Source organism: Aquitalea sp. ASV11 (genome assembly GCF_016429185.1).
Lineage (GTDB): Bacteria > Pseudomonadota > Gammaproteobacteria > Burkholderiales > Chromobacteriaceae > Aquitalea > Aquitalea pelogenes.
In genome coordinates this window covers 1-57671 of record NZ_JAELUD010000007.1, presented here as the reverse complement: position 1 = coordinate 57671, position 57671 = coordinate 1, and the positions used below count along the sequence as shown (strand labels likewise).

46 protein-coding genes and 1 pseudogene (1 of these 47 running past the window's edge) are annotated in these 57671 nt (G+C 60.8%); 36 read left to right on the top strand and 11 right to left on the bottom strand.

Going from position 1 to position 57671, the window contains the following annotated elements; all coding sequences use genetic code 11:
• Positions 1 to 1134, bottom strand: partial view of a PepSY domain-containing protein gene (locus JHD62_RS04190; protein ID WP_199101893.1) — the 5' portion only. The gene continues 147 nt to the left of window position 1, outside the view; only the first 1134 of its 1281 coding nucleotides appear in the window; its start codon is at positions 1132 to 1134; its stop codon lies off the left edge, out of view.
• Positions 1135 to 1423: 289 nt separating this feature from the next.
• Between JHD62_RS04190 and JHD62_RS04185 the strand changes: the two genes are divergently transcribed.
• The 7 genes from JHD62_RS04185 to aroQ all read left to right on the top strand — a co-directional run bounded on the left by JHD62_RS04185 (position 1424) and on the right by aroQ (position 8967).
• On the top strand, positions 1424 to 3613 hold the full coding sequence (locus tag JHD62_RS04185; protein WP_199101892.1) for a TonB-dependent siderophore receptor: 2190 nt from the start codon (positions 1424 to 1426) through the stop codon (positions 3611 to 3613).
• A gap of 225 nt (positions 3614 to 3838) precedes the next feature.
• Positions 3839 to 4684: an iron uptake transporter permease EfeU gene (gene efeU / locus JHD62_RS04180; protein WP_199101891.1), complete on the top strand. Its 846-nt coding sequence runs from the start codon at positions 3839 to 3841 to the stop codon at positions 4682 to 4684.
• A 35-nt stretch (positions 4685 to 4719) separates the two neighbouring features.
• Entirely contained in the window at positions 4720 to 5637 is a 918-nt protein-coding gene (gene efeO, locus JHD62_RS04175) for an iron uptake system protein EfeO (protein WP_199101890.1), read from the top strand.
• Between the two features lie 109 nt (positions 5638 to 5746).
• On the top strand, positions 5747 to 6109 hold the full coding sequence (locus JHD62_RS04170) for a cupredoxin domain-containing protein (protein WP_199101889.1): 363 nt from the start codon (positions 5747 to 5749) through the stop codon (positions 6107 to 6109).
• 35 nt (positions 6110 to 6144) lie between these two features.
• A complete protein-coding gene (gene efeB / locus JHD62_RS04165; RefSeq protein WP_199101888.1) occupies positions 6145 to 7425 on the top strand; it encodes an iron uptake transporter deferrochelatase/peroxidase subunit in 1281 nt (426 codons plus the stop codon).
• Positions 7426 to 7678: 253 nt separating this feature from the next.
• Entirely contained in the window at positions 7679 to 8512 is an 834-nt protein-coding gene (locus JHD62_RS04160) for a shikimate dehydrogenase (protein ID WP_199101887.1), read from the top strand.
• Between the two features lie 11 nt (positions 8513 to 8523).
• Positions 8524 to 8967: a type II 3-dehydroquinate dehydratase gene (aroQ, locus tag JHD62_RS04155; RefSeq protein WP_199101886.1), complete on the top strand. Its 444-nt coding sequence runs from the start codon at positions 8524 to 8526 to the stop codon at positions 8965 to 8967.
• An 85-nt stretch (positions 8968 to 9052) separates the two neighbouring features.
• On the opposite strand, the gene JHD62_RS04150 is transcribed toward aroQ, so the two are convergent.
• Positions 9053 to 9253, bottom strand: coding sequence for a hypothetical protein (locus tag JHD62_RS04150; protein ID WP_045844941.1), 201 nt, complete (start codon positions 9251 to 9253; stop codon positions 9053 to 9055).
• A gap of 349 nt (positions 9254 to 9602) precedes the next feature.
• Positions 9603 to 10769 carry a porin gene (locus JHD62_RS04145; RefSeq protein WP_199101885.1) on the bottom strand — a complete coding sequence of 389 codons (1167 nt, stop codon included), beginning with the start codon at positions 10767 to 10769 and terminating at the stop codon, positions 9603 to 9605.
• Between the two features lie 314 nt (positions 10770 to 11083).
• Here JHD62_RS04145 and JHD62_RS04140 point away from each other — a divergent pair, with 314 nt between their 5' ends.
• A complete protein-coding gene (locus JHD62_RS04140; protein ID WP_199101884.1) occupies positions 11084 to 12916 on the top strand; it encodes a tannase/feruloyl esterase family alpha/beta hydrolase in 1833 nt (610 codons plus the stop codon).
• Between the two features lie 4 nt (positions 12917 to 12920).
• Here the strand turns inward: JHD62_RS04140 and JHD62_RS04135 are convergent, their stop codons facing one another.
• Both JHD62_RS04135 and JHD62_RS04130 read right to left on the bottom strand, forming a co-directional pair.
• Positions 12921 to 15359, bottom strand: coding sequence for an EAL domain-containing protein (locus JHD62_RS04135; protein ID WP_199101883.1), 2439 nt, complete (start codon positions 15357 to 15359; stop codon positions 12921 to 12923).
• A 4-nt stretch (positions 15360 to 15363) separates the two neighbouring features.
• The gene (locus tag JHD62_RS04130; RefSeq protein WP_199101882.1) at positions 15364 to 17145 is read right to left on the bottom strand and encodes a PAS domain S-box protein; all 1782 of its coding nucleotides are present in this window, start codon (positions 17143 to 17145) and stop codon (positions 15364 to 15366) included.
• Between the two features lie 511 nt (positions 17146 to 17656).
• Between JHD62_RS04130 and JHD62_RS04125 the strand changes: the two genes are divergently transcribed.
• Positions 17657 to 19054, top strand: a complete 1398-nt coding sequence (locus tag JHD62_RS04125; RefSeq protein WP_199101881.1) for an amino acid permease — start codon at positions 17657 to 17659, stop codon at positions 19052 to 19054.
• An 80-nt stretch (positions 19055 to 19134) separates the two neighbouring features.
• Here JHD62_RS04125 and JHD62_RS04120 read toward each other — a convergent pair whose 3' ends face one another.
• The gene (locus JHD62_RS04120) at positions 19135 to 19911 is read right to left on the bottom strand and encodes an isochorismatase family protein (RefSeq protein WP_199101880.1); all 777 of its coding nucleotides are present in this window, start codon (positions 19909 to 19911) and stop codon (positions 19135 to 19137) included.
• 235 nt (positions 19912 to 20146) lie between these two features.
• Between JHD62_RS04120 and ssuE the strand changes: the two genes are divergently transcribed.
• The 16 genes and pseudogenes from ssuE to JHD62_RS04045 all read left to right on the top strand — a co-directional run bounded on the left by ssuE (position 20147) and on the right by JHD62_RS04045 (position 33854).
• Positions 20147 to 20737, top strand: a complete 591-nt coding sequence (gene ssuE, locus JHD62_RS04115) for an NADPH-dependent FMN reductase (RefSeq protein WP_199101879.1) — start codon at positions 20147 to 20149, stop codon at positions 20735 to 20737.
• 14 nt (positions 20738 to 20751) lie between these two features.
• Positions 20752 to 21687 carry a sulfonate ABC transporter substrate-binding protein gene (locus JHD62_RS04110; RefSeq protein ID WP_199101878.1) on the top strand — a complete coding sequence of 312 codons (936 nt, stop codon included), beginning with the start codon at positions 20752 to 20754 and terminating at the stop codon, positions 21685 to 21687.
• 44 nt (positions 21688 to 21731) lie between these two features.
• A complete protein-coding gene (gene ssuD, locus JHD62_RS04105; protein WP_199101877.1) occupies positions 21732 to 22871 on the top strand; it encodes an FMNH2-dependent alkanesulfonate monooxygenase in 1140 nt (379 codons plus the stop codon).
• Between the two features lie 11 nt (positions 22872 to 22882).
• Positions 22883 to 23674: an aliphatic sulfonate ABC transporter permease SsuC gene (gene ssuC / locus JHD62_RS04100; protein ID WP_199101876.1), complete on the top strand. Its 792-nt coding sequence runs from the start codon at positions 22883 to 22885 to the stop codon at positions 23672 to 23674.
• Positions 23675 to 23684: 10 nt separating this feature from the next.
• A complete protein-coding gene (locus tag JHD62_RS04095; protein ID WP_233160618.1) occupies positions 23685 to 24476 on the top strand; it encodes an ATP-binding cassette domain-containing protein in 792 nt (263 codons plus the stop codon).
• A gap of 23 nt (positions 24477 to 24499) precedes the next feature.
• Positions 24500 to 24718: a molybdopterin-binding protein gene (locus tag JHD62_RS04090; protein ID WP_045844948.1), complete on the top strand. Its 219-nt coding sequence runs from the start codon at positions 24500 to 24502 to the stop codon at positions 24716 to 24718.
• Positions 24719 to 24942: 224 nt separating this feature from the next.
• Positions 24943 to 25674, top strand: a pseudogene (locus JHD62_RS04085) (methionine ABC transporter ATP-binding protein); the annotation flags it as partial.
• A 24-nt stretch (positions 25675 to 25698) separates the two neighbouring features.
• On the top strand, positions 25699 to 25956 hold the full coding sequence (locus JHD62_RS23040) for an NIL domain-containing protein (protein WP_370541026.1): 258 nt from the start codon (positions 25699 to 25701) through the stop codon (positions 25954 to 25956).
• Positions 25953 to 26630 carry a methionine ABC transporter permease gene (locus JHD62_RS04080; RefSeq protein WP_045844950.1) on the top strand — a complete coding sequence of 226 codons (678 nt, stop codon included), beginning with the start codon at positions 25953 to 25955 and terminating at the stop codon, positions 26628 to 26630. The genes JHD62_RS23040 and JHD62_RS04080 overlap by 4 nt, the downstream gene beginning before the upstream one ends.
• A 107-nt stretch (positions 26631 to 26737) precedes the next feature.
• Positions 26738 to 27526, top strand: coding sequence for a MetQ/NlpA family ABC transporter substrate-binding protein (locus JHD62_RS04075; protein ID WP_059285570.1), 789 nt, complete (start codon positions 26738 to 26740; stop codon positions 27524 to 27526).
• A 272-nt stretch (positions 27527 to 27798) separates the two neighbouring features.
• Entirely contained in the window at positions 27799 to 28344 is a 546-nt protein-coding gene (locus tag JHD62_RS04070; protein ID WP_199101874.1) for a rhodanese-like domain-containing protein, read from the top strand.
• Positions 28345 to 28385: 41 nt separating this feature from the next.
• Positions 28386 to 29321: a serine O-acetyltransferase EpsC gene (epsC, locus tag JHD62_RS04065; RefSeq protein ID WP_199101873.1), complete on the top strand. Its 936-nt coding sequence runs from the start codon at positions 28386 to 28388 to the stop codon at positions 29319 to 29321.
• Between the two features lie 157 nt (positions 29322 to 29478).
• Entirely contained in the window at positions 29479 to 30411 is a 933-nt protein-coding gene (locus JHD62_RS04060; RefSeq protein ID WP_199101872.1) for a family 2A encapsulin nanocompartment shell protein, read from the top strand.
• Complete coding sequence (locus JHD62_RS04055; protein WP_199101871.1) at positions 30386 to 32206, top strand: family 2A encapsulin nanocompartment cargo protein cysteine desulfurase; 1821 nt, start codon at positions 30386 to 30388, stop codon at positions 32204 to 32206. Before JHD62_RS04060 ends, JHD62_RS04055 begins: the two co-directional genes overlap by 26 nt.
• Positions 32207 to 32486: 280 nt before the next feature.
• A complete protein-coding gene (locus tag JHD62_RS04050; protein WP_199101870.1) occupies positions 32487 to 32921 on the top strand; it encodes a GNAT family N-acetyltransferase in 435 nt (144 codons plus the stop codon).
• Between the two features lie 114 nt (positions 32922 to 33035).
• On the top strand, positions 33036 to 33854 hold the full coding sequence (locus JHD62_RS04045) for a hypothetical protein (RefSeq protein WP_370541025.1): 819 nt from the start codon (positions 33036 to 33038) through the stop codon (positions 33852 to 33854).
• On the opposite strand, the gene JHD62_RS04040 is transcribed toward JHD62_RS04045, so the two are convergent.
• Positions 33855 to 34652: a response regulator gene (locus tag JHD62_RS04040; protein WP_199101868.1), complete on the bottom strand. Its 798-nt coding sequence runs from the start codon at positions 34650 to 34652 to the stop codon at positions 33855 to 33857.
• A gap of 107 nt (positions 34653 to 34759) precedes the next feature.
• A complete protein-coding gene (locus JHD62_RS04035; RefSeq protein ID WP_045844957.1) occupies positions 34760 to 35764 on the bottom strand; it encodes a class 1 fructose-bisphosphatase in 1005 nt (334 codons plus the stop codon).
• A gap of 146 nt (positions 35765 to 35910) precedes the next feature.
• Between JHD62_RS04035 and JHD62_RS04030 the strand changes: the two genes are divergently transcribed.
• Positions 35911 to 36675, top strand: coding sequence for an ABC transporter substrate-binding protein (locus tag JHD62_RS04030; RefSeq protein WP_199101867.1), 765 nt, complete (start codon positions 35911 to 35913; stop codon positions 36673 to 36675).
• A gap of 33 nt (positions 36676 to 36708) precedes the next feature.
• Here the strand turns inward: JHD62_RS04030 and gcvA are convergent, their stop codons facing one another.
• Entirely contained in the window at positions 36709 to 37653 is a 945-nt protein-coding gene (gene gcvA, locus JHD62_RS04025; protein ID WP_199101866.1) for a transcriptional regulator GcvA, read from the bottom strand.
• Between the two features lie 180 nt (positions 37654 to 37833).
• Here gcvA and acnB point away from each other — a divergent pair, with 180 nt between their 5' ends.
• Entirely contained in the window at positions 37834 to 40428 is a 2595-nt protein-coding gene (gene acnB, locus JHD62_RS04020; RefSeq protein WP_045844959.1) for a bifunctional aconitate hydratase 2/2-methylisocitrate dehydratase, read from the top strand.
• Between the two features lie 185 nt (positions 40429 to 40613).
• Entirely contained in the window at positions 40614 to 43844 is a 3231-nt protein-coding gene (locus JHD62_RS04015) for a DNA translocase FtsK (protein ID WP_370541024.1), read from the top strand.
• Between the two features lie 84 nt (positions 43845 to 43928).
• Here the strand turns inward: JHD62_RS04015 and JHD62_RS04010 are convergent, their stop codons facing one another.
• A complete protein-coding gene (locus tag JHD62_RS04010) occupies positions 43929 to 44078 on the bottom strand; it encodes a hypothetical protein (protein ID WP_156156867.1) in 150 nt (49 codons plus the stop codon).
• A gap of 206 nt (positions 44079 to 44284) precedes the next feature.
• On the opposite strand from JHD62_RS04010, the gene JHD62_RS04005 reads away from it, so the two are divergent.
• Positions 44285 to 47140 (top strand): PAS domain S-box protein, encoded by a 2856-nt coding sequence (locus JHD62_RS04005; protein WP_199101865.1) that lies wholly within the window; start codon positions 44285 to 44287, stop codon positions 47138 to 47140.
• Between the two features lie 194 nt (positions 47141 to 47334).
• Here JHD62_RS04005 and JHD62_RS04000 read toward each other — a convergent pair whose 3' ends face one another.
• A complete protein-coding gene (locus JHD62_RS04000) occupies positions 47335 to 48546 on the bottom strand; it encodes a VWA domain-containing protein (protein ID WP_199101864.1) in 1212 nt (403 codons plus the stop codon).
• A 103-nt stretch (positions 48547 to 48649) separates the two neighbouring features.
• Here JHD62_RS04000 and JHD62_RS03995 point away from each other — a divergent pair, with 103 nt between their 5' ends.
• The 7 genes from JHD62_RS03995 to JHD62_RS03965 all read left to right on the top strand — a co-directional run.
• On the top strand, positions 48650 to 50080 hold the full coding sequence (locus JHD62_RS03995; RefSeq protein WP_199101863.1) for a coniferyl aldehyde dehydrogenase: 1431 nt from the start codon (positions 48650 to 48652) through the stop codon (positions 50078 to 50080).
• Position 50081: 1 nt separating this feature from the next.
• Positions 50082 to 50597 carry a hypothetical protein gene (locus tag JHD62_RS03990; protein ID WP_199101862.1) on the top strand — a complete coding sequence of 172 codons (516 nt, stop codon included), beginning with the start codon at positions 50082 to 50084 and terminating at the stop codon, positions 50595 to 50597.
• An 8-nt stretch (positions 50598 to 50605) separates the two neighbouring features.
• The gene (locus JHD62_RS03985; RefSeq protein WP_233160617.1) at positions 50606 to 52198 is read left to right on the top strand and encodes a GMC family oxidoreductase; all 1593 of its coding nucleotides are present in this window, start codon (positions 50606 to 50608) and stop codon (positions 52196 to 52198) included.
• Positions 52199 to 52347: 149 nt separating this feature from the next.
• Positions 52348 to 53685 carry a TolC family protein gene (locus JHD62_RS03980; protein ID WP_199101861.1) on the top strand — a complete coding sequence of 446 codons (1338 nt, stop codon included), beginning with the start codon at positions 52348 to 52350 and terminating at the stop codon, positions 53683 to 53685.
• A gap of 1 nt (position 53686) precedes the next feature.
• Positions 53687 to 54598, top strand: coding sequence for an HlyD family secretion protein (locus JHD62_RS03975; RefSeq protein WP_199101860.1), 912 nt, complete (start codon positions 53687 to 53689; stop codon positions 54596 to 54598).
• Positions 54599 to 54600: 2 nt separating this feature from the next.
• Entirely contained in the window at positions 54601 to 56538 is a 1938-nt protein-coding gene (locus JHD62_RS03970; protein ID WP_199101859.1) for an ATP-binding cassette domain-containing protein, read from the top strand.
• Positions 56535 to 57671, top strand: a 1137-nt coding sequence (locus tag JHD62_RS03965) for an ABC transporter permease (protein ID WP_199101858.1), incomplete at its 3' end; no start/stop codon positions are given. The genes JHD62_RS03970 and JHD62_RS03965, both read left to right, overlap by 4 nt.

Genomic DNA, 57671 nt, shown 5'->3' with positions numbered 1-57671 from the left:
CTTGTAAGGCAGGCCGCCGATTGCCGCCATGTGCAGGCTGGTCAGCCAGCTGCGGATGGTGTCGCCGCTGGCTTCTGTCGTCGGTAGCCATGCCCCGCGTTCGGCACCGCTGTTACCGTCAAAGTAAACCAGGGTGCTGCCCCAGCGCCGACTCACATCCAGGCTGCTGCGCGTGCTGAAGCTGTAGAGTCCGCTGCGCGCGTCGTAGCTCAGGTCATCCTCTTCCAGAATGACAAAACCCTTGTGTGCTGCCAGTGCTGCCATCAGTGCGCGGCCCCGCGTACGGGCAGCATCCCAGCCCAGTTTTGGCGCTTGCCCGCCCGGGCGCACCGCAGCTTGCAGGCCGGGTTCCGGCTGGCTGGCAAACAGCGCCTGCATCACCGGCTTGTACACGGCAGGCAGATTGAAGGACACACTGCTCCAGGCCAGCACCAGCAACATGGCCCACAGCCACAGCGAGGCTGCGCGGTGCCAGTCGAATATCAACTTGTAACTGGCGCCGCCACGGCGGATTTTCCAGGACACCGCCCAGCGTTGCCGCCAGCTTTTACCTGCTTTTGTCGGCAGGGCAGTCGCGTTTTTGCGCTGGGGGGCCGGGAATGTCAGCCAGGCCCCGGCAAAGCAATCGAAAGTCCACAACAGGGCGATGATGCCAAACACCGTGCCGGCCCAATCCCCCAGCGCCAGCGAGTAATGCAGGCGGTAAATGAAGGGAATCAGGTTTTGCTTGCCCTGGCTGATGTCGCCCCAGTGCCGTGCACCCTGAATCCGCCCGCTGTAAGGATCGACAAATATCTGGTCATTGGCAGGCTCGCTCAGCGTGCCATCGGCTTGTATCCGGCCGGACAGCCAGAAAATCACGCTTCTGCCTGCTTCCTGTGCCAGCGGCACCGTATTGGCCTGCGCGTCGGGAAATGCCTGCGCCACGTGTTGGCGCAGCAGCAAGGGGTCCAGCGGCCGGGCTGCTGCAGTGGGTGCCTTGCTGTAGAACAGCTCCGGGTTCAGCCAGTGATCCAGTTCCTCGTTCCACGCCAGAACGGCACCGGTACAACCTGCCAGCAGCAGGAAACCGGCCATGGTCAGGCCCAGCCAGCGGTGTATCAGGACCAAGTTCTGTCGGAAATGCGGTTTCATGTCTGCTGCCATCGGGGTGGGGGAGGATTGCTTGCCTGCCTGTGACGGGCGGTGATCATCGGCCTTGCCGTGGGTCATGGCCGGGTGATGGCTGCGCAGTGTATATGCAAATGCGAATCAATAGCAATAAATTCAGAGATATCCACTTGTAGCGCGGCAGAGGGTGTGAATTGCCGATGTAAAGATGATTGACAGCAGGTAAATGTCATGCAGAAAATAAAAACGAGAACCATTCGCATTTGAAGATGCGTACTCATTTCCGTTTTTTAACATTCTGGATATTTACCCCATGCAAGTTCACCGGCCTGCTGCTGCCCGTCATTCCCGAATTCCCGGTTTTACCCTGCGTCCCTTGTGCCTGGCTGTGTGGCTGGCTGCTGCCGGTGTGGCCGGCGAGGCTCTGGCCGATGATGGAACAACGGCGGCCACATCCAGCGACAAGGCGGGCGGGCTTGCCGTTCTGCCCGCGGTTTCGGTATCGGCCGAGGCGGTCAGCACCCAGCTACCCACCGATCAGCAGGAAACCTACACCATCAAGCACAGCACCTCGGCCACCCGGCTCAACATGAGTCCGCGGGAAACCCCGCAGGCGGGTTCGGTGGTGACGCATGCCCAGATGGAAGATTTCCGGCTGGCTACCATCAACGACGTACTGGCCAATACCACCGGGGTGACGGTGGAGAAGGTGGAAACCAACCGGACGTATTACACCGCCCGCGGTTTTGACATCACCAATTTCCAGATGGACGGCATTGGCGTACCGATGACCTATGGCCTGCAATATGGCGACATCGACATGGCCATGTTCGACCGGGTGGAAATCGTGCGCGGTGCCAATGGCCTGTCCAGCTCCACCGGTAATCCGTCCGCCACGGTCAATTTCATCCGCAAGCGCCCGACAGATGACTTCCAGGCCTCGGCCGGCCTCACCATTGGTTCGTGGGATACCAAACGGCTGGACGTGGATGTGTCCGGCCCGCTGAACGAGGCAGGTACGGTCAGCGGCCGGGTAGTGGCGGCGCATGAGGATGGCCATTCCTATCTGGACCGCTACCAGCCATCCCGTGATGTGTTTTACGGTGTGCTGGCCAACAAGCTGAGCGACAAGACCACGCTGACCGTGGGCTACAGCTATCAGAAACAGGAAGGCAAGGGCGCCATGTGGGGCGCGCTGCCCATGGCGTACAGCGACGGCACACCGACCAATTACCCGGTAGGCACCAGCACCTCGGCCGACTGGTCCTACCTGAACACCACGGATCAACGTGTGTTTGCCGAGCTGGCGCATGCGCTGGACAACGGCTGGCAGTGGAAGAGCACGCTGGGCTACAACCAGGCAGATACCGACAGCGCGTTGTTCTATGTGTACGGCACGCCCAACAAGAGCACCGGCGGCGGGCTGTATGCCTATCCCTCGCTTTATGACAGCAGTAACAAGCAGGTGTATTTCGACAGTAATCTGGGTGGCAAGTACACGCTGGCCGGACGTCAGCATGACTTCAATATCGGGGTGAACCTGTCACGCTCGCGCATGACGGACATCAGCCATTACGGCGAAGGCATCGGTACCGAACTGTTTGGCAACAGTGCATTCAATGGCAGCTATGCCACGCCCAGCTTTGACGCCAGTGTGGATGGCAGCAGCTATGTGGACACCCGCAAGACCGTTTACGCGGCAACACGGCTGAACCTGGCCGACCCGGTCAAACTGCTGCTAGGCGCCAATTACACCCAGGCCAGCTCCACCGGTGCCAGCTACGGCGTGGCCCATGCGCTGGAGCAGTCGGCCACCTCGCCCTATGTCGGTCTGGTGGTGGACCTGAGCAAGGAGATTTCCGCTTACGGTAGCCTGTCGAAGATTTTCAATCCGCAAACCCAGACCGATGCCAGCGGTGCCACACTGGCCGCCGCCCGTGGCACAGGCAAGGAAATCGGCCTCAAGGGTGAATTCCTGCAACGCCGTCTGAATACAGCCTTGTCGCTGTTTGAAGTGGAGCAGGACAATATTGCCGAACAGGCCGGTTATGTCGGCAGCAAGGCTTACTACCGTGGCATCTCGGCCAAGTCGCGCGGGGTGGAGTTTGATTTGTCCGGCGAGCTGGCCCACAACTGGCAGGCCAGCCTGGGTGTGGTGGCACAGCAGATTACCGGCCAGAACGGCGAGGATGTGCGCCTGTATGTGCCGCGCCGTCAGCTACGGCTGTCCACCACCTGGCGCGTGCCGCAACTGGAGCAGCTGAAACTGGGTGCCAGCCTGAACTACCAGAGTGAAACGCGTTACAGCAGCACGTCCGCCGCTTATCAGGGCGGGTATTCGGTATGGAACCTGATGGCCAGCTACGACGTGGACAAGCACCTGACCGTGGCGGCAAACCTGTACAACGTGTTGAACCGCAAATACCTGACCAGCGTGTACTGGGACCAGTCCTACTATGCTGCGCCGGTCAATGCCAGTGTCTCAGTCAAATGGAAATACTGATTTGGAAGTACAGAAATGGAAATACTGAGTTAACGCTGTAACGGAGCCTGCAGCCCCTGGCTGCCTGCCGGTCGGTCTGATGCCGACCGGCTTTTTTGATGGCTGCCCGGTCCGGGCTAATTGTTAAGCAGTATTACAGCGCGGGATGACGACAAGAATTGGCGTTGACAGTTCAATTGATAATGAGCATGATTCGCATTCATATAAATCAGCAAAGACATCATCATGCTTATCCCGTTTCTCATCATGCTGCGCGAAGGCATGGAAGCCGCACTGATTGTCGGCATCATCGCCAGCTATCTGCGTCAGTCCGGTCAGCAGCGTTTCATGCCTGCGGTATGGATGGGGGTGGTGCTGGCCTGCCTGCTCAGCCTGGGCGTGGGCGTGGTGCTGGAATTGACCGAGCAGGAATTCCCGCAAAAGCAGCAGGAGCTGTTTGAAGCCGTGGTGGCACTGATTGCGGTAGGCATTCTCACTTCCATGGTGTTCTGGATGAAGCAGGCCGCCCGCTCCATCAAGGGCCAGCTGCAGGACTCCATTGATGCGGCACTCAGCCGTGGCCGCGGCCAGGCTTATGCGCTGGTAGGCATGGCCTTTTTTGCCGTGGCGCGGGAAGGGCTGGAGTCGGTGTTTTTCCTGCTGGCTACCGTGCAGCAGCAAAGCAGCAATCCGCTGGCCTGGCTGGCCGCCTTGCTGGGCTTGCTGGTGGCCACGGCCATGGGCTGGGGTATTTACCAGGGCGGGGTGCGCATCAATCTGCGCCGTTTTTTCCGCCTGACCGGCCTGTTCATCATCCTGGTGGCGGCCGGTCTGCTGGCCGGTGCTGTCAAGGCCCTGCACGAAGCCGGGCTGTGGAACCAGCTGCAAGCGGTGGTGATGGACCTGAGCCGGGTGCTGCCGGTTGATACACCGCTGGGCGTCATCCTCTCCGGCATGTTCGGCTATGACGACACCCCCACGGTCAGCGAGCTGCTGGCCTGGGTGCTCTACCTGCTGCCGGCACTGTTTCTGTTCCTGCGTGATGGCAAGCCGGTGGCCGGCGTGTCGTCCGCCTCGCTGTCCTCCCGTTGAAATCCCCGTTTATCCATCCTGAAGAAAGTTGACTGATGAAAAAGACTTCCCTGTGCAAGCTGTCCGTTCTGGCCTTGCTGCTGTCCACGCTGGCGGCATGCGGTAAAACCGGGGATGCGCCGGCGGCCGATGCTGCAGGCAGCGCTCCTGTAGCAGAGGCCGCGGCTTCGGCGGCAGCGGCATCTGCACCTGCCGTGGACTACAGCGCGCAACTGGCAGCCCCCATTGCTGAATACAAGAAATATGTCAGCAGCGAGCTGGAAGGCCTGCTGACCCAGTCCAAGGCCTTTGCCGCCGCCATCAAGGCTGGTGACCTTAAAAAGGCGCAAGGCCTGTACGCCATCACCCGCCAGCATTACGAACGCATCGAGCCGATTGCCGAGCTGTTCTCCGACATGGACTCTGCCATCGACGCCCGTGAAGACGACTTCAAGCAAAAAGCGGCCGACCCCAAGTTCACCGGCTTCCATCGTCTGGAAAAAGCCCTGTTTGGTGACCACACCACCAAGGGCCAGGCGCAGTATGCCGACAAGCTGGTGGCTGACATCTCCGAGCTGAACAAGCGCGTGGCCACGCTGGACATTCCGCCGGCCAAGATGGTGGGTGGCGCAGCAGGCCTGATCGAAGAGGTGGCGAAGACCAAGGTAAGCGGAGAAGAAGACCGCTACAGCCATACCGACCTGTGGGACTTCCAGGCCAATGTGGACGGTGCACAGAAAATTGTCGAACTGCTGCGCCCGCTGCTGCAACAAGCCGGCCCGGACCTGCTGGCCAAGGTGGATGAAAACTTCAAGACAGTAGACGCACTGCTGGACAAATACCGTAGCGAGGACAAGAAAGGCTTTGTCAGCTACGACAAGGTGACCGACGCCGACCGCACCGCGATGAAGGGCCCGATCACGGCGCTGGCCGAAGACCTGTCCAAGCTGCGTGGCGTGCTGGGTCTGGATTGATTCAACTGCCGCCGCCGTGACCTGACCCACGGCGGCAATCAGCCATGCCGGGCAGCCAGCAGTAACCCGGCTGCCACTAGCAAGTATTGCAAGCATTCAGGAAATACTCATGTTCAAAACCCTGGCACCGTGTGTGCTGCTGGTATTGCTGGCGGCCTGCGGCAAGCAAGGCGCAGCCCCTGCTACTGTGGCCACTGCTCCGGCCATTCCCGTGGTGAATGTCGGCGTTAACGACGAAGCCTGCGAACCCATGCAACTGACCGTCAAGCGCGGCAAAACCCAGTTCCTGATCAAGAACAACAGCGCGCGCGCCGTGGAGTGGGAAATCCTCAAAGGCGTGTATGTGGTGGAGGAGCGGGAAAACATCGCGCCCGGCTTCAGCCAGAAGCTGACGGCAAAACTGGAACCCGGCAAATACGAAATGACCTGCGGCCTGCTCAGCAATCCGCATGGCGTACTGATCGTCGAGTAAGCATCGAACAAGCATCATCGGGACTGATTTCACTCATGACAGAACAAGACAATAACCATACCCTGTCCGTACCCGGCAGCCAGCCAGACAGGCAGCGACGCAATCTGCTGCGTGGTGCCGGCCTGTTTGGCGGCGGTGTGCTGGCGGGGGCAGTGGGGGCGGGTGACTGGTTGAAGCTGCAGGCATCACCGGACCCTGCAGCGCAGCGCGTGCCGTTTGCCGGTGTGCATCAGGCCGGGGTGACAACCCCGACGCCGCAAGAAGCCATTTTCATCGCCTTTGACGTACTGGCCCGCGACCGCAAAGGCCTGCAGGAAACCCTGCAATTGCTGACCCGGCGCATTGCCTTCCTGACCCAGGGTGGCCCGGCCCCGGTGGATGCACCCAAACTGCCGCCGCCGGATTCCGGCCTGCTGGGCGATACGGTTTCGCCGGACGCGCTCACCATCACCGTAGCGCTGGGGGCGTCCTTGTTTGATGGACGTTTCGGACTGCAGGCACTGCGCCCCAGACACCTGACGGCTATGCCTGCCTTCCCCAACGACGCGCTGGATGCCGCCTGGTGCGACGGCGACCTGCTGCTGCAATGCTGTGCCAATTCCCGCGAAACCGTGATTCACGCCGTGCGTGACATCATCAAGCATTGCCCGGACAAACTGGCCGCGCGCTGGAAAATGGATGGCTTCCAGCCCGCCGCAGCGGTACGGCATGCCAGCACGCCGATCAATCTGTTCGGCTTTAAAGATGGCACGGGGAATCCCGAGACGTCGGACAAGCAACAGATGGATGCGCTGGTGTGGGTGGGAGACAAGGACCAGGAACCCGCCTGGGCCAAAGGCGGCAGTTATGCCGTGGTACGGCTGATCCGCTTTACCATGGAGCAGTGGGACCGCACGCCCCTGGGCGAGCAGCAGGGTATCTTTGGCCGCGACAAGCACAGCGGTGCGCCGCTGGGCAAAAAACAGGAGTTTGACGACCCGCAGTTTGCTGCCGACCCGCATGGCCAGCAGGTGCCGCTGGATTCCCACATGCGCCGTGCCGAACCGCGCCTGCATGGCCGCCACGATGCCAGACTGCTGCGCCGCAGCTACAGCTATTCGCTGGGGCTGACCAGGTCCGGCCAGCTGGACATGGGGCTGGTGTTTGTTTCCTTCCAGGCCAATTTGCAGACCGGTTTCATTGCCACCCAGCAGCGCCTGAATGGCGAGCCGCTGGAGGAGTACATCAAGCCTTTTGGTGGCGGCTACTTCTTTGCCTTGCCCGGAGTGGAAGGCAATGGCTGGCTGGGCCAGTCCTTGCTGGCTGCTGCGGGCTAATGCGCTTTCCCTGCCAAACTGAAAGCCGGTGCGTGCGCCGGCTTTTTTGCGCCTTGTCACCTTGCTGCCGCAGCGGGCTGCTATGCCCGCCATGACATATTCCCCGGTCGAACAACTGATTTTGCTATATCAGTTAGAGCGATTTTGCTGTTGGATGCCCCGGCCAAACAGCCCATGATGCTGCCATGTCACGGGATGGTTTGGTCCCGCCGGGTGCAAGCGCATCACGATAGCAAAACGATTGGAGACATGTGTGATTAGTGGCAAGACAACGCTGATTGCCCATCTGGGTTATCCCACCGAGAGCTTCAAGGCTCCGATGATTTACAACCCCTGGTTTGACAGCAAGGGTATTGATGCCGTGGTGATGCCCATCGGCGTCAAGCCGGAAGACTATGTGGCGGCGATCGCCAGCATCCGCAAGTTCACCAATTTGCGCGGCGCACTGGTCACCATGCCGCACAAGGTCACCACCCTGGGCCTGATGGACGAAATCACCCCCACCGCCGCCATTGCCGGGGCCTGCAACGCCATTTTGCTCCGCCCGGACGGCACGCTGCTGGGCGACCAGTTTGACGGTGCCGGTTTCGTACGCGGTGTGGAGCGCAAGGGCTTTGCGCTCAAGGGCCGCAAGGTGCTGGTGTCGGGTAATGGCGGTGTCGGCTGTGCCATCGCCGCCTCGCTGGCGGCTGCCGGTGTGGCCGAAATGGCCTTGTTCGACAGCAATACCGCTTCCTCCGAAGCACTGGCAGGACGCTTGCGTCAGCATTACCCGCAGCTGATCGTCAGCGTGGGCAGCAACGACCCGGCCGGGTTCGAGCTGATCGTCAACGCCACGCCGCTGGGCATGAAGGACGATGACCCGCTGCCGTTTGACATGGACCGCGTCAGCCCGGACACCTTTGTTGGCGAAGTGGTGATGAAAAAGGAAATCACCCCGCTGCTGGCGGCGGCACAGGCCAAGGGCTGCCAGATCCAGCTGGGCACCGACATGCTGTTTGAAATGATTCCGGCTTATCTCGAGTTCTTCGGCTTTGGCAGCACCACACCGGAAGAGCTGCGTGCCGTGGCCACGCTGAACTACTGAGGGTTGGCATCATGAAGAAAATGCTGATGCTGCATGGCATCAACCACAATATGTTCGGCAAGCGCGACCCGAAGCAGTACGGCACGGTGACGCTGGCCGAAATTGACGCGCACCTGCAGGCGCTGGGCCGTGAACTGGGTGTGGAAGTGGAAAGCTTCCAGACCAATCACGAAGGGGAAATGTGCGAGCGCATCCATCAGGCCTATGCCGATGGCGTGGATGCGGTGCTGATCAACGCCGGAGCCTGGACCCACTACAGCTATGGCATTCGCGATGCGCTGGCCATTCTCACCGTGCCCATCGTCGAAATCCACATGTCCAACATCCACGCCCGTGAACCATTCCGCCACCAGTCGGTATTTGCCGACATTGCCAAGGGGCAGATCTGCGGCTTTGGCACCGAAAGCTATCTGTTGGGGCTGCGCGCGGCCATCTCGGCTATCGCGGCGCAGTAGGTTTTTCTCTGTAGCAATCCGAAACTGACTCAGTCAGTGTTTGACGGGGGAGCCTGGCTCCTCCGTTTTTTTTTGTGCGACGCGCTCAGGCCTTGGTATCCACCGTATTACCCAGATGACTGGGATTGCTGGTGGCGTATTCGTAAATGCCCACCCCCAGCGCCACGCCTGCCAGCAGCGGGTGTGCTTCGACAATGGAGGCCGCTTCGGTCACCACGGAGGAGCCTGCCTTGAGCAGGGCTCCGCCCGAAGTGCTGATGAATGAACCGACTGCGCCCAGAAACATGGTTGGACTCCTTATTGCATTTATAACAACTATCGGTGAAATCCCGGCTTGCTTGAGTCGCTTTACCTGGATTTACATGATTTGACATCGGCTTGAAAAAGGGCTGGCAAGTGCCAGCCCCGTATGATGGACCCACTCCTCTCGCTTTCGGAATAGAAAGCGAGGCGCCCTTTCAGGGAAAGGGCGGGGGGATAGGGAATAGACGGGAAGGCTGCGGAATATAGTGCATGGTCGGAAGGCCCGGCTTTGCCGGGTCCAGTGGAATCGAACCGAATAATTTTCTCGGCAGCCTGCGGCTGGCAAGGGCCAGCCGTTACTACCTGATGGCTGCGGTGAGCCACCTGCTGTATCAGAAGGCAGTGGACATGCCCACGCCCACGCTGTGCAGCGTATTGCCATTGGCCAGTACCACGGTGCTGCTGGCATTGGTGCCGGTGGTCAGCGGGCTGAAACCGAAGTTGGCATTTTGCAGTGCGCCATTGCTCAGGCGCGTGGCATAGGTGTAGAAGCTGGTGCGCTTGGTGGCGGCATAAGTGGCACCCAATACCCACTGTGTGGCCTTGTAGTCATCGGCATGGCTGGCATTGTTGAGGCTGCCCAGCTTGCTGTACGAGGCTTTCAGCGCCAGGCGCTCGCTTAGCGGCTGGCTGACACCCACCGTCCAGCCGGTCTGGTTCAGCGTCTGGCCGCCACTGGCGGATTCATAAGTCCCACGCTCCACCCCGGCACCCAGCAGCGTCCCGGTGCTGCTGAAGGTCCATTGCGCCAGCAGCTTGGCAAAGTCCACATGCTTGCCGGCTGCAGCAGTGCCGGAGTTGGTCTGCTCGTAACCGGCGGTGTCAAACTGGCGGTCCCAGCCAAAACCGGCCTTGAACGGGCCGTCACCGTATTTGACCGCCAGGCTCAGGCGGCTGCGATTGGTGTTGTTGGTTTTGGTTTCATCCACCCCGTAGGACACGCCCCCCTGCCAGCCGGACAACAAGGGCGACACATAATGGATGGAGTTTTTCAGACGGGTTTCGCCACGGCTGAACAGCTGGTAAAAGCCGGGGCCGGTTCCCCAGCTGTCGGCAATGGTGCCGGCCATCACATCAATGCCGAAGTCTGCCGTGCTACCCACCAGCGATTTGTAAACAGTGTCGTTGTAACCGGCGATCAGGCGGCCGTATTGCTCGCTGCTCATGCCGACAAAGCTGTTGCGGGTGGCCAGGGTGGCGCTCTGGCCCCAGTCGGTACTGCCGCCCTGTTCGAAGTTGCGCAGGCTGGATTCCACCTGCCAGATGGCTTTTACCCCGTTGCCCAGGTCCTCGTTGCCGCGAAAGCCGATGCGGGAATTATTGTCGGTAACGCGGGTGGTGGTGGACTTGTTGCCGCCGCTGCCGCCAGACGCACCCACCGATTCCAGCGAGGCGCTGATCACCCCGTACACGGTAACCGTGCTGTCTTGTGCATGGGCCGAAAGTGCGGTGAGTACGGCACAGGTGGCCAGGCTCAGTTTGAGTACGGATTGCTGCATGGTTTCTCCTCCATCTGTTTCAGATCGTTGTTATTGCAATGATGTTGATTGCATTGGCTAATCTAGGTCAGTAAAGAGGAGGTCGCGTTGCCATTAAGTGAACATGCGTTGCTGTGTTCTGCCATTGCTGTCATCCGGCTGGATTGAGGGTGGCGACTGGGCTAGGCTCAAAACGGTCATGTACGTGAGGGGGCCGGCGGCAGCGCCCGGTACGGTGCTGTTAAGGCAGGAAAATTACAGCAAAGCAGCATGACGCCTTGTTGATTAAATGATAGTAATTCCCGTTTGCGTGGTTTAATTCAGGAGCGAACAAGGTGAACCATACCGCTTATTGCGGCCATCCCCCGGTGGCCTTACGCTGGCAATCCCTGCTGGCCTGCTTGTGGCTGTTGTGCATTGGCTGGCTGCCGCACTTGGCGCAGGCTGCTGACTATCAGCCCTTGCCAGTGCAACCTGCGGTAATCAGCTGCGCCGCACTCGGCCAGCAGTCGCTGACCGGCGTGGCAGATGCACCAGTCAGCATCCGTGCCGCCAGTGTGGTGAGCACGCCCAAGGGTGAATTTTGCAAGGTGGAAGGCACCATCGCGCCGGCTATCGGTTTTGAAGTCGACCTGCCTCTCCAGGGCTGGACCCAACGTTATCTGCAAGGCGGTTGCGGCGGCCTGTGCGGCATGACCCGCGTGGGTATCAGCAATGCCGGGCGTTGTGGCCCCGCCTTGAATGGCGAATTCGTGGTGTCAGGCAATGACATGGGACACAAGGGGCCGATGATGGGGCCGGATCAGGCCAGTTTCGGGGCTGATCCGCAAAAACGCATCGACTTTGCCTACCGTGCCAATCACCAGACCGCGCTGGTGGCCAAGGCCTTGATCAAGGCTTTTTATGGCCAGCCGGCACGCTTCTCTTATTTTGTCGGTTGTTCCGATGGCGGTCGTGAGGCGCTGATGGAGGCTCAGCGCTATCCGGACGATTTTGACGGCGTGGCTGCTGGTGCACCCGCCGCCTTGTTCCAGCTGCAAAACTCGCTGTATCACGCCTGGAATGTGGTGGCCAATCAGCGGGCAGATGGCAGCAATATCCTGCTGCAAAACCGGTTGGGTATTCTGCACCGTGCCGTGCTGGCGCATTGCGCCGAGGGTTCCGGGGTAAAGGACGGCCTGCTGCAAGACCCGCTCAGTTGCAAGGTGGACCCGGCCTGGGCGCAGTGCCCGCCAGACGCAAAAGACAGCAGCCAGTGCCTGAGTGCCGAGGAGGTGGCGGTGGCGCGCAAACTGTATGACGGCCCGCTGGATGCGGCAGGCCGCCATCTGACCATTGGTGGTGCCTTGCCCGGCTCCGAGCTGCAATGGATGTTGCCCAATAGCGCGCAGGGCAAGTCGATGAGCCAGGACATGGCCTCACTGGCCATCTCTTACCTGATTCTGCCGCAGGTGGATCTGGGCATGGGAAATCTGCAACAGCTGCGCTTTGACGACGCCACCTTTGCCCGACTCTCCCAACTGGCCCCCTTGTATAACGCAGGCAATACCAATCTGCAGCCCTTCTTGCAGCACGGTGGCAAGCTGATTCTGTGGCACGGGCTGGCGGATACCTCGATTACGCCTGCTGTCTCGCTGGCTTATTACCAAGGGGTGCAGCAACAGCTGGGCAAAGCCACTACCGACAGTTTCATGCGCTTGTTCCTGCTGCCGGGGGTGAGCCACTGCGGCGGCGGTGATGGCTACAACCAGGTGGATGTACTCAGTCCGCTGATGGCCTGGACCGAACGGCAACAGGCACCAGCAGCGCTGATCACCGGCAAGCTGGCACAGCCAGAGCCGGATTTCATGGCCGGGCCGCCACCTGCGGGCCTGCCAGCGCAGGGCAAACCAGGCCAAGCCGCACCCACCCTGCATGTGGCACCGATGGCCAGCAGCCCGCTGGCCCAGCCCTGGGCTGCCCTGAAGGCTACGCGGCCGGTGTATCCGTGGCCCATGTTTGCTCGTTACAGTGGTGCTGGCGATGTCAACGATGCAGCCAGCTACCTGCCTGTGCGTTCTGCCCAGACCCTGCCGCTGGATTTCAACAGCCTGGCCAGCAGTCTGATCGGGCCGGACAATCAGCGTAATTATCGGGTTGATAACGGCAAGCTCACGGCCGTGCCCTGAGGCTTCAGTTGCCGGAGTCGGCCGTGCTGGCCTGCCCGGCGCTGAAAGCCTGTTGCAGGTAGCGTTCCAGCGCTGCGGCATCCAGTGGCTTCGAGTAGTAATAGCCCTGAATGGTGTCGCAGCCGTTTTCGCGCAGAAACTCCACCTGTGCGCTTTCCTCCACCCCTTCGGCGGTGATGCCCAGCATCAGGCTGCGTGCCAGCATGATGATGGCCTTGCATACGGCGGCATCCTGCGTCTGTGCCGGTGTATTGCAAATGAAGGAGCGGTCGATCTTCAGCCGGTCCACCGCCAGGTCTTTCAGTACCGCCATGGACGAGTAGCCGGTGCCAAAGTCGTCAATCGCCACTGATACACCAATACGCTTGAGGTCCTTGAGAATGCGCTTGCTGTTTTCCAGCGACTGCAACACGCTCTCGGTGATTTCCAGTTCCAGCAAGTGCGGCTGCAGGCCGCTATGTTGCAGCTCGCGGGCCACGCCTTCGAGAAAGTCCGATTCGACAAACTGCATCACCGAGACATTCACCGCCACCTTCAGCGGGTAGTGGAATTGTGCATTCCAGCGCTGCGCCTCGATGCAGGCCTGTTGCAGCACCCAGCTGCCCAACTCCTGGATCAGCCCGCATTCTTCCGCCACCGGAATGAACAGGTCGGGCGGAATGTTCACCCCCTCATCCTGCCAGCGCAGCAGGGCTTCAAAGCCGATCAGGCTGGCGTCATCCACCCGGATCAAGGGCTGGTAGTGCAGGGTGAAGCTGCGCTGTTTCACTGCCTGGCGCAGGCGCTGTTCCAGCCGCAGTCGTTCGTGCACTTTTTCCGCCATCGATTCATTGAAGGTGCAGTAGCGCCGCTTGCCGGCCAGCTTGGCCTGATACATGGCGCTGTCGGCGGCACTGAGCAGTTTTTCGGCGCTGCTGCCGTGTTGCGGATACAGGGCAATGCCGATGCTGGCGGTGACCACGATATTGTCCTTGCCCGCCGGCATGGGTTGTTCCAGTTTTTCCAGCAGGCGGCTGGCCATGCTGGTGCAGTCCTGCTCGCTGCTGTGCGGGCAGATGATGAAGAACTCATCGCCGCCAAAACGCACCGGGATGTCCGCCCGGCGGATGGTCTCGCGGATGCGCTGTGCCACCACCTTGAGCAACTGGTCGCCGGTGGCATGGCCCAGGCCGTCGTTGATCAGCTTGAAGCCATCCAGGTCGATGAATACCAGTCCCATCTGGCTGCCATCCCCGGCTGCCCGCGTCAGTTCGATGGCCAGCTGTTCGTTCAGCAAGTGACGATTGCCAAGGTCGGTGAGGGCGTCATGAAACGCCATGCGGTTCAGTTCGATCTCGGCTTTCTTGATCGAGCTGACATCGGTACAGCCGATGATGTAATGGGCGGGCAGCTCCAGGTCGTAGGACACCAGGCAGATATGCTCCCAGGCGGGAAAGGTTTCGCCATTCTTGCGGCGGCACATCACCTCGCCATGCCAGCCTGCTTCGCCCAGCTGGCTCAGCCCCTGGTAGAAGTCCGGCGTGTGCTTTTTGACATGCAATACCTCGTCGATGTCCTGTCCCAGGATTTCCATCAGGCTGAAGCCGGTCAGGCGCAGAAAAGCCGGGTTGGCCGACTTCACCAGCCGGTCGCTGTCCACCACCACAATGCCTTCGGCGGTGGACTGGAATACCGCACCGGCCTGTTGCAACAGCTGTTCGGACTTGATGCGTTCGGTAATGTCACGCAGCACGCCAATCTGCTTGGCGCTTTCCTGCCATTGCGGCTCGTATTCCTGCACCGACATTTCCACCCATACCGAATCGCCATCATCCGGGGTGATGGTGGTGATCATGTCCACTCGGCCACGGTCTTTCAGCAGCTGGTTCAGCCGGCTTTGATCGGCATGTTCCAGCAGGCGCAGGAAGGGCGGCACTTTTTCCTGGCGCGGTGCCATGTCCAGGCCGGTAATCTTGCCGAAGTAGCCCTGGCCGGTGAACAGTGATTGTTGCTGGTCCCATTCCCAGATTCCCAGCTGGGCGGTTTCAACTGCCAGCATCAGCAGTCTTTGCTGTTTGTGGACTTCTATTTCGGCCATGCGGCAGGCCAGCGCCATGCGGATGGTGGCATTAAGCTCGCGCAGTTCGAAGGGCTTGAGCAGATAGCCGTAGGGCGCACTTTTTTCTGCCTGTTGCAGGATGTTTTCCTCGGCAAAGGCAGTCAGGTAGATCACCGGGATGTCCAGCGTCTGGCGGATGATGAGCGCGGCTTCGGTACCCGGCATGCTTCCTTCCAGATGAATGTCCATCAGGATGAGGTCGGGCTTGAGCTCCCCGGCACGTGCGATGGCTTCCTCACCGGACGCGCAACTGGCGACCACATCAAAACCCAGGCTTTGCAGCGCCATTTTCAGGTCCAGCGCGACAATGCGTTCGTCTTCGACAATCTGGATGCGGTAAGCCATGCCTTTACTCCCGGATAAGGTCTGGAATGGTCAAGGTGAAACAGCAGCCTTGATCCGGTGCGGTTTCCAGCGTCAGTGTTGCCTTCAACTGATCGGTCAGCATGGGCAATAACTGAAAGCCAAGTGTGTCGGCATGCCCCAGCGACACGCCCGGCGGGCAGCCACGCCCGTTGTCACGAATCTGCAGCTGTACCTGCTGTTCGGTATTCATGTGGATTTTTACCTGGCCGGGCTGGCCTGGTGTGAAGGCGTGCTTGCAGGCATTCACCACGATTTCATTCAGGATCAAGCCAAAGGGAATGCTGTTTTGCAGCTCCAGAAAGGCCTCGGGACCGGTGCGCTCGAACACGAAGGCAATATGGCTGCCGTAGCCGGTGCTGACGTCGCGCAGCAGATGGGTGAGCCTTTCTATGTAGACCGACATCGGAATCCGGGAAAAATCATTGCGCTCGTACAAGAGCTGGTGAATCAGCGCCATCGAGCGCACATGGTTCTGGCTGTCCAGCAAGGCCTTGTTGGCATCCGGGGTGGCGGTGCGTGCTTGCAGGTTCAGCAGGCTGGAAATCACCTGCAGATTATTCTTCACCCGGTGATGCACTTCGCCCAGCAGCACGGTTTTTTCCTGCAAGGCCTTTTCCAGTTCCAGCTTGGCATAGTAACGCTCGGAAACGTCGGAAATGCAGGCCAGCGTCAGTACTTCATCACCCACCCGCATCGGGTTCAGGCCGATTTCACAGGGAAACTGCGAGCCGTCGCGCCGCTGGGCAAACAGGGGTTTGCGATTGGCCATGCCCCGCGCCATTGGTGCGGTAAAGAACTGCGTGACATAGCTGTTGTGAGTGGCGCGAAAATCATCCGGCAGCAGGCTGGACAGTTGTTCCCCCACCAGCTCGCGCCGGCTGTAACCGAACAGCTGCTCCATGCGGGTGTTGATCAGGCGGATGATGCCGTGCTGGTCCACCATCATCAGTCCGTCCGGCGTGGATTCCACCACCTCACGGAAATAGGTTTCACTGATTTGCAGCGCCACTTCGTTTTGCTTGCGCGCGGTGATGTCGATGCCGGAGGCAATCAGGTTGCTGATGACACCGCTTTCATCCTGCAAGGGGCGCAGCATGAAGTCGATGACCATGCGGCTGTCGTTTTTCATGCGCACTACCACGTCGTAGCGTACGGTTTCGCCTCCGGCAGCACGGGCAATGGCCTGTTGCAGCTCGCTTTGCACCAGCGGGTCGTGGTTCCACCAGTAACACTCCCAGAACAGTTTGCCCTGTACGTCGGCCAGTTCCAGCCCGGCCTGTTCCAGTGGCGCACGGTTGGCTTCCTCCAGTACGCCATCTGTACTCAGTACCCCGACAAAGGTGAACAAGGCATCCAGCACCTTGCGGATGCGTTCGTTGCTGGCACGGATGGCCAGTTCGGCCCGCTTTTTCAGCGAGACATCCTCCACCATGGCGATGATGCCGCAAGGCTCGCCCTGCTTGTCAAAGCGCGGGTGGTAGCTGGCATTCCAGTAGGTGATGCAGCCCGAACCGGGGGGGATTTCGGCGCTGGCTTCGAAATTGCACTCGGCAAGGCCGCTGGCCATTACCGTGCGCATGATGTCTTCCAGCCCGGGGCCGACATCGGGTAACACATCACGCGGGGTGCGGCCGATATGCTCTTCCGGGCTCAGGCCATTGGAGTCGGCCAGCTGGCGGTTGATGTGGACATAGCGCAGCTGGCTGTCCAGCACCGCAATGCCGATGGGAGAGGTTTGCAGTAAATCCGCGAGCAGTTTTTCCATACGTCGGGTCCGCCCTGCCTGGGGTTGCGAGCAATTATCCATTATGGGTAACGAAAATGCGTATTGAAAGTAATAACTCGCAAAGCCAGACCACCTTGCTGTGGCGCAGCATCGCAAAGGCCGCTGCGGGAGCTGTCATGGCAAGCAGGGCGTGAGATGGAGCAGGGCAGGAATGCCACTGTGCAAGCGACCAGTTTGTCTGGTGACATGTAAATTTTGTTGGTGAGCTTATTTATGCATTTGCGACATGATTAATCATTTGGCTGATATTAATTGTTTGTTTGTTGCGAATTGGTATTCGAATAACCGAATAAATACCGTTTTTGTTGTTCGGGTTTCCGAATTGCAAATTTTCCCTTGTTTTAAAGGGGATTCCCTTTATTGCGACAGTGAAATGAAGGGTTTAGCATTGTCCCGTAGTCAGATCAAAGAATAAGCAATCCGCGTTTGTCAGAATAAGCGTCAGGATTGGATATTCGATAAATATGTGAAACCAACGGGAATAAAAATCGTGTCAGAAAATCAGAGTGACAAAAAGCTGCAGCGCGGGCTTGAGGCACGACATATCGAACTGATTGCCCTTGGCGGGACAATCGGTGTCGGTCTGTTCATGGGCTCGGCCAGCACGCTGAAATGGACGGGGCCTTCGGTCTTGCTGGCGTATGCCATTGCCGGGGTCTTCATTTTCTTTATCATGCGCACCATGGGCGAGATGCTGCACACCGAGCCGGTGGCAGGCTCCTTTGCCCATTACGCTTACAAATACCTCAGCCCCTACTGGGGCTACCTCACCGCCTGGGCTTACTGGCTGATGTGGATTGCCGTGGGCATTTCGGAAATCACCGCGGCCGGGGTGTATGTGCAGTACTGGTTTCCTACCGTGCCGCAGTGGGTGCCGGCCATTGCCTTTGTCGCCATCCTGGCAGCCTCCAACCTGCTGGCGGTGCGTCTGTACGGCGAGTTCGAGTTCTGGTTTGGCCTGATCAAGATCTCCACCATCGTGGTGATGATTCTGGTGGGCCTGAAGCTGATCCTGGTGGGTGGTGGCGACATGCCGGCAGTCGGCTTTGGCAACCTTACCGCGCATGACGGCTTCTTTGCCGGTGGCGCCAAGGGCTTTTTATTTGCGCTCTGTCTGGTGGTGGCCGCTTATCAGGGGGTAGAGCTGGTTGGCATTACCGCGGGTGAAGCCAAGGACCCGCAAGTCACCCTCAAGCGCGCCATCAACAACATCATCTGGCGCATCCTGATTTTCTATGTCGGTGCCATCTTCGTCATTGTTGCCATTTACCCGTGGAACCAGATCGGTACCAGCGGCAGCCCCTTCGTGCTGACCTTTGCCAAGGTGGGCATTGCCGCCGCCGCGGGTGTCATCAACTTCGTGGTGCTGACCGCAGCGCTGTCCGGCTGCAATAGCGGCATCTACAGCTGTGGCCGCATGCTGTATACCCTGGCGCAGAACAAGCAGCTGCCGTCCTTCCTGGGCAAGGTGTCCAAGGGCGGGGTGCCGGTCAACGCCATCTGGGTGACCATTGCCTGCATCGGCCTGGGTTCCGCACTCAACTACATCATTCCGAATCCGGAACGTGTATTCGTGTACGTATACAGCGCCAGTGTATTGCCGGGCATGGTGCCCTGGTTTGTGGTGCTGGTATGCCAGGCGCGCTTCCGCCTGGCGCACAGCGAAAAAATGCACAGCCACCCGTTCAAGTCCATCCTGTTCCCCTTCACCAACTGGCTGACCATTGCCTTCCTGGTGTGCGTGCTGTTCGGCATGCTGGTGAACCCGGATACCCGCGTATCGCTGTTTGTCGGTACCGGCCTGCTGTTGGCAGTGTCGGTGGTGTACAAGATGTTCAATCTCGGCCGTCATCACCAGCCTGTATTGGCGACGGTGAAGCGTGACTAAGTGATTCAGGGGGGCGCGTGCTCCCCCGGAATGCAAAAAGGGCGTGCCATCTGGCACGCCCTTTTCGTTTGCCGGACGGGCTAGGCAAACAAGGCCGTGCTGGGGAGGATCTGCGCACCCAACTGGCGGATTTCCGCGACAAAGCCCTCTGCCTGTGCCTCGAATCCCGGCACGGGACTGCTGCAGTCGGACAGCAGCACCAGCTTGCGGGCAAAGTCGGCCCCCAGGTGGCGCAGCAGGCTGCGTACCGAACTGGCCACACAGTGGGACAGTGCCTCGCCGGCCACGATAACCCGCTGTGCTGCCACCAGTGCAGCCACTTGTTGCGGCTGGAAGCGGGTATCCGGGTCATCTGCCAGTGGCAGGTCGGCTTCGAAGGCCGAGAAATGCTCGGTCAGCGGGTTCAGTCCCTTGAACAGGTACTGCACCGGGCGCAGGCGCTGGCATTCCCATTGCTGTAGTGCCTGGTTGAGGCCGTCGTGAATATTGTGTCCCCAACTGCCAGTAAGGCAGTGCGGCGGCCATACAAACAGCGTGCAGTGCTGCAGGTAATGACGCACGGCAGGTAGCAGGGTAGGGTCGGCCGGAAGCCAGCGTCCGGCATCCACGTCGGTCAGGGTGATGGGGCAGAGCAAGGGCTGTTCTCCAGCCGGGCCGCGCCAGAAAGCCGGGTGAGCGATGTCATAGCGATGGTGGCTGTCCAGGGTGACGGTGATGGCATCCAGTACCGGGCCATGCTGTTCAATCAGCCTGGCAAGCCGGTCCATGTCGCGGCAGGCGCCCGTGACCGGCAAGGCGGAGGCGGGCAGGTCACAAAAGTCGTTTTGCGGATCAATGATCAGGAGATGCTGGCTCATGGTGCTGGTTCCGGATGACAGGCCGCCATTTTGCAAGCAGCGGACTGGTTTGGGTAGTCAGCTCAGCATTTCTATGCACGGTGTTGTCAGTGCCGCTTCGCCTTTGTGTACGGGATATCAGTTATTTCCATAAGCATTTTTTCTGATAACAAGTTCGTTTTTTCTTGCTTATGGATATAAAACAGCTCTGCTAAGGTGCAGTCCATTGCCATGACGCACTGCGGAAAACCCACCCATGACCGTTCTCGCCATTCTCGGCAGCCCCAGTAAAACCTCGCGCACTGCGCGCCTGATCGAGCGCAGCCGTGTTGCGCTGACTGCACTGGATATCGAGCTGCAAACCATCAGCATTCACGACTTTCCGGCCGATGCACTATTGCACGGCCAGTTTTCCCATCCGCAAATCCAGGACTTCCAGCAGCGCATCAGTGCGGCCAGTGGCCTGATCATTGCCACGCCGGTGTACAAGGCGGCTTATGCCGGTGCGCTAAAAGTGCTGCTGGACCTGATTCCGGAAGGCGGTCTTGCCGGCAAGCCGGTGCTGCCGCTGGTAAGCGGCGGTAGCCCCGGTCATCTGCTGGCAGTGGATTATTCCATCAAGCCGGTGCTGGCCGCGCTCAAGGCCAGCGCCATTCACCAGGGCGTGTATGCGGTGGAATCGCAAATCGGTGCCAATGCCAATGGCGAGGCCGAACTGGCCGAAGAGCTGGAACAGCGCCTGCAAACCGCCGTGAATGAGTTTGCCGCCCTGCTGGGGGTGAATGCACCGGCCCCGCATGCCCCGCGCTATGCCAACGATTTCATTTCCCGGCTGATCAGCCTGTAATTCCGGACTTCATCATGACTCTATCCCTCCTGAAAAAAGCGCTGGGTCTCGCCATGCTGGCGAGCTGGTCGCTGGCAGCCCACGCGCTGGACCTGAATGTCGGCTATCAGAAAAGTGCCATCAATCTGGTGTCACTCAAGGCGCAAGGCACGCTGGAAAAGCAGCTGGCTCCGCTGGGCGTGACGGTGAAATGGTATGAATTCCAGGCCGGCCCACCGATTCTGGAAGCCATGAATGCCGGCAGTGTCAGCATTGGCATGACCGGTGATTCCCCGCCGGTATTTGCCCAGGCTGCCGGGGCCAATATCGTGTACATCGGCCAGGAACCGTCCAAGCCGGAATCCTCCGCCATCCTGCTGCCCGCCAACTCGCCCATCAAGAAACTGGCCGACCTCAAGGGCAAGCGCGTGGCCTTTACCAAGGGCTCCAGTGCGCACTACCTGACGGTGGCAGCACTGAAAAAGGCCGGGCTGCAGTACAGCGACATCACCCCTGTTTACCTGACGCCGTCCGAGGCGCGTGCCGCCTTCGAGCGTGGCAGCGTGGATGCCTGGAGCATCTGGGACCCGTACTACGCCGCGGCCACCCGCGCCGGTGGTGTGCGCGTGCTGTCCACCGGCAAGGGGCTGAGCGCCAACAACACCTTCTATCTGGCGGCACGTGACTTTGCCCAGGCCAACCCCAAGGTGATTGCCATCGTGTTCAAGGCGTTGACCGACAACAACAAACAGCTGCGTGGCGATGTGCAGCAAGTAGCCAAAACCCTGTCCGGCTACACCGGGCTGGAAGCGGAAACCTATGCCGCCATGCTCAGCCGTCACCCGGACTACAGCGTCAGCTATGTCAACGCCAAAACCATCCAGCAGCAACAGCAAGTGGCCGATACCTTCCACGCACTGGGCCTGATTCCCAAGGCCATCAAGGTGCAGGACGCGGTGTGGAAGCCCTGAGCGCAATTCAAGAACAAGCAAAGAACAAGACAGGAAGAATGGACATGCAGATTTTCTGGTTTTTCCCCACCCATGGTGATGGTCGTTATCTGGGCAGCCCGGAAGGTGCGCGCACCGTGGATCTGGACTACCTCACCCAGATTGCCCGCGCGGCCGACAGCCTGGGTTTTGATGGCGCGCTGATTCCCACCGGCCGTTCGTGCGAAGACCCGTGGGTGACTGCTGCCACGCTGATTCCGGCCACCCGCAAGCTGAAATTCCTGGTGGCAGTGCGCCCCGGCATCATGTCGCCCACGGTGGCGGCACGCATGGCCTCCAGCTTTGACCGCCTGTCGCAAGGCCGCCTGCTGGTGAATGTGGTGGCCGGGGGCGACCCGGTGGAGCTGGCTGGCGATGGCAGCTGGCTCAGTCACGACGAGCGCTACGAAGCCGCCAGCGAATTCCTGCATATCTGGAAGGGTGTGCTGGCCGGTGACAAGGTGAATCTGGACGGCAAGCACATCAAGGTGAGCGATGCCCAGTTGCTGTATCCGCCGGTGAGCAAGCCTTATCCGCCACTGTACTTTGGCGGCTCGTCCGATGCCGCGCATGATCTGGCGGCCGAGCATGTGGATGTCTACCTCAGCTGGGGCGAGCCGCCAGCGGAAGTGGCCAAGAAGATTGCCGATGTGCGGGCGCGGGCCGCAAAACTGGGCCGCACGGTGCGCTTTGGCATCCGTCTGCACATCATCGTGCGCGAAACCAATGAGGAAGCCTGGGCCGCGGCCGACCGGCTGATCAGCCGTCTGGATGACACCACCATTGCCAATGCGCAGAAAACGCTGGCACGTGCCGACTCGGAAGGCCAGCGCCGCATGGCTGCGCTGCATGGCGGTAGCCGCGACAAGCTGGAAATCTCGCCCAATCTGTGGGCTGGCATCGGTCTGGTGCGCGGCGGTGCAGGCACGGCGCTAGTGGGTGATGGCCCCACGGTGGCGGCACGCATGCAGGAATACGCCGAGCTGGGCATCGAAACCTTTGTGTTCTCCGGCTACCCGCATCTGGACGAAGCTTACCGCGTGGCCGAGCTACTGTTCCCGCATCTGCCGGACCGTCTCAAGGCCAGTATCGGCCAGCAACCGGCAGGCGAGGTGATGGCCAACCAGCTGTTGCCCAATGAAATCCGCCAGGCGGCGGCCTCCTGAGGAGCATGGCCATGTCACGTTCACATGCATTGGCACAAGGCCTGTGGCAGCGTTTGCTGCCCTGGCTGGTGCCCATCCTGTTGCTGCTGTTCTGGCAGCTGGCCTCGGTGGCCGGCTGGCTGAACCACCGGGTTTTGCCCGCACCCACCGAAGTGCTGGTGGCCTTCTGGCAATTGCTGAGCAGTGGCGACCTGTTCCGTCATCTGGCGGTCAGTTTTGCCCGCGTGGCCAGCGGTTTTGTCATCGGTGCCGGCCTTGGTCTGGCATTCGGCCTGCTGGCCGGGGTATCCCGGCTGGGCGAGGCATTGTTTGATACCACCTTGCAGATGCTGCGTAACATTCCGCCGCTGGCCATCCTGCCCTTGGTGATCCTGTGGTTCGGCATTGATGAATCCGCCAAGGTGTTCCTGGTGGCCTTCGGTGTGCTATTCCCGGTGTACCTGAACACTTATCACGGCATTCGCTCGCTGAACCCGCAGCTGCTGGAAATGGCGCGCAGCTATGGCCTCAGCGGTAATGCCCTGTTCCGTCAGGTGGTGCTGCCCGGTGCCTTGCCATCGATTCTGGTGGGCATACGCTACGCACTGGGCATTGCCTGGATCATCCTGATCGTGGCGGAAACCCTGTCTGCCACCAGCGGCATCGGTTATCTGGCGTCCAATGCGCGGGAATTCCTGCAAACCGACATCGTGGTGCTGTCCATCCTGCTGTATGCCGCACTGGGTAAGGTGGTGGATGTGGCCGCCCGCGCACTGGAAAAGCGCTGGTTGCGCTGGCATCCGTCCTATTTCAAGGCCGCCTGAGGAGAACATGATGAAACTGGATGATCTCAAGACGGCCAGCCCCATCGTGCTGCAAGGCCTTATCCGCCGCTTTGGCGAGCGCGTGGTGCTGGACGCGCTGGACCTGCACATTCCGCAAGGTCAATTCCTGGCCATTGTCGGCCGCTCCGGTTGCGGCAAGAGCACCTTGCTGCGTTTGCTGGCCGGGCTGGATCAGGCCGATGGCGGCCTGTTGCAGCAGCCGGCCGGGCAAAGCGTGCGGGTGATGTTCCAGGAAGCCCGCCTGCTGCCGTGGAAGAGCGTGCTGGACAATGTGGCACTGGGTTTGCCAGCCAGCCGACGTGGCGAAGCTGAGCAAGCCTTGGCCGAAGTAGGGCTGGCTGATCGGGCGCAGGAATGGCCGGCCCGGTTATCCGGCGGTCAGCGTCAGCGGGTGGCCCTGGCGCGGGCGCTGGTGCATCAGCCCTCGCTGCTGTTGCTGGACGAGCCCCTGGGCGCGCTGGATGCGCTCACCCGGCTGGAAATGCAGGGCCTGATCGAGCGCTTGTGGCAGCAGCATGGCTGCACCACGGTGCTGGTAACGCATGATGTCAGCGAAGCCGTGACCCTGGCCGACCGCGTGGTGTTGCTGGAAGAGGGCCGGGTGGCGCTGGATTTGCCGGTGGAGCTGCCACGTAGCCGCGACCCGGCCGATAGCCGCTTTGTCGCGCTGGAGCAGCACATCCTGCAACGCGTGCTGCAAGGGCCTTCCTTCAATGCGCCGCTTATCAATGAAACACCGCTCGCGTCGCTGCATTTCTCGCAGCTGCACTGGGCCTTGTAACCCCATTACATAGAAAGCAGATCATGAGCATTCAATCCATTAATGTCCGCAACCAGTTCAAGGGCGTGATCAAGGAAATCATCGAAGGACCGGTCTTGTCCGAAGTGGATGTGGAAACCGCCTCCGGTATTGTTACCTCGGTGATTACCACCCGTTCGGTGCGCGAATTGCAGTTGAAAGTAGGTTCGCCGGTGGTGGCCTTCGTCAAATCCACTGAAGTGTCGATCGCCACGCTGGCCTGAACTGACACCTGTCTTCCGCCGCAAGCTGGCTGCGCGCTGGCGTGCGGCGGAGGATGAGTGCATGCAGTTTTCTGTATCCAATATTCTTCAAAACGATATACAACGAAATTTTTATTATTTTTGGTTTGTGCTTGCAGCCGCTAGACTTGCCACTCCTGACGGGTTATCCCCCGTCGCTCACCCGCTTTCTGCCCGATCAGGGCAGGGGATAGAACGCAGACGGTATGATAGAAGTACGCAATCTCAGCAAGCATTTCAGCCATGAAGGCCGCCGCATTGCCGCACTGGACGATGTCAGCCTGCAAGTGGCTGCCGGAGAAATCTACGGCATCATCGGCCGCTCGGGGGCCGGTAAAAGTACCCTGATTCGTTGCCTCAACCTGCTGGAGCGTCCGGATAGCGGCACCGTGACGCTGGGCGAGCAGGAACTCACCGCCTTGCCGGAAGCCGAGCTGCAACTGCGCCGCCAGCGCATCGGCATGGTGTTCCAGCATTTCAATCTGCTGCGTTCGCGCACCGTGGGCGGCAATGTACGCTTCCCGCTGGAGCTGGCCGGTACGCTTAGCCCGGCGCAAATGGACGCGCGGGTGGACGAATTGCTGCAACTGGTGGGCCTCGCCGATCACAAGGACAAACGTCCGTCGCAATTGTCTGGCGGGCAAAAGCAGCGCGTGGGCATTGCCCGTGCGCTGGCCAATCACCCGGACCTGCTGCTGTGTGACGAAGCAACGTCAGCACTGGACCCGGAAACTACGGATTCGATTCTGGCCCTGCTGGCCGACATCAACCGTCAGCTCAATCTCACCATCGTGCTGATTACCCACGACATGCGCGTGATTCGCCAGCTGTGCGATCACGTGTCGGTGATGGATCACGGCAAGGTGGTGGAAAAGGGCAGCGTGCTGGATGTGTTCCTGCAACCGCAGCATGCCGTCACCCGCAGCCTGCTGGCCGAAACCGGTTTTGGCCAGGGCGAGCGGGTGGACGCCTGGCGTGCGCGCATTGGCGTGCCGCTGCTCAAGCTCACCTTTGTCGGTGAACCCACGCTCAGCCCGGTGCTGGACAAGGTAGGCCGCGGAACCGGCCTGCGCGTCAACCTGCTCAGCGGCACCTTGAGCGAAATCCGTGACACCCCTTGCGGCCAGCTGCTGGTGGGCGTGGTGGCGTCTGATGTGGAACTGCCGGCCCTGCCGGAGATTTTTGCCCGCGAGGGTGTACGTTGCGAGGTGCTGGCATGAGCGGATTCGACCCAAGCCTGTTGTTGACGGTGGACTGGCCGGAAATCGGCACTGCCACCCTGGATACCCTGACCATGCTGGGCGTGTCCCTGCTGTTTACCATTGTGTTCGGCCTGCCGCTGGGCGTGCTGCTGTACATCAGCGCACCGGGCCAGCTGCGCGCCCGCCCGCGTCTGTATGCGGTGCTGTCTTTCCTGGTGAACGTGCTGCGCTCCTTGCCGTTTGTCATTTTGCTGATCGTGCTGATTCCGCTCACCCTGCTGCTGGTGGGTACCTCCATCGGCGTGGCCGGTGCCATCGTGCCGCTGGTGGTGGGGGCCATTCCCTTCTTTGGCCGCCTGGTGGAAAACGTGCTGCGCGAAATCGACCGCGGCGTGATTGAAGCCAGCCAGTCCATGGGGGCCAAACTGCCGCAGATCGTGTTCAAGGTACTGCTGCCCGAAGCCATGCCCGGTCTGATTGGCGCGGCCACCGTTACCGCCGTGGCGCTGGTGGGTTATACCGCCATGTCCGGTGTGATCGGCGGCGGTGGCCTGGGCGATCTGGCCATCCGCTACGGCTATCAGCGCTTCCAGACCGAGGTGATGATCGTCACCGTGGCCCTGCTGCTGGTGCTGGTGCAAGCCCTGCAAACTGCGGGCGATGCCCTGGTGCGTCGCTGTCGCTTTGGCTGAGTCAGCCGCCAGCACATTACTGCATTCCCTTTGTTGTGAATCCCTGTGCAGCCGGACCTGACCGGCTGTATGGACCCCCTTTGCCCATTGATCTGGAGAAAATAACGATGAAACGCGTTTCCAAACTGTTTGCTGCACTGAGCCTGAGCGTGGCCGCACTGGCCGTACACGCCGAAAATGTAAAACTGGTTGTTGCTGCTTCCCCGGTACCGCATGCTGAAATCCTGGAAGCCCTGAAGCCTACCCTGGCCAAGCAAGGTGTGGATTTGCAAGTAAAGGTGTTCAACGACTACGTGCTGCCTAACACCCAGGTAGAAGAAAAGCAGCTGGATGCCAACTTCTTCCAGCACATTCCGTATCTGGACAAGTTCAACAAGGATCGTGGCACCCATCTGGTGGTGGCTTCCAAGCCGGTGCACATCGAGCCGTTTGCTGCTTACTCCAGCAAGTACAAGAAAGTGGCTGACCTGCCGCAGGGCGCTACCGTGGCCATCCCGAATGACCCGACCAATGCCGGCCGTGCCCTGCTGCTGCTGGATCAGGGCGGTGTGATCAAGCTGAAGGACCGCAAGAACATCTACCCGACCACCAAGGACATCGTGTCCAACCCGAAGAACATCAAGATCAAGGAACTGGAAGCCGCTACCCTGCCGCGCGTGCTGAACCAGGTTGATATCGCCCTGATCAACGCCAACTACGCGCTGGAAGCCAAGCTGAACCCGAAGAAGGATGGCCTGTTCACCGAAACCACCTCGCCGTATGCCAACCTGCTGGTAGCCCGTCCGGACAACAAGGACAGCGCCGCCATCAAGAAGCTGGCTGCTGCGCTGAACAGCCCGGAAGCCAAGAAGTTCATCGAAACCAAGTACCAGGGCGCAGTGATTCCGGCTTTCTGATCCGAACTTGATACGCACTGCTGACTGAAAACGGGATGGCAAACGCCATCCCGTTTTGTATTTGCACGGCTTTCTATTACGCTTTCTGATGCTTTTTTAAGTACATGCAAGCTATTGATAAGCGTATTCATTTTGCTATGCCAGAAAATTCCATAAGAACGGCATGGTTATCTATTTTCTTCATAATCACTGCAGTTTTTCTTGCTTAGTCGGCAGCACGCTGCCGCGTATATTGGTCTGCAAGCCAGATGGCACCAGTCAGGGAGACCAACATGACGCAACTGCACACCAACACCACCTCCAGCATCACCCCGAATACCAACCAGGCCGGACCTAGCGGCCATCAACTCAGTGCCACCGACGCAGTCAGTGCCAGCGAAGAACTGCTGGAAATTGCCCGCCTGCGTGCGGCAGACAGCGGCCTTGCCTATACCGGCGCACTCTACCCGCTGGAAGCCTGGTCGCTGGTGGAGGCCGGTGTGGCCACGCTGGTGGATGTGCGTACCGCAGAAGAGCGCAAATTCGTCGGCCAGGTACCAGGCTCGCTGCATGTGGCCTGGCAGACCGGTACGGCGCTGATCAAGAATCCGCGTTTCCTGCGCGAGCTGGAAAACAAGACCGGCGGCAAGGACAGCATCGTGGTGCTGCTGTGCCGCAGTGGCAAGCGTTCCGCCGCCGCGGCCGAGGCAGCTGCCAAGGCCGGCTTTACCCAGGTGTACAACGTGCTGGAAGGTTTCGAGGGCGATCTGGACAGCCAGAACCAGCGCGGTGATGTGGGTGGCTGGCGCTACTGGAACCTGCCCTGGCAGCAAGACTGAAACCCGGCCCAGGCCCGACTGACGATAGAGCGAGTGAAGCCATGAATGATCTGGTCCGCCCCTTTGGTCCCTCCCAGCCGGTGGTACACGACTGGCATCTGGACAGTGTAGTCAGCGCCCTGCATGCGGCGCGTGCCGACTGGCGGCAAAGCCAGGGCCGCTTGCGGGATTTTTCCACCAGAGAATTTCCGTCTCGCGCCGCCTTGCGCGATATCGTCGCCACGCTGGCTGCCGCGCTGTTCCCGATGCGGCTGGGTCCACCGGGGCTACGCGACAGCAGCGAAGACTTTTTTGTCGGCCATAGCCTCGCGGTGGCGCTGGATGCGCTGGCAGCGCAAGTGGTGCTGGAGCTGCGCTACAGCGCCCGCCTGAACGGGATGACGGCAGAGGACAGTGAGGCGCAGGCGGTGGCCATCATCCAGCAGTTTGCTGCTGCCTTGCCCGACCAGCGCCGCCTGCTGGATGCCGACATCACTGCCGCCTGGCAGGGCGACCCGGCAGCGCGCAGTGTGGATGAAGTCCTGTTGTGCTACCCCGGCATCAACGCCATTCTGCATCACCGTCTGGCGCACCTGCTGTATCGCGCAGGTTTGCCCCTTATTGCCCGCATCATCGCCGAAATCGCCCATGGTGAAACCGGTATCGACATTCACCCCGGCGCGCAGATCGGTGCCGGCTTTTTCATCGATCACGGCACTGGCGTGGTGATAGGCGAAACCGCTGTCATCGGTGAGCGGGTGCGGCTGTATCAGGCGGTCACCCTGGGTGCCAAGCGCTTCGAACAGGGCGAGGATGGCAGCCTGCTCAAGGGCCAGCCGCGCCATCCAATTGTGGAAGACGATGTGGTGATTTACGCCGGGGCCACCGTGCTCGGGCGCATCACCATCGGGCGTGGTTCCAGCATAGGCGGCAATGTCTGGCTCACCCGCAGTGTGCCGCCGGGCAGTCAGATTACCCAGGCCAGCTTGCAAGGCTGATTCAGGCCCTCTCTTTTACTCATTTAAGACAATTCCGATGAATTACCCCACCGCGCTACGGCATGCTGCCGGGCTGGGCGGAGTATTGCCTGCAGGTTGCCGGCAAGGGGTTTGTGCAGCCTGCAGATTGTTTTTTTAACCACCTTATGGAGCAGACATGTCTCAACATCAGGACGTCAAACAGGCACTGGGCGACAACGCAGCGCGCCAGCTAGCCAATGCCACCAAAACCGTACCGCAGTTGTCCACCATCAGCCCGCGCTGGCTGGTGCACCTGCTGCAATGGTCGCCGGTAGAAGCGGGCATTTTCCGTCTGAACCGGGTGAAAAATGCCGCTGGCGTGCAGGTGGCCTGCTCGCAGCGCGATGAATCCGAACTGCCGCAAACCTTTGTCGATTACGAAGAACAGCCGCGCGAACTGTTCCTCAATGCGGTGACCACCGTGCTGGACGTGCACACCCGTGTGTCCGACCTGTACAGCAGCCCGCACGACCAGATCAAGGAACAGCTGCGCCTGACCATTGAAACCATCAAGGAGCGTCAGGAATCCGAGCTGATCAACAACCCGGAATACGGCTTGCTGGCCAATGTGGACGAAACCCAGCGCATCTCCACCCTGACCGGCGCACCGACCCCGGACGATCTGGACGAGCTGTTGACCAAGGTATGGAAAGAACCGGGCTTCTTCCTCGCCCACCCGCTGGCCATTGCCGCCTTCGGTCGCGAATGCACCCGTCGTGGCGTGCCGCCGCCGACTGTAAGCCTGTTCGGTTCGCAGTTCATCACCTGGCGCGGTGTACCCATCATCCCGTCGGACAAGCTGCCGATCGACGAAGACGGCAAGACCAAGATCCTGCTGCTGCGCGTGGGTGAAAAGCGTCAGGGCGTCATCGGCCTGTACCAGCCGGGTGTGGCTGGCGAACAGAGCCCGGGCCTGTCGGTGCGCTTCATGGGCATCAACCGCAACGCCATCGCGTCCTACCTGATTTCGCTGTATTGCTCGCTGGCCGTGCTGACCGAAGATGCGCTGGCCGTGCTCGAAGACGTGGAGATTGGCAAGTACCATGACTACCCAGATACCTACAAGTAAGCCTTCCGGCCTGCCAGACGGCCTGCCGGATGTCGCCCAGCTGGCGAATCTGGCCAATGCCTTCTTCAGCGCCTTGCCGGGTCAGGTGCCGGGCAGTGCGCCAGCGGCGTCCAATGGGCTGAATCTGGATGTCGCCGGTCCGCAGCTGTCGCCACAACCGGCCGCTGCCGCCGCGCATACGCCGGAACCGGCTGCGCTGGATGGCTTTGGCCGTAGTGGCCCGCATGCCTATGCTGTCCCGGAGGGCTATGGAGCGGTCATTCCGCAACTGGCCGCAGCCCAGCCTTCGGCCCCGTCCTTTGCCGGAGCAGCCGTGCCGTCTTCGCCGTATTACTTTATCGGTGAGTCCTCGGCTTATCCCTCCGCAGCACCGGATGTGGCGGTGGATGACCGGGTAACGGCACAGTCCTTTGGCCTGCCGGGGGCGGATGAGCTGCGCGCCTTGCTGGCCGGTGACAGTCGCCAGCCGGTGGCAGCGGCACCGGCGCAGGGTAATAGCCATGGCTATTACTTTGTCGAAGAGTGGCCGCAGCATGGCAAGGCGCCGGATTTCGACCGCAAGGTGGCCAGTCGCGGCCATGGCTTCGATGTAAATGCCGTGCGACGTGACTTCCCTATCCTGGCCGAACGGGTGAACGGCAAGCCGTTGATCTGGCTGGATAACGCCGCCACCACGCACAAGCCGCAAGCGGTAATCGACCGGCTGGCCTATTTCTACCAGCACGAAAACTCCAACATCCACCGTGCCGCGCATGAGCTGGCAGCGCGGGCGACGGATGCCTACGAAGCGGCCCGTAACAAGGTGGCGCGTTTCATCGGCTCTCCCAGCCCGGATCAGGTGATTTTCGTGCGCGGTGCCACCGAGGCCATCAATCTGGTGGCCAATACCTGGGGGCGCCAGAATATCGGCGCTGGCGATGAAATCGTGGTGTCGCAGCTGGAGCACCACGCCAACATCGTGCCCTGGCAGATGCTGGCAGCAGCCAGCGGAGCCAAAATCCGGGTGATTCCGGTGGATGACAGCGGCCAGATCCTGCTCGACGAATACCGCAAGCTGCTGAACAGCCGCACCAGACTGGTGGCCATCACCCAGGTATCCAATGCGCTGGGCACGGTGACGCCGGTGCAGGAAATCGTGGCGCTGGCGCATGCCGCCGGGGCGCGGGTGCTGGTGGACGGGGCGCAGTCGGTCTCGCACATGCGGGTGAACGTGCAGGCGCTGGATGCAGACTTCTTTGTGTTCTCCGGGCACAAGGTGTTTGCACCCACCGGCATTGGCGTGGTGTACGGCAAGAAGGAATTGCTGGACAGCATGCCGCCGTGGCAAGGGGGTGGCAACATGATTGCCGATGTCACCTTCGAGAAAACGCTGTATCAGCCGGCACCCAACAAGTTCGAGGCGGGCACTGGCAATATCGCGGACGCGGTGGGCCTGGGCGCAGCCATCGACTATGTCGAGCGTATCGGGCTGGAAGCCATTGCCCACTACGAGCACGACCTGCTGGTGTATGCCACCCACGGCCTGCAATCGGTACCGGGTTTGCGCCTGGTCGGCACGGCAGCCAACAAGGCCAGCGTGCTGTCCTTCGTGCTGCCGGGTTATCGCACCGAGGAAGTGGGCAAGGCGCTGAATCAGGAAGGCATTGCGGTGCGCTCCGGCCACCACTGCGCCCAACCGATTCTGCGGCGCTTCGGGCTGGAAGCCACGGTACGGCCTTCGCTGGCTTTCTATAACACCTGCGAGGAAGTCGATACCCTGGTAGCGGTATTGCAGCGTCTGGCACGGCGGCATTAAGCCGTTGTCACCGGCTGATGGCTGGCCCGAAACCCCTTTCGCTTCCTGGAAAGAAAACGAGGCTCGCTGCTGCAATTGGCAGGGTAAGAGCAGGGGGGAGGGAAGGGATGGGGCGACTGCGCAATCAGTCGCTTCATCCAGCGGGCGGCTATGCCGGGTCCGTTGAAGTTGCGGCAACTCACTTTGTCAGTAGCCTGAGGGCCGGTGCATTTGCACCGGCCTTTTCTGACTGCGGCCTGCGGGCATAACATGATGCGTGTGCCTCAAGGAAAGGACTTTCATGCCTGTCATTCGATTGATGACGCTGGATGATTACCCCACCGTGCTGCAACTGATGCAGCAAACCCCTGGTATTTCCATTCGCGATGCGGATTCGGCAGAAGCCACCGCGCGTTATCTGGCGCGCAACCCCGGCCTGAGCTTTGTGGCCGAGTGCGACGGCCAGATCGTGGGCTGTGTGATGTCCGGCCACGATGGCCGGCGTGGTTATCTGCAGCATTTGCTGGTGTTGCCTGCCTACCGCCGTCAGGGGCTGGCGCGTCGTCTGGTGGATGCCTGCATTGCCGAACTGGCACGCCAGGGTATCGCCAAGACCCATCTTGATGTTTTTCGCAGCAATACGGCTGCGCAGAGTTTCTGGGACAAGCAGGGCTGGCAGCGGCGCGAGGATATCTGCCGCTATTCCTTTATTTCCAGCGGTAACAGCCAGGCCTGATTCACTGCCCGTGCGACTGCGTCTCCTTGCCCGGACTGGCGGTAAACCACATCTTGCGCTTACAATGCGGCCCTTTTTTCTTGTCCGGGGGCTGTCATCCAAATGCTTTACGCCGTGCAACGTTATGCCGCCACGCGGCCTTGGGCCAGACGTGTCGGGCAACTCTATACCCAGGCAGTGCAAGCCGAAGCCGTACAACAGGAAGGCATGGCGCTGGTGGCGCGCGAACTGGAACGCGCAGCCCAGGTGTATCCGGCTGCATCGGCACGCATTGCCACTGAACAGCGGCTGGCCGATGCCTATGGCCAGTTTTGCCGTCATGGCCGGGTCATGGCGCATCTGGATTCCGCCCTGATGCAGGCGCTGTCGCATACCCGCTTGCCAGGCAATATGCCGGATCGCCTCACCCTGCCTGCCGAAGCCTTCTTCTTGCATGCCGGTGAGCAAGGCGCTGCTTTTGTCATGCACCTGCCGGAAAGCCGTGCGGTGGCCTTGCTGCTGATTGCGACCGATTTCTCCCTGCCGGGAAGCGACTGGCTGGCACAGGACGAGCAAACCCTGGCTTTGCTGGTGAATTACCCCGGAGAACTGGCCGCACCAATGGCAACGGTGGCACCGGAATGGCATGCGCTGTTGAGCACGGTATTGGGTGGACTGGCTGTCATGACCCAGCCCAAGCTGGAAATGGTGCGTGGCTGGGAGGAATCTGCCCCGGCTGATGCGGTGGCACTGGCCAGTCATCCGACTTGCTTCAAGTCGCGCAAGAAGGGCCGCAGCCAATTGTTGCAGGCGGGTTTTCAGGAGGTCAGCTATTGCCGCATGGCAGGAGTGGCCGAGGATGGCACGGTGTATGCCAGTCAGGGCTACTGGCGACGCCAGGCGCTGAGCGACGCACAGGGCGGCTCACGCCTGGTGTGGGTGATGCCGCGCTGATCAGCGCTGCGCCAGCTGGGTGCGCAGAATCTGGCGCACCGCCGAGGTTTCGAAGGGTTTGCCCATGATGGCCGATACGCCGGCAGCTTCGGCGGCGGCCAGTTTTTCCATGTTTTCCTCGCTGGAAATCATGATGACCGGCACCGAGCTTTGCATGCTGTTGGTGCGGATGTAGCGGGTCAGCTCGCAACCGTCCATCATCGGCATGTTGTAGTCGGTCAGCACCAGGTCAAACAGCGTGCTGTCTATCAGCGGCAGGGCATCCTTGCCGCTCCAGGATTCGGTAATCTTCTCGAAACCCAGTCGTTCCAGCACGGTGCGGATATGGCGGCGTGCCATCACGCTGTCATCCACCAGCAGAATGTTCAGGTCGGCGTAGTCAATATCGCCGTCGTTGTCACTCTGGTTGACGGACAGGAAGTCCATGGTGTCGTTGATGACCTTGCGCAGCTGGGGCAGGTCGAAGGGCTTGGGCAGAATACCCATCAGCCCGGCCTGGCGCATAGGGTCTATCAACTCGGGATTCGTCTCGCTGGACACCAGAATGAAGGGGATGTCACGCAATTCCAGATGGCCGCGCATACGGAAAATCATTTCGCCCGCCGTCATGTCCGGCAGGTGAAAGGCACTCATCACCACATCAGGCTTGTACTGGCTGATGTAGTCCAGCAAGTCTGAGCCGGTCTCAAATACCTCCATGCGCGTAATGCCCAGTTCGCCCAGCGCGTTGCGAATGATCTGCGCTTGCACGGAAGAATTTTCTGCCAGAGCGACAATCAGGTGTTGGGTAGACAGCATGCGTGGTATCCGTTATCTGATAAACGTTGATTCACTATAGGCCGCTTGGCGCAACTGTCAGTATTGCCAATGAAAAAAACCTGCCGCAAGCGACAGGGTTGATTTGATTACTGTTCCTGATGGTAGCGGGTAATGCGCTCAACTTCTTCCTTGGAGCCCAGGAATACCGCCACACGTTCGTGCAAGCCTTGCGGCTGGATATCCATGATGCGCTGATAACCATTGGTGGCTGCGCCACCGGCCTGTTCGATGATGAAGGCCATCGGGTTGCCTTCATACATGATGCGCAGCTTGCCGGCCTTGCCCGGGTCGCGGGCATCTTTCGGATACATGAAAATGCCGCCGCGGGTGATGATGCGATGCACTTCGGCCACCATGGAAGCCACCCAGCGCATGTTGTAATCCTTGCCCAGCGGGCCGGTCTTGCCTGCCAGCATTTCGTCGACATAGCGTTTTACCGGGGCTTCCCAGTGACGCATATTGGACATGTTGATGGCAAATTCCTGCGTACTTTCCGGAACCTGCATGTCGGAGTGGGTCAGCACGAAGGAGCCGTGTTCGCGATCCAGCGTAAAGCCGTGTACGCCGCTGCCAAAGGTCAGCACCAGCATGGTTTGCGGGCCGTAAACGGTGTAACCGGCGGCAACCTGTTTGGTGCCCGGTTGCAAGAAGGCTTCTTCGGTCGGGTGATCAATGCCTTCCGGGCAGCGCAGAATGGAGAAAATGGTACCAACAGAGATATTGACATCGATGTTGGAAGAACCATCCAGCGGGTCGAACATCAGCAGGTATTCACCCTTCGGGTATTCGCCCGGAATGTGATAGGGCAGTTCCATTTCTTCCGATGCCATGGCGGCTAGGCTGCCGCCCCATTCATTGGCGTCCAGCAGGAAGTCGTTGGCAATCACGTCCAGTTTCTTTTGTGCCTCGCCCTGGATGTTGCCGGTGCCGGCCTCACCCAGAATGCCGGCCAATGCCCCCTTGTTCACGGAGTAGCTGATGGCTTTACAAGCGCGGCCAACGGTTTCGATCAGCAGGCGCAGTTCCGGCGGCAGGGTGCCCGCCTTGCGCTGTTGTTCGATCAGAAAGCGGGAAAGGGTGATGCGGCTCATGTCGTTCCTTGCGTGCGGTGGATGTGCAAAACAGACCTGGTTCTGGCACAGCGAATTTCATGTCAGGCGGTCATTATAACGAATATGCCTGCATCGTCATGCGCAAACAGCTATCAATAAAAGATGATTTCGTGACGAGAGCTGCCATGCGCCTGATTCTGCTACTCATCCTGTTGCTGAACTCGCTGCCTGTTGTTGCACTGTCCATCTACACGGAAGAGTGGCCGCCGATCACCTTTTCGCGGCATGGCGTGGCCGATGGCATGGCGGTGGAAGTGGTCAGGGAGATCCAGAGTCGCATCCATGACAATGGCGGTATTGATGTCGTGCCCTGGGTGCGAGGCTACCGCGAACTGGAAACCACGCCCAATGTCATGCTGTTTACCGTGGGGCGCAGCGATGCGCGCGAAAAAATCATGACGCTGGTCGGGCCGGTAGCCATTTCGCAAACCGTGCTGCTGTGTCGCAAGGGCGAGGCAGCAGGGCTGTTGGCCTCGGGGACGGCGCTGTACAGCAGGCCGGTGGGGGCATATCGGGGCAGTATTTTTGCCGATGCGGCGGCAGCGGCAGGATTTGTTGAAGTCGATCTGGCGCCCACGCCACAGGTAACGGCGCAAAAACTACTGGGCGGACGTTATGACTTGTGGGTGGAGGGCAGTTTTGTGGTGGGGGCGGTGCTGAAGGACATCCATCAGCCACCAGACGCAGTGGAAGTGGTGAAGGTGCTGGAGTCGCTGGAGCTGTATCTGGCATTTTCCCGTGGTACCTCGGGAAAGGTGATCCAGCGCTGGTACGACGCGCTGGCCGCCATGAAAAAAGATGGCAGCTTCCGCCGCATCTACAACAAGTGGCTGCCGCGTGAAATCGCCCCGGCCGAAATACGGGAAATCGGCCTGACTCCTGCGCCCTGATTCCCGCACCAGTCAGGGCCGGTGCAGGCAGGGTTAATCCGCCGGGAAGGCGTGGGCAATCATGTTGGCATTCAACCCAGCCGCGGGAAAGGGCCGCATCTGGCCGGCTTCCTGTTCCAGCCAGCGGCAGAACGAGGCCACTGTTGAATCCCCCGAGGCGGTGCGCGGAACGATCCAGCAATAATCCCGCACCGGCACCACCGGGCTGGAAAGCGGTGCCACCAGCTGGCCGGAATCCACCAGCGCCTGCGCCATCGGTAATGGCCCCAGTGCCACGCCAAGACCATCCAGTGCCGCTTGCAAGGCCAGTGAGAAACGGTCGAAATGCAGGCCGCAGGCCGGTTTCAGCTCGGGCACGCCAGCCAGGGTCAGCCAGCGTTGCCAGGCGGTGGGACGCGTGTCGGCGTACAGCAGGGTGTGCTGAGTCAGATCGGCCGGGCTTTCAATCGGAAAACGCTTGAGCAGCGCGGGCGAACACAAGGGCAGCTCGCATTCTTCCAGAAACGGTTTGGCAATATGGCCAGGCCAGTCGCCGGGGCCGCGTCGGATGGCAATGTCAAACGGGCTGTCCAGGCGGCTGATGTCGCGGTCGGATGTCACCAGGTGCAGTTCTACATCCGGGTAGCTTTCGCGAAACACATGCAGGCGCGGCATCAGCCAGTGCATGGCCATGGTGGGGGTGGAGTTGATGGTCAGCCGGCGCTGGTTGTCCGGTTGCAGCAACTGCGAGGTGGCATTGGCGATCAGGTCCAGTCCGTCCTGCACCTGGATCAGGTAGCGCCAGCCGGTGTCGGTCAGCTTCACCCGTCCGCCGGCGCGCTCGAACAGGCGTACGCCCAGCCATTCTTCCAGCTGCTTGATCTGCTTGCTCACAGCACCGTGGGTAACGAACAGCTCGTCGGCTGCCGAGGAAAAGCTTTCCAGCCTTGCTGCGGCCTCGAATATCCGCAGCGCATTAAGAGGGGGGTAAGTACTCATGGTGTGAGTATAACTCACAGACGATGTTTCGATTACTCGTTTGTAACTGGCATGCAGAGAGCGTAATCTTCCAGCAATCAAAACGGGGTAGAAGGAAATCTCCCCGGACGGTTGCCGCCAGTTGATCCCGCGCTGGCGGCTGACTCATTGCAAACAACCCAAGCAAAAAGGTCCCAAGCTATGCTCGAAGCCTACCGTCAGCATGTTGCAGAGCGCGCTGCACTGGGCATTCCGCCCCTGCCGCTGAACGCCAAGCAAACCGAACAACTGGTCGAACTCCTGAAAAACCCGCCCAAGGGCGAGGAAGATCTGCTGGTCGAGCTGATCACCTTCCGCGTGCCGCCGGGCGTGGATGATGCCGCCAAGGTCAAGGCATCCTTCCTGGCTGCCGTTGCAGAAGGCAGCGTGGCTTCGCCGCTGGTTTCCCGCGCCAAGGCTACCGAACTCTTGGGCACCATGCTGGGTGGCTACAACGTCAAGCCGCTGATCGACCTGCTGGCTGATGCCGAAGTGGGTGCCATCGCTGCCGAAGGCCTGAAGAAGACCCTGCTGGTATTCGACTTCTTCCATGACGTGCAAGTGCTGGCTGATGGTGGCAACGCCAACGCCAAGGGCGTGCTGCAAAGCTGGGCTGATGCCGAATGGTTCACCAGCCGTCCGGAAGTGGAAAAGAAAATCACCGTTACCGTATTCAAGGTGCCGGGCGAAACCAATACCGACGACCTGTCGCCGGCACCGGACGCCTGGAGCCGCCCGGACATCCCGCTGCACTACCTGGCCATGCTGAAGAACACCCGTCCGGGTGCTGCTTTCGTGCCGGAAGAAGATGGCAAGCGCGGCCCGATGCAGTTCATTGAAGACCTGAAGAAAAAAGGCCACCTGGTTGCCTACGTGGGCGACGTGGTGGGTACCGGTTCTTCCCGCAAGTCCGCTACCAACTCGGTGGTATGGGCTACCGGCCAGGATATTCCGTTTGTGCCGAACAAGCGCTTTGGCGGTGTAACCCTGGGCGGCAAGATTGCGCCTATCTTCTTCAACACCCAGGAAGACTCCGGCTCGCTGCCGATCGAAGTGGACGTATCCGCGCTGGAAATGGGCGATGTGATCGACATCTACCCGTACGACGGCAAGATTGAAAAGAACGGTGCCACCGTTGCCAACTTCCAGCTGAAGTCCGACGTGCTGCTGGACGAAGTGCGCGCAGGCGGCCGTATCAACCTGATCATCGGCCGTGGCCTGACTTCCAAGGCGCGTGAAGCGCTGGGTCTGGCTCCGTCCACCGTATTCCGCCTGCCCAAGGATCCGGCCAATTCCGGCAAGGGCTTCTCGCTGGCACAGAAGATGGTTGGCCGCGCCTGTGGTCTGCCGGAAGGCCAGGGCGTCCGTCCGGGTACCTACTGCGAACCGAAGATGACCACCGTGGGTTCGCAAGACACCACCGGTCCGATGACCCGCGACGAGCTGAAGGACCTGGCTTGCCTGGGTTTCTCCGCCGACCTGGTCATGCAGTCCTTCTGTCACACTGCCGCTTATCCGAAGCCAGTGGACGTGAAGATGCACAAGGAACTGCCGGCCTTCATCTCCACCCGTGGCGGTGTTGCACTGCGTCCGGGCGATGGCGTGATCCACAGCTGGCTGAACCGTCTGCTGCTGCCGGATACCGTGGGTACCGGTGGTGACTCCCATACCCGTTTCCCGATCGGCATTTCCTTCCCGGCCGGTTCCGGTCTTGTGGCTTTTGCCGCTGCTACCGGCGTAATGCCGCTGGACATGCCGGAATCCGTTCTGGTGCGCTTCAAGGGCGAACTGCAACCGGGCGTCACCCTGCGTGACCTGGTGAATGCCATCCCGCTGTACGCCATCAAGCAAGGTCTGTTGACCGTGGCCAAGGCTGGCAAGAAGAACATCTTCTCCGGTCGCGTTCTGGAAATCGAAGGTCTGCCGAACCTGAAGGTGGAACAGGCATTCGAACTGTCCGACGCTTCTGCCGAACGTTCCGCTGCCGGTTGCACCGTGCATCTGAACAAGGAACCCATCGTCGAATACATGCGCTCCAACATCACCCTGATGAAGACCATGATCGCCGACGGCTACGCTGATGCCCGTACCCTGGAACGCCGCATCAAGAAGATGGAAGAGTGGATTGCCAATGGCGAACTGCTGAAGGCTGATGCCGATGCCGAATACGCAGCCGTGATCGAAATCGATCTGGCCGACGTGAAAGAGCCTATCGTGGCCTGCCCGAACGACCCGGACGACGTGAAGTTCATGTCCGAAGTGGCCGGCACCCCGATTGACGAAGTGTTCATCGGTTCCTGCATGACCAACATCGGTCACTTCCGTGCCGCATCCAAGCTGCTGGAAGGCAAGCGCGACCTGCCGGTGAAACTGTGGCTGGCTCCGCCGACCAAGATGGATGCGCAGCAGCTGACCGACGAAGGCCACTACGGTGTGTTCGGCATGGCCGGTGCCCGTACCGAAATGCCGGGCTGCTCGCTGTGCATGGGTAACCAGGCACAGGTTCGCGAAGGTGCTACCGTGATGTCCACTTCCACCCGTAACTTCCCCAACCGTCTGGGCAAGAACACCAATGTGTTCCTGGGTTCGGCTGAACTGGCCGCCATCTGCTCCAAGCTGGGCAAGATTCCGACCGTGGAAGAGTACAAGGCCAATATCGGCATCATCAACGAGAAGGGTGCTGAAGTGTACAAGTACCTGAACTTCGACCAGATCAAGGACTACCAGGACATCGCCGCTACCGTGGCTGTGAACTGATCCTGCCCGTGATCGACAAGAACCCCGCCTGGTGCGGGGTTTTTTCATGCTTGTCAGTAAGCTGCCGCCATGCAGTTTGCTGGCAAATAAGGGTACAATCGACGGTTTGAATTGCCCTGTTCTGCCTGGTCGCCTGCATGCCGCTGGCGGCAGGCAGTGATGAATGACGAAAGAGGTTGCAGATCGTGTGGTTTGTGCTGGCACTGATGGGTTTGGGTGTGGCGGGTGGTTTTGCCTGGCGCAAGCGGGGAGGGCAGTGGCCTTCGGTCAAGGACCTGCTGCAACAGCGGGGGCGCTTGCTGGGCAGGCTGGATCGCCTGCTGGGCGCCAGTCATGAAGAAGAACTGGATATCACCCCGGCTGCGTTTCGCGAACGCAGGCGCGAACCGATAGCCATTCGCTTCGATCTGCCGCAAGAGCAGCCCGCCACGCCACCTCTGGACGATACGCCTGTTGCACCGGTGCTGCCTGACCGTGCACCAGCAGCAATGGCCCAGGCCACTACGTCGCCGGTGAGTCGGTCTCAGCCTGATGGTCCGCCCCGCCCGCAAACAGCGCCAACGCGTGCCGCTCCGCCGGCTGACCTGCCCCATGTAGAACTGGAACGTACCTACCGTCGCAGCAAGCCACAGCCCAAGCCAGCGACCGCTCCGGTCAGCGGCAATCTGCCGGTCATCGGTCTGGATGAGCTGCAACACAATATGCACCATGGCACGCGTCGTCGGCAGGCCGAGCGCAAGGCTGGTGCCATGCCGCAGTCTGAAAGCCGTGCGCTGCCGGTGATCGACCCGCATGAAGTGCGCGCCCAGGTCAGTGCCTTGCACAGCAAGCGTCGCAATGCCGAGCCGTCAACGCCCAAACCGCAAGTCATCTTGCAGCCGGTGCGGTCGGCCCCGCTCAAGATCAAGACCCAAACCCCGCCGCCACGCCGCGAAACCCCGCCGGTGGAGCCGCCCATCGTGCGGCACGAGCAGCAGGCCAGAAGCAAGGCCTATGAAGGCTGGATTCGCCCGCCGGAAAGCCGTCCGCCGCAAGCCAAACCCGCCGCGCCTGCCCCGCAGCCAAGCCCTGTGCATGCACCGGGCTTGTCACTGGCCGATATCCCGGATGCACCATCTGCCAGCATGCCCTTGCCTGGCCTCGCCGGGCGCTTGCTGGAGCAGCCGGAGACCCCGCTGGCGATTGAGCCGGATGTTGTCTTGCCGGAAGCTGCCAGCGTTTTTGCCGAGGCAACAGATGTTGCAGCTGATCAAGCACCCGTCGTCGACGCAGCCATGCCCGCAGAGCTTGCTCCGCAGGCCGCGGAAGAAATCAGTGTGGCGCTTGATCAGGGTGATGCTGACCTGGCAGAGCCATTATCGGCGGAGCCGGCAATAACCATGCCTGAGCCGACGCAGGCCCAGCCAGACGCCGCGCCCATGCTCCATGCCACGCCTGCCGTTTCGTCGGCAGTACTACCGTCAGAGCCGGTAATCCAGCCAGTTACCCAGTTGGCTGCTCAACCTTCCCCGCAGCCAGAGCGGCAGCCCTGGCGCTGGCCGGAACAAAGACAGCAGGCAGCGCTTGCCGGTACGGCTGCAGCGCTTGGCAGCAGCGCAGCAGCTGGCAGTGCAACTGGCTTGCCTTGGGCGATGATCAGCGAGCGCACGCCGCAAGCCCAGCCTGCAGCGCCGCGTCCGGACAGCACGCTGGTCTGGCACTTGCTGGACGATGCCGCGTCAGCGGCTCCGGTTGCAGGGCAGGCCATTGAGCCGGCTGCTGTCGCTGCCGACAGCACCGTGCAAGTAGAAACCCAGCCAGACTTTATCGCCAGCAGTCCGCTTGATGATGCGGCCCCGCCGTTGCCGCTGGGCACGCAGGCCGATGCAGCCTTGCCCTGGGCGCTGCCTGCCCCGGCGGCACATCGCTCCAGCCTGCCGGTGATTTACGGCGAAGACTGCCTGCCAGGTCTGGATTTGCTGCGCCCGGCCGAAGAAGCCACTACGGTGGTGTCGGAAGACGAATTGCTGGAGCGCGGCATCCTGATCGAGGAAAAGCTGGCCGAATTCAAGGTCAAGGTGAGTGTGGTGGATGCCTATGCCGGGCCGGTGATTACCCGTTACGAAGTGGAGCCAGCTGTCGGTGTGCGCGGCAATCAGGTGGTCAACCTGATGAAAGACCTGTCACGTGCCCTGGGTCTGGCGTCCATCCGGGTGGTGGAAACCATTCCCGGCAAAACCTGCATGGGCCTCGAACTACCCAATGCCAAACGTCAGATGATACGCCTGTCGGAAATCTTCTCGGCCGATGTGTTCCAGCAACCGGCTTCCCGCCTGACCATGGCGCTGGGCAAGGACATTACCGGCCAGCCGGTGGCCATTGACCTGGCCAAGGCACCGCACCTGCTGGTGGCCGGTACCACCGGTTCCGGCAAGTCGGTAGGCGTGAATGCGATGATTCTGTCCATGCTGTACAAGGCCACGCCGGACGAAGTGCGCTTCATCATGATCGACCCCAAGATGCTGGAACTGTCGGTGTACAACGATATTCCGCATTTGCTGGCCCCGGTGGTGACCGACATGAAGCTGGCCGCCAATGCGCTTAACTGGTGCGTGGGCGAAATGGAACGTCGTTACCGGCTGATGAGTGCGCTGGGCGTGCGTAATCTGGCCGGTTACAACGACAAGGTGCGCGAAGCCGAGGAGGCGGGTCGTCGCCTCACCAACCCGTTCAGCCTGACGCCGGAAACGCCGGAGCCGCTGCACAAGCTGCCCTTTATCGTGGTGGTGGTGGATGAATTTGCCGACCTGATGATGGTGGCCGGCAAGAAGATTGAAGAGCTGATTGCCCGTCTGGCGCAGAAAGCCCGTGCTGCTGGCATTCACTTGATTCTGGCCACCCAGCGCCCGTCGGTGGACGTGATTACCGGTCTGATCAAGGCCAATATCCCCACGCGGATTGCCTTCCAGGTGTCCAGCAAGATAGACAGCCGGACCATTCTGGACCAGATGGGGGCCGAAAGCCTGCTGGGTCAGGGTGATATGTTGTTCCTGCCGCCGGGATCAGGCTATCCGCAGCGGGTGCATGGTGCCTTTGTCACCGACGACGAAGTGCATGCCGTGGTGGATTTCCTCAAGCAATGGGGCGAGCCGGACTACGTGGAAGGCTTGCTGACTGGCGAAACCGAGGCTGATGAAGAATCCACCGTGGCCACAGCCAAGGTACAGGCCGCTACCGAAAGCGACCCTTTGTACGACGAAGCGGTGGAAATTGTGCTGAAAACCCGCAAGCCTTCCATTTCTGCCGTGCAACGTCATTTGCGTATCGGCTATAACCGGGCGGCGCGACTGATCGAACAAATGGAAGCGGCCGGCATTGTCAGTGCCATGGAAAGCAACGGCAACCGTACCGTGCTGGTGCCACAACGTGAGTTCTGATTGCGCACTGAAGAACTGGCCAGATCAACGCAAGTAACGAAAAAGGCAGCTTAAGCTGCCTTTTTTCTGCTTGCCTGACCCTGATCAGTAACGACGCTGGCGGGAGCGGGGCTGTTCTTCATCACGACGGATGCGGATGGGAACCAGCTCGCGTTTTTTCTCCAGCGGGCTGACGAGCATGCCCAGCACAACGGCAAAGGCGGCGATCAGTGCGATCATCAAAATGGTTTCCATGACGTTGCTCCTTTGGCAGTGTGGGGCGTGTTGTGCTGAAGGCTTGATTCATTGTCGACATAAGCTGCCGATTGCTCAAGCAGAATTTGTGGCAATGTGCGATTTTTTCAAGCATTTCCTGATTATTTCTCGGTATCGGCAGTAACACTCCATACATCATCTATAAAGTAGGGCATGAAATCGAATTCTGAGTGCCGGAGACACCTTTGACCGCGCCATCACAAGCACAGCCAGATCAATCCTTCGGATTGTTTTCCAATGTATTCCACCAGGTGGAAGCGGCGCTATTGGTACTGGATGAGGCCGGTATCATCACCCTGAGCAACCCCGCGGCCGAGCGACTGCTGGGCATAGCCGGCGATGTCTTGTGCGGCCATCACATCAGCACGGTATTGCTGTGCGAGGCGAAGGCAATGGCATCCGGCGGGCTGCAGCCTGAATGTTCCAGTCAGGCCAGGGATTTGCTGGCGCTGTTTGATGCCGGGCTGATGCCGGGACATGGCCTGCCACGCGAATGGGTGGTGGCGGACAAGGACGGCAGCCGGCACATGGTGAGCATTTCTGCATCGCCACTGGCCCAGGGCAATGCCACCGGCCATGTGCTGGTGATTCAGGATCTGACAGAAATGAAACGCATGCAGCAATTGCTGCATCGCCAGCATGCGCTGTTTGCCAATGGCCCGATGGTGGCCTTCTCCTGTAGCCCGTCCAAACCGCATGAGGTGCAGGAAGTCAGCCCCAATGTGGCGGAAATCCTGGGTTACTTTCCCGAAGACATCCTGCTGGACCCGCTATGGTGGCAACAAAGACTGCATCCGGATGACCAGGCCGCCCTGGCCGATGGCCGCTGGCGGCTGGCGCAAAGTGAAGGGTTTGCCACTTGTCGCTACCGCTTTTTGCATGGCAGTGGCCGCTGGTGCTGGCTGGAAGAGCATGTGCAGCTGTTGCCCGACGATGTGGTTCAGGGCTACTGGATTGATGTCAGCAAGCAGGTGGAAGGGGAAGACCGGCTGGCCAAGATAGCCAGCAATATTCCCGGCATGCTGTTCAAGTACACCATCAACCCCTACGGGGCGGGGCACTTTGTCTATGTAAGCGATGGCGTGCGCAACCTGTTCGGCATTTCACCGCAGCAGGCCCGGGACAATGCCGAACTGGTAGCACAGCGGATATTTCCGGATGACTTGCAACGGGTGCGGGAAGAGGGTGAAGCCGCCTTGCGCTATCACCTGCCCTGGATATGCGAGTTCCGCATCCTGTTGCCAGATGGCCGCATGATCTGGGTGGAAGGGCGTGCCACGCCGGAATTGCAGGATGACCAGTCCGTGCGATGGCACGGGCTGATTTCCGAGATTACCCAGCGCAAACGCACGGAAGAGGCCTTGCGGGAAAGCCAGGAGCGGCTGGACATGGCCATGCGCGGGGCCAATATCGGCTTGTGGGACTGGCATGTGGCGCTGGGCAAGCTGGACTTCAACCAGCAACTGGTGAACATGCTGGGGTACGACTACCACACCCTGCATGACAACCCGTCGCAGTGGCAGGCATTGGTACACCATGAAGACTTGCCCATTGTGCGTCATCATCTTCGCGCGCTACTCAAGCGTGAGGCCAGCCAGTACCGTATGGAGTACCGGGTGATACGCTGTAGCGGCGAGGTGATCTGGGTGCTGGACAAGGGTCAGGCCACCGAGGTGGATGGCAATGGCAATGTCTGTCGCATTGTCGGCACGGTGCAGGACATCACCACCCACAAGCAGGCGCAACGGCTGCTGGAGGATAGCGAAGCGCACTTCCGCATGCTGTTCCAGAACCATGGCGCGGTGATGATCTTGATCGACCCGGATCAGGGCTGCATTGTCGATGCCAACCCGTCAGCTGAGCGCTTTTATGGCTATTCCCATCAGGAACTGGTAGGCATGCCGCTGGGCCGCATCAACCAGATGGCCGAGGAACGCATCCACGGTACCATTGGTGTTGCCTTGCTGCAGGCACATAACCATTTCACCTTTACTCACCGGCTGGCCAGCGGGGAGTTGCGCACGGTTGATGTACATTCCTCACCGGTTGAATCCGGCGGACGTACCCTGCTGTTTTCCATCATTCACGACATCACCGCGCGGCGTGAGGCTGAGGAAGCGCTGGCCACCTTGCAGCGGCAGTTGCTGGCCATCATCGAACACTTTCATGGTGCCATGCTGCTGGAGGATCAATCCGGCGAGGTGGTGCTGGTCAACCACCAGTACTGCGAAATGTTCATGCCTGACATGACGCCGGAGCAGCTGAAAAAGGAAAATCGCCTGCAGGTGGCGGCGCGGGCCGCATCCTGTTTTGCCCAGCCACAGCTGTTGCTGCAGCGAATGGAAGAATTGCAGCAGACACGGCAGGTAGTGCTGGGTGAGGAGTGGGCACTGAAAGACGGGCGCATGCTGGAGCGCGACCACGTGCCCATTTATGTGGAGGGCCGGCTGCGCAGTGTGCTGTGGGTGTACCGCGACATCACCAGCCGCAAGCAGCAGGAAGAAACACTGCGCCAACTGGCCACCACCGATGCGCTCACTGGCATTGCCAACCGGCGCAGCTTCATGGAAAAACTGGCCGATGAGTTTGCCCGCTTCCAGCGTTTCAGCAATCCGGTTGCGGTGCTGATGCTGGATATCGACCATTTCAAGCGGGTAAACGATACCTGGGGCCATGCTGTGGGTGACAAGGTGCTGCACGACTTTGCTGCCATCTGTCAGCAAGTGGTGCGCAAGGTGGATGTGGTGGGGCGTCTGGGCGGGGAGGAATTTGCTGTCCTGCTGCCCGGCTGCGGCATGGCCGGAGCGCTGGCGCTGGCCGAGCGGCTGCGCGAGGCAGTGCGCAGCCATGTCACCCAGGTGGGGGAAGCCAGTTTGCAGGTACGCACCAGCATCGGCGTCAGCAGCTTTGCCCGCAGCCAGCAGGATGCCAGTGTCGCCCTGGCATTGGCCGACCAGGCCTTGTACGAGGCCAAGCTGGCCGGGCGCGATCAGGTCCGGGCCTTCGACGGCCATGGCCAGCACTTTCCCCCGTCAAACTAGGGAGCCAGCAAGGCTCCCCCTTGCTTCAGACTCATCAGATGGTGGACAAACCCCCTCTCGCTTTCTGCAAAGAAAACGAGGCTCGCTGCTTAAATTGGCGGGGAAAGGGCGGGGGGATTGGGATTGGATGGCAAGGCTGCGGAATCAGGTGCTTGGTCGGAAGGCCCGGCTTTGCCGGGTCCAGTGCCATCGTATCAAATTACCTTGTCAGCAGCCTGAAGCAAGGCCCCGCCCTGCTTCAGGCTGCGCATGGCGCGGTCCACGCCTTCGAGGGTGAGCGGAAACATGCGCTGTTGCATCAGTTGCTGCATCAGTTGCAGGGACGGGGTGTAGCTCCAGTATTGCTCTGCCACCGGGTTGAGCCAGGCGGCATGGCGGAAGTGGCCGAGCAGGCGCTGCATCCACACCGCGCCGGCCTCCGGGTTCATGTGTTCCACGCTGCCGCCCGGATGGCTGATTTCGTAGGGGCTCATGGTGGCATCGCCCACCAGGATCAGCTTGTAATCACTGCCAAAGGTGTGCAGCAGGTCCAGCGTGGACAGGCTGCTGCCTTGACGCCGCCGGTTGTCCTTCCACACCGTTTCATACACGCAGTTGTGGAAGTAGTAGTACTCCAGGTGCTTGAACTCGGTCTTGACGGCGGAGAACAGTTCTTCCACCGCCTTGATGTGGTCGTCCATCGAGCCGCCGACATCAAACAGCACCAGTACCTTTACCGTATTGCGCAGGGTGCGGCGCATGCGCAGGTCCAGCAGGCCTGCCTTGCGGGCGGTGCCGGCAATGGTGGCTTCCAGGTCCAGCTCTTCGTCGGCACCATCACGGGCAAACTCGCGCAGCCGGCGCAAGGCCAGCTTGATGTTGCGGCTGCCCAGCTCGGCGGCATTATCGAAATTGCGGAATTCGCGTTTGTCCCACACTTTCACCGCACGGCGATGGCGCGACTCTGCCTGGCCAATGCGGATGCCTTCCGGGTTGTAGCCATAAGCACCAAACGGGCTGGTACCGCCGGTGCCTATCCATTTGTTGCCACCCTGATGCCGCTCTTTCTGTTCTTCCAGTCGCTGGCGCAGGGTTTCCATCAGTTTGTCCCAGCCCATGGCCTGCAATTGCTGCTGTTCTTCCGGGCTGAGGAATTTCTCAACCTGCTTGCGCAGCCAGTCCTCTGGAATATCGCGCTGCAAGTCATCCAGATTCAGTGTCTTGCCTTCGAAGTAATGGCCGAACACCTGATCGAAGCGGTCGTAATGCTTTTCGTCCTTGATCAGCGTGGCGCGTGACAGATAGTAAAAAGCATCCAGGCTGCCAAAAGCCACGTTCTGCCTGAGTGCTTCCAGCAGGGTCAGGAATTCCTTGAGTGATACCGGCAAGCGGGCATCGCGCAGGGCATAAAAGAAATCGATCAACATGATGGATACACGGGTGACAGAGGAAATTTCTGATGCTATTCTGGCTTTAGAGTCGTGGCTCTAAACGACCGTTTGCCGGATGGAACAACACGAGGATAGCACAATGCCTGTCATGCCGATGCCGCCAGACACCGAACAGGGTCTGCAGCAGGCCTATGCCGCCATGCGCCATGCCGCCGATGCGGCAAGGTTTCCCGATCTGGCCACGCGCCGTGGCTGGTTGACGGCGCTGGAACAATTGATACAACAGAACCGCACTGCCTTGATCGAGGCGGTGAATGCCGACTTCGGCCAGCGCAGCAGTGTGGAAACCCGCTTGCTGGAACTGTTTCCCAGTCTGGAAGAGCTGCGCAGTGCACGACGCCAGCTGGGCCGCTGGATGCGGCCGCAACGCCGTGCCGTTTCGCTGTGGTTCCGCCCGGCGCGCAATCAGGTGATACCGCAGCCACTGGGCGTGGTGGGTGTGGTGGTGCCGTGGAACTACCCGCTGTTTCTGGCATTTGGCCCCTTGATTGGTGCACTGGCGGCGGGTAACCGGGTGATGATCAAGATGTCCGAACTCACCCCGGCCACCGGAGCGCTGCTGGCCAGACTGGTGGCGCAGTATTTCGAGCCGGGGCTGGTGACGGTGGTCAATGGCGATGCGACGCTGGCACAGGCCTTTACCCGCCTGCCGTTTGACCACCTGCTGTTTACCGGCTCCACCGCGGTTGGACGCCATGTGATGCGTGCGGCGGCGGATAATCTCACCCCTGTGACGCTGGAACTGGGTGGCAAGTCGCCCGCCCTGGTGGCGCGCGATGCCGACTTTGCCCGCGCTGCCGAATCCATCGTGGCAGGCAAATTGCTCAATGCCGGTCAAACCTGCGTGGCACCTGACTATGTTCTGGTGAATGCCAAGGACCGTGACCGCCTGCTGGCCATGCTGGATGCCGTTGCCACCCGTGCCTATCCCACGCTGGCGCATAACCCCGACTACAGCAGCATCATCCATCCGCGGCATTACCAGCGCCTGCAACAATGGCTGGACGAAGCCATTGCTGCCGGGGCGACGGTTCGGCAGATCAATCCGGCTGGCGAGGACCTGGTCGCAGTGCGCAAGCTGCCGCTGACGCTGGTGCTGGATTGCCCGGCCCATTGCGCGCTGATGCAGGAGGAAATCTTTGGCCCCATCCTGCCGGTGGTCAGTTATGACCGCTTTGACGAGGCGCTGGAGTACATCAACGCCCGGCCGCGCCCACTGGCGCTTTACCTGTTTGATCGCGATCCGGTGCGCATCGACAAGGTGCTACAACAAACCGTATCCGGTGGTGTATGCATCAATGAAACCATCCTGCACGTGGCGCAGGACAACATGCCGTTTGGCGGCGTGGGGCCTTCCGGCATGGGGCATTACCACGGTCATGAAGGTTTCCTCACTTTCTCCAAGCTCAAGCCGGTATTTACCCAGAGCCGCTGGGCGGGTAGCTGGCTGACGCGTCCGCCGTATGGCCGGACAGTGGAATGGCTGCTCAAACTGATGTTGCGAGGCTGACATGCTGACCCGCCGCCAACTGATCAAGACCGGCATGGCCGGTAGCGTGGTGCTGCTGGCCGCAGGCCTGCTGGCCACTCCCCAAGCGGACTGGCCGGCTCACGCGGAACCGGCGCTGCATTTCCTGCAGCCGGTCGATGCGCAAATAATCCGCAGCATTGCGCCGGTCATGCTGGGCATGTCCGGCCTGCCCGTGAACGACATCGTGCGCGGGGTGGATGTGGCAATCAGCAATCTGCTGCCTGCCATCCAGCAGGAATTGCGCCAGTTGTTCGACCTGCTTGCCAATCGCTGGGCGCGGCGCTGGCTGGCGGGCGTGCGCAAGCCCTGGGCGCAGGCGCCGGACAGCGAGCTGACTGCTTTCCTGCGTAGCTGGCAGCACAGCCCCTTGTTATTGCTGCGCTCGGCGTACCAGGCCTTGCATGCGCTGATCAATGCCGCCTGGTTTGGCAACCCGGCCAGCTGGAGCGCGATGGGCTATCAGCAACCACCACAAATCATGAGTCTGCTGCCATGACGACACCGATGAGCTTGCCCGATCCGATTGCCCAGGGCGTGGCCGAAGGCTGGCGCGTGCTGGACGGTGCCACCCGGCAGCAGGACCTGCAACTGCACTGCGACGTGCTGATCATCGGCACTGGTGCCGGCGGCGGGATGACGGCCGAAGTGCTGGCCCAGGCAGGGCTGGATGTGCTGATGGTGGAAGAGGGAGCCTTGCGGACATCGCGCGACTTCCGCCTGCTGGAAGCCAAGGCCTATCCCGAGCTGTATCAGGAGGCGGCCAGCCGCAAGACCGCCGACAAGGGCATCAATATCCTGCAGGGCCGTACCGTGGGTGGCAGTACCACGGTCAACTGGACCAGCGCCTTTCGTACGCCTGCCGACACGCTCAACTGGTGGGGTGAACGCTATGGCTTGCACGGGCTGAACCCGCAAACCATGGCGCCCTGGTTCGACATGGCCGAAGCACGGCTGGGCATTGCCGACTGGCAGACCGACCCCAACCCCAACAACAGCGTGCTGGAACAAGGCTGTCAGGCCCTGGGCCTCAGGCATGGCCGCATCCGCCGTAATGTGCGCGGTTGCTGGAACCTGGGCTATTGCGGCATGGGCTGTGCCACCAATGCCAAGCAGTCCATGCTGGTGACCACGATTCCCGCCGCCTTGCAGCACAAGGCTGGTTTGCTCACCCGCGCCCGGGTGGAGCGGCTGATTCCCAGTGCGGATGGCAAGGCCTTGCAAGGGGCGGAAGGTGTGCTGCTGGCGGCTGATGGCCACAGCCTCACCGGTCGTCGTTTCCGGGTGAGTGCTGGCCATGTGGTGCTGGCGGCAGGTTCCATTGGCACCCCGGCCATTTTGCTGCGCAGCGGCCTGGCGGACAGCCATGTCGGCCAGCGCACCTTTCTGCATCCGGTCGCCATTTGCGGCGCGGTGATGCCGCAGCGTATCGAAGCCTATAACGGCGCACCGCAAACCGTGTACTCCGACCACTTCATGCACACCCAGCCACTGGACGGTCCGCTGGGTTACAAGCTGGAAGTGCCGCCGGTGCATCCCTTGCTGGTGGGGGTGACGCTGTCAGGTTTTGGCCAGCAAACCGCCAGCCTGATGCAGCAACTGCCCCATCTGCATGTGATGCTGGCCCTGTTGCGCGATGGCTTTCACCCGGAAAGCCAGGGCGGGGTGGTGCGCTTGCGCGCCGATGGTTCGCCCGAGCTGGATTACCCGCTGAACGATGTGTTGTGGGATGGTGTGCGGCGCAGCTGGCTCACCATGGCGGAACTGCAGTTTGCCGCCGGTGCGCGTCAGGTACAGGTGATTCACGAACAGGCCCTGCTGCTTTCCAGCTGGAAGGAAACGCGGGAAATGATAGCCGGCTTGCCGCTCAAGCCCTTGCTGGCACGTCTGGTCAGTGCCCATGTGATGGGTGGAGCCGCCATGAGCAGTCAGCCGGACAGCGGGGTAGTGGACGAATACGGCCGCCACTGGACGCTCCGTAACCTGAGCATTATCGACGGTTCCATCTTCCCCACCAGCATCGGCGCCAATCCGCAACTGTCCATTTATGCTTTTGCCCTGCGTGCCGCACACCAGTTGCGCGCGGCATTGAAAGCCTGAATTTCTAGAGTAAAAGCCCGAAAGTGCCGCGTATCTGGCATTTTCGGGCTTTGTATTGTCTTACTTCCCGTTTTTGCTTCGGTTTGACTGATCAAGCGCAACATCCATCCATGCAGTTGCAATATACTGAAGTCATTATTGATGAATGAGTGTTCATTACTTCAATGGCATTTTCAGGCAAGTTTTTACCGCTGTGGCTGGGACTGTCCGTACTGAATTGCCCGGTGCTGGCGGAATCATTGCAGCAAGCCTGGCAACAGGCCGAGCAATACAGTCACAGTCTGCGCGCCGAAGCACGCAAGGTGGATGCCGCCAGGCTGCAAGAGGATGCAGCCCATGCCGCAGCCGGGCCGGCGCTGACGCTGGATGCCGGTGTCAGCCAGCTGGACAGCACGCCTACGGCGCGGCTGGACATCAGCCCGCTGACGCAAGGTCTGGGTGCGCTGGGCCTGCATCTGCCAGCCACGGTGGATGCACCGCTCAGTAACCGGGATGTGCGCTATGCCAATGCCCGGCTGGGGCTGCCCCTGTATACCGGTGGCAGGCTCACCGCCCTGCAGCAGTCTGCTGCGGCAGCAACATCGGCCAGTCGCTACGCGCAGGAACAGGTACGCCAGGCCTTGCGCCTGCAAGTGGCGGAAGCCTATATCAATGTGTTGCGCGCGCGCCATGCGGCAGCGGTGGCCAGCCAGTATCTGCAAAGCCTGCAAGCCTATCAGCGGGATGTGAACAATTTCTTCCGCAAAGGCGTGGTGGCACGGGGTGATGTGCTGGGGGCGGCGCTGGCCGTGGCGGATGCCGAGCAAAAGCTGATTTCGGCCCGGCAGGCAGAGACGTTGAGCCAGGCTGCCTACAACCGCCTGCTGGGGCGTGACTTCAGCCAGCCGGTGCAGGTAGATGAACTGGAACTGGCCGGTGACGGACGCAGTCTGGCTGCTTTGCAGCAGCGCGCCATGCAGCAAAGGCCGGAACTGGCGGGCTTTGCAGAATGGTCTGAATCCTTGCAGGCCACTGCCCGCAGTGTGCGCGCCGAAAGCCAGCCGCAGTTGGGGGTGTATGCGGCCTACAGCTACCTGAACAACCCTTATCTGGTGAACAAGGGCGTGGGTTCGGTCGGGCTGGGAGTCAGCTGGAGCGTGTTCGACAGCGGCCTGATTCGCGCCCGTGCCGGCAGCGTCAGCGAACAAGCCAGCGCGGTGCAGGATCAGTTGCAGGAGGCCCGCAGTCTGATTGCGCTGGAAGTGGAGCGCAGCCATAGCCAGCAAATCGAAGCCACAGCCCGCATCCGCGTGGCCGAGGCCGCCTTGCTGTCGGCAGACGAATACCTGGCCATCCAGCGGGACCGCTATCGCAATGGTCTGGCCAATCAGACCGAAGTGCTGGCCGCCGAAGTACGGCGCGCAGACAGCCAGCGCAATCTGTTCAACGCCCGTTACGACCACGCCCTGGCGGTGGTGGCCTTGCAACGGGCCATCGGCGAGTTGTGACATGAAAACAAGCAGAATCGTGATGGCAGGTGTGGTGCTGGCCCTGGCCGGTGCACTGGCTTACGGCATCTGGCAGGCGCGAGACCGGGGCCTGCCGGAAGGATTGATCCAGGCCAATGGCCGACTGGAAGGCGACAGCGTACTGGTGGCCAGCAAATATCCGGGACGGCTGGAGAGCGTGCTGGTGCGCGAGGGGGATATGGTCAGCAGCGGTCAGTTATTGGCCCGTCTGCATTCTGATGAGGTAACTGCCCGCTTGCGGGCTGCGCAAGCCAGTCTGGCCGCCGCCCGTGCCCAGCAGCAACGTGCAGCGGCGGCTTCGGCCCAGGCGGACAAGGATGCCGCCCGTTTTGCCGACTTGCTGGCGCGCGGCTCGGTAGACCGCATGCATGCCGAGCAGATGCAACTGGCTGCCGTCAGCGCCCGCAGCCAGGCTGTACAGGCGACCGAGCAAATCCATCAGGCCGAAGCCGCGGTGGCCGAAGCCACTGCCGTGCTGCGCGAATTGCAATTGACTGCGCCTTCCGGTGGCATGGTCAGCAATCGCCTGCGCGAGCCGGGTGAAATGCTGGCAGCAGGCGGCGGGGTGGTGGAACTGGTGGACCTGAACCACCTTTACCTCAAGGTGTATGTGCCGGAAAATCAGATCGGCAAGATCCGCCTTGGCTTGCCCGCGCAAATCAGCACCGATGCCTTCCCCGCGCATCCGTTTGACGCCACCGTCAGCCATATTGCCGCCCGTGCCGAATTCACCCCCAAGGAAGTGCAAACGCCTGATGAGCGGGTGAAGCTGGTGTATGCGGTCAAGCTCAGCCTGAGCAGCAATCCGCAATTGCGCCTGACGCCCGGCCTGCCGGCCGATGCTGTCATCCGCTGGAAAGATGGCGTGGCCTGGCAAGCCCCGCGCTGGTAGCCATGAGCGATACCATCATCAAGGCCAGCGGCTTCGGCAAGCAGTACGGTGGCCAGTTTGCCGTGCAAGGACTGGACCTCGAAGTGCGCCGTGGCGAGCTGTACGGGCTGATCGGCCCGGACGGAGCCGGCAAATCCAGCCTGATGAAGGCGGTGGCCGGCGTGTTGTCCTACGAACAGGGCCAGCTGGAGGTGTTTGGCCAGTTGCTGGACAGCGAGCGCCATGCCGAAGCCATCAAGGGGCGCATCGGCCTGATGCCGCAAGGCCTGGGGCAGAACCTGTATGGCGATTTGTCCATCGAGGAAAATGTCGACTTTTTTGCCCGGCTGCGGCTGGTGCCACGCGAAGAAGCCGCTGCCCGCAAGGAACAACTGCTGGCCATCACCCGTCTGGCGGCGTTTCGTCATCGGCCAATGAAGCAGCTGTCCGGCGGCATGAAGCAGAAGCTGGGATTGGTATGCACGCTGATTCACGCGCCGCAGCTGATCATTCTGGATGAGCCCACCACCGGGGTGGACCCGGTGTCGCGCCGCGACTTCTGGGCCATTCTGGCCACATTGATTGCCGAGCAGGGCCTGACAGCATTGGTGTCCACCGCCTATATGGACGAGGCCAGCCGCTTTACCCGCATGAGCCTGCTGCATCAGGGCAGCAAACTGGCCGAGGGCAACCCGGCGCAAATCCTGCAACAAGCACCGGGCTGCATCGTGCAGTGCCGGGTGGAGCCGCAGTTGAGCGCCATGCAGCGGCTGACGGCGCGCTGGCCACAATGCGAAGCCATGGGGCCGGAGATCCGCCTGTTTGTGCCTGAGGCAGATCAGCCTGTTGCCCGCCAGCAGGTGGTCGATGTGCTGCAAGGGCTGGAGTGCCAGCAGCTGGATGTGCTGGATGCCGAGCTGGAAGACGTGTTTGTCGCCATGCTGGACGGCAAGCAGCAGGGTTCGTCTGTACTGGAAACCTTGACAGCACAAGCCACCAGTCCGTCAGCCAGTAATGAACTGGCCATCGAGGCCAAGGGGCTGTGCAAGCGCTTTGGTGATTTTGTCGCCGTGGGCGATGTCAGTTTCCAGGTGCGGCAGGGTGAGATATTCGGCCTGTTGGGGGCCAATGGTGCCGGCAAGACCACCGCTATCAAGATGCTCACCGGCATCCTGCCGCCCAGCAGTGGCAGCGGGCGCGTGGCAGGCGCGGACATGAAGCAGGCCGGTGCGCTGATCAAGTCACGCATCGGTTATATGTCGCAGGCGTTTTCCCTGTATCTGGACCTGAGCGTGGTGGAGAACATCCGCCTGTATGCCGGTATCTATGGTCTGGACCGCAAGGCCCGCGACGTGCGCTTGCAGTGGATTCTGGACATGGCGGGCCTGCATGGTCACGAAAATGACCTGGCCGCCGCCCTGCCGATGGGCTTGCGCCAGCGGCTGGCACTGGGCTGCGCGCTGGTGCACCAGCCACGGGTATTGTTTCTGGACGAACCCACCAGCGGGGTGGACCCCCTGGGGCGGCGCGCCTTCTGGGACATCCTGTTCCGTCTGTCGCGGCAGGATGGCGTGGCCATGCTGGTGACCACCCATTACATGAGCGAGGCTGAACATTGCGACCATCTGGCACTGATGTTTGCCGGACGGGTAGTGGCAGATGCTTCGCCGCAGCAAATGAAACAGCAGGTGCTGGCCGAGGCTGGCCAGCTGTACCGGGTGTGTGCCGACAACGCCGCAGCCCTGGTGTCCCCCTTGCAGGCGGCCGGTTTTGCCAATGTGTCGCCTTATGGCAGCGCCTTGCATGTGCTGACCCCGGATGTAGAACGGCTGCAGCAGGTGCTGCGCGGGCTGGGAGTGGCGCGGCCGCCGCAAGCCCGCCCCATCGCCATGGAGGATGTGTTCGTGCAGCGTGTCAGCCAGTTGGAAGCGCAATCACATGCCACCGGGAGTGCTGCATGAATCTGCAACGTGTAGTGGCCATTGCGGGCAAGGAATGGCGTGAAATCGTGCGCGACCGCCTGTTCTTCACCCTGGCCTTTGTGGTACCGGCCTTGCTGATGCTGTTGTTCGGCTACGGCCTGTCGCTGGATGTGGAAAACATCCCGTTTGCCGTGGTGGATCACGACCGCAGCGCCGCCAGCCGCGACTATGCCTACCGCTTTATCGATTCGCGCTATTTCCGGTTTCGCGGCTATGCCGGGGATGAGCGCGATGCGGCGCAGTTGATTGGTTCCGGTGAAGTGCGGGTGGTACTGGTGATTCCGCCGCAGTTTGGCAAGACGCTGGCCCAGGGCCGTCCGGCAGCCATCCAGACCCTGGTGGATGGCAGCTTCCCCAGCCGCGCCATGACCACCAAGGGCTATGTCACGGCCATCAATGCCGCCTTCAGTCTGGCGGCGGTAGCGCAGGCGGTGTCCCATGCCACCGGGCTGTCGCAACAGGATGCCCTGGCACAGCTGACGCCCATCGCGCTGGAGCCTCGCTATCTGTACAACCAGAGCGTGTCCAGCATCTGGTCGCTGGCGCCCAAGCTGATCATGGTCATCCTGATGCTGTCACCGCCTTTCCTTACTGCACTGGGCGTGGTGCGGGAAAAAGAAAACGGCTCCATCTTCAATATCTACGCCTCCAATGTCAGCCGTGGCGAGTTTCTGGTGGGCAAGCTGGCTCCCTATGTGGCCATTTCCAGCGTCAACATCCTGTTGCTGTGGCTGCTGGCGGTATTGCTGTATCAGGTGCCGTTCAAGGGCAGCCTGCTGTTTTTCCTGCCTGCCACGCTGGTGTATGTGCTGTGTACCACCGGCATCGGCCTGTTGGTGTCGGTGCTGGTGCGCACCCAGGTGGCGGCGATGATTGTCACCATGGTGGTGACCATGATTCCGGCGGTACTGTATTCCGGCCTGATCATTCCCATCGTGTCGCTGGGGGCTGGCGCGCATGTGGTGGCACAGCTGATGCCCGCCATGTATTACACCGACATCGTGGTGGGCTGCTTCCTGAAAGGGGTGGGGCTGATGTCCTTGTGGCGGCCGTTGGCGGTGCTGGCGCTGTACGCCTGCCTGCTGTTTGCCGCCGGCTATCAGTTGTTCAGC

What these genes read in the sequence shown, in the direction of transcription:
- JHD62_RS04185 (WP_199101892.1), top strand. Translation starts at nt 1,424, where the DNA reads ATGCAAGTTCACCGGCCTGCTGCTGCCCGTCATTCCCGAATTCCCGGT.
- efeU (WP_199101891.1), top strand. Translation starts at nt 3,839, where the DNA reads ATGCTTATCCCGTTTCTCATCATGCTGCGCGAAGGCATGGAAGCCGCA.
- efeO (WP_199101890.1), top strand. Translation starts at nt 4,720, where the DNA reads ATGAAAAAGACTTCCCTGTGCAAGCTGTCCGTTCTGGCCTTGCTGCTG.
- JHD62_RS04170 (WP_199101889.1), top strand. Translation starts at nt 5,747, where the DNA reads ATGTTCAAAACCCTGGCACCGTGTGTGCTGCTGGTATTGCTGGCGGCC.
- efeB (WP_199101888.1), top strand. Translation starts at nt 6,145, where the DNA reads ATGACAGAACAAGACAATAACCATACCCTGTCCGTACCCGGCAGCCAG.
- aroQ (WP_199101886.1), top strand. Translation starts at nt 8,524, where the DNA reads ATGAAGAAAATGCTGATGCTGCATGGCATCAACCACAATATGTTCGGC.
- JHD62_RS04150 (WP_045844941.1), bottom strand. Translation starts at nt 9,253, where the DNA reads ATGTTTCTGGGCGCAGTCGGTTCATTCATCAGCACTTCGGGCGGAGCC.
- JHD62_RS04145 (WP_199101885.1), bottom strand. Translation starts at nt 10,769, where the DNA reads ATGCAGCAATCCGTACTCAAACTGAGCCTGGCCACCTGTGCCGTACTC.
- JHD62_RS04135 (WP_199101883.1), bottom strand. Translation starts at nt 15,359, where the DNA reads ATGGCTTACCGCATCCAGATTGTCGAAGACGAACGCATTGTCGCGCTG.
- JHD62_RS04130 (WP_199101882.1), bottom strand. Translation starts at nt 17,145, where the DNA reads ATGGAAAAACTGCTCGCGGATTTACTGCAAACCTCTCCCATCGGCATT.
- JHD62_RS04120 (WP_199101880.1), bottom strand. Translation starts at nt 19,911, where the DNA reads ATGAGCCAGCATCTCCTGATCATTGATCCGCAAAACGACTTTTGTGAC.
- ssuE (WP_199101879.1), top strand. Translation starts at nt 20,147, where the DNA reads ATGACCGTTCTCGCCATTCTCGGCAGCCCCAGTAAAACCTCGCGCACT.
- JHD62_RS04110 (WP_199101878.1), top strand. Translation starts at nt 20,752, where the DNA reads ATGACTCTATCCCTCCTGAAAAAAGCGCTGGGTCTCGCCATGCTGGCG.
- ssuD (WP_199101877.1), top strand. Translation starts at nt 21,732, where the DNA reads ATGCAGATTTTCTGGTTTTTCCCCACCCATGGTGATGGTCGTTATCTG.
- ssuC (WP_199101876.1), top strand. Translation starts at nt 22,883, where the DNA reads ATGTCACGTTCACATGCATTGGCACAAGGCCTGTGGCAGCGTTTGCTG.
- JHD62_RS04095 (WP_233160618.1), top strand. Translation starts at nt 23,685, where the DNA reads ATGAAACTGGATGATCTCAAGACGGCCAGCCCCATCGTGCTGCAAGGC.
- JHD62_RS04090 (WP_045844948.1), top strand. Translation starts at nt 24,500, where the DNA reads ATGAGCATTCAATCCATTAATGTCCGCAACCAGTTCAAGGGCGTGATC.
- JHD62_RS04080 (WP_045844950.1), top strand. Translation starts at nt 25,953, where the DNA reads ATGAGCGGATTCGACCCAAGCCTGTTGTTGACGGTGGACTGGCCGGAA.
- JHD62_RS04075 (WP_059285570.1), top strand. Translation starts at nt 26,738, where the DNA reads ATGAAACGCGTTTCCAAACTGTTTGCTGCACTGAGCCTGAGCGTGGCC.
- JHD62_RS04070 (WP_199101874.1), top strand. Translation starts at nt 27,799, where the DNA reads ATGACGCAACTGCACACCAACACCACCTCCAGCATCACCCCGAATACC.
- epsC (WP_199101873.1), top strand. Translation starts at nt 28,386, where the DNA reads ATGAATGATCTGGTCCGCCCCTTTGGTCCCTCCCAGCCGGTGGTACAC.
- JHD62_RS04060 (WP_199101872.1), top strand. Translation starts at nt 29,479, where the DNA reads ATGTCTCAACATCAGGACGTCAAACAGGCACTGGGCGACAACGCAGCG.
- JHD62_RS04055 (WP_199101871.1), top strand. Translation starts at nt 30,386, where the DNA reads ATGACTACCCAGATACCTACAAGTAAGCCTTCCGGCCTGCCAGACGGC.
- JHD62_RS04050 (WP_199101870.1), top strand. Translation starts at nt 32,487, where the DNA reads ATGCCTGTCATTCGATTGATGACGCTGGATGATTACCCCACCGTGCTG.
- JHD62_RS04040 (WP_199101868.1), bottom strand. Translation starts at nt 34,652, where the DNA reads ATGCTGTCTACCCAACACCTGATTGTCGCTCTGGCAGAAAATTCTTCC.
- JHD62_RS04035 (WP_045844957.1), bottom strand. Translation starts at nt 35,764, where the DNA reads ATGAGCCGCATCACCCTTTCCCGCTTTCTGATCGAACAACAGCGCAAG.
- JHD62_RS04030 (WP_199101867.1), top strand. Translation starts at nt 35,911, where the DNA reads ATGCGCCTGATTCTGCTACTCATCCTGTTGCTGAACTCGCTGCCTGTT.
- gcvA (WP_199101866.1), bottom strand. Translation starts at nt 37,653, where the DNA reads ATGAGTACTTACCCCCCTCTTAATGCGCTGCGGATATTCGAGGCCGCA.
- acnB (WP_045844959.1), top strand. Translation starts at nt 37,834, where the DNA reads ATGCTCGAAGCCTACCGTCAGCATGTTGCAGAGCGCGCTGCACTGGGC.
- JHD62_RS04010 (WP_156156867.1), bottom strand. Translation starts at nt 44,078, where the DNA reads ATGGAAACCATTTTGATGATCGCACTGATCGCCGCCTTTGCCGTTGTG.
- JHD62_RS04000 (WP_199101864.1), bottom strand. Translation starts at nt 48,546, where the DNA reads ATGTTGATCGATTTCTTTTATGCCCTGCGCGATGCCCGCTTGCCGGTA.
- JHD62_RS03995 (WP_199101863.1), top strand. Translation starts at nt 48,650, where the DNA reads ATGCCTGTCATGCCGATGCCGCCAGACACCGAACAGGGTCTGCAGCAG.
- JHD62_RS03990 (WP_199101862.1), top strand. Translation starts at nt 50,082, where the DNA reads ATGCTGACCCGCCGCCAACTGATCAAGACCGGCATGGCCGGTAGCGTG.
- JHD62_RS03985 (WP_233160617.1), top strand. Translation starts at nt 50,606, where the DNA reads ATGAGCTTGCCCGATCCGATTGCCCAGGGCGTGGCCGAAGGCTGGCGC.
- JHD62_RS03975 (WP_199101860.1), top strand. Translation starts at nt 53,687, where the DNA reads ATGAAAACAAGCAGAATCGTGATGGCAGGTGTGGTGCTGGCCCTGGCC.
- JHD62_RS03970 (WP_199101859.1), top strand. Translation starts at nt 54,601, where the DNA reads ATGAGCGATACCATCATCAAGGCCAGCGGCTTCGGCAAGCAGTACGGT.